Raw genomic sequence first — 57,671 nt, forward strand, 5'->3', positions numbered from 1 at the left:
AGCTTCGTCTATTTTAGATGCAGGATTTGATGATGCCACCCAATTCTATGGAGAACCAGCTGACTACCATGTACATCTCCGCACCACTAATGTATTGGAAAGATTGAACTCTGAGATTCGAAGACGCGAACAGGTAATCCGTGTCTTTCCAAATCATCAGTCTGCTTTTCGCCTAATTGGAGCTGTGTTAATGGATTATGCTGATACGTTAGACTTGGGCGGCCGAAAATATCTTCATACTTCAAATTAGGAAACGTACACCAAAAGTTTTGGGAGGAGGAGGCTAGCCTCCTCCTCCCAAAACCTCATAAACATAGTGGTTTACATTGAACATTATTTTTACACAAGATGCTGGACTTGACTCGCATGGAGCTCGTTCAGGGTTATATTAAGGGGAGGTTACCGTTATACTCTGAAAAACAGCAACTTTTTAATTTTTCGAGTCAATAAGGGGAATTTTTCCCTTTACTTCTGATCAGGCACTTTACCTGATCCCCAAACGACAATAAGAAAAAGACGTATGCCAATCCATACGTCCATTCTTGTGTCTTATAAGAGTCATCCGCTTACTTTTTAACCGTAATGCGGGTGGCTTTACTTTTGTTGCCTGCTGCGTCTGTGGCTGTGAGATAAAGGACACGGCCTGCCGGTTGTTTCGGTATGGAGACTGAGAAGGCTGTTGTTGTTTTTGGGATCTTGAAGGTACGGAGTGTTTTGGTTCCGTAGGTGATCCTGATGGTGGCGCCTTTTTCAGATTTCCCTTTTATAACAGTCGATTTACTGGTGATGGCGTATACGTATGGTGCCCAAGGTGCTGTGGTATCGAGCTCTGTCAGCTTCAGGGTATACGGCCTCGTGGAGTAGTGGCTGTTCGCTTCAAAGATCTGGATGTAGTTGCTGCCGGGCTTCACATTGAGTGTAAAGCTTTCGCCGCCTCCAAGATTCTTCGCATCATGCTGTTGTTCCTCCGCCATTTTTCCGTTTACGACACGGTCGGACCACACGATGTGATCAATCCCTGGAATGGCGCTGACATCCACCTTCACCTTCATGGATTTAGCCGCTTTTATCACATACCAGTCCACATCATTCGGCAGCTGGTACTTATCTGTAAAGCTTTTATTCACTGCCAGGATCCGGGCCGTTTTTCTGACACTTCCCGAGTCGCCGCCCATATTCGGCAATTCTGTATTTAAGGCGTTGAACAGATTCACGGCGCCAAAGCCCGTGCTGGTATTCCAGCCTGTGTAGCCGGGCAGCTTCACGCATGAGCTTTCCAGCAGATATTCAATTTGAAAAGGAGTAAGCCTGTTTCCAGCCGAAAGCAGAAGGGCCCCCATTCCGCTGACAATCGGAGCGGAGAAGGAGGTTCCCGCGGCACGGTGGTTGTACCCTCCCTGCATGGTCGGTACGACGATTCCTTCGCCGGGCGCCATAAGGTCCAGAGCTTCGCCTGTATTGGAGAACACAGACCTTTTATTTTGAGAATTCACCGATCCTACACTCAGGACCTCAGGATATCCTGCCGGGTATGAGACTGGCATCCGGTACTGGCCTTCATTTCCTGCTGATGACACCACCAGGATGCCCGCAGCTGATGCTCGAAGAATTGCGTCATATTCCGCCTGGCTCGGTTCAGGGCTGCCGAAGCTTATATTGATGATATCCGCTCCCTGCTTGATGGCATAATCAATGCCGCGTACTTCATCCGCAACCTCCGCTCCTTTTGGGCTTCCAATTTTAACAGGCAGAATTTTGATTCCTGGAATATTCGCGGCCACTCCGGCAATCCCGGCAGAATTATTCGCACTTGCCGCTATGACACCTGCCACTTCTGTTCCATGTCCTGCATCATCTGAAGCATCTTCGTCATTATTGACAAAGTCATATCCAGGAAGAATCTGCCCTCCTAAAAACTCTTGATGCTTGAAGTTGATCCCTGTATCGAGGACGGCTACCTTCACAGGCCGGGTAAAATTAAAGGTACCCCAAGCCTTTAGAATCCCAGTGTTCTGCAGGTACCACTGCTCCTTCACATAAGGATCCTCAGCAGAACTCACAGATAAATGCTCTTTCATCCGGTTCGGCTCCACAGCCGTAACTCCCTGCAGACTGGCTGCAGATTTTAGAATATGGCTGTAATCCACTTTCTCCGGAACCTTCACAATGCTGATCAAATTCTGTCCGCTTTTAAAGCTCCTCACTTTGGTCAGGTTATGTTCAGTTATGAACGGTTGAATGGAGCTTTTGGAGCTGATCAATAGTTCGCGATTATGTATATCTGATATTTGGGTTTTGCTTTCTGAAACCCGAATCTCTTTATCTGCAAAAAATGTTTTTTCTTTACGGGCAGTGTTCTCATCTGCCAGCACATTCTGGGGAACAAAGGAAACAAGAGCTGCTGCAAGGGCCATTGGGGCTGCCAGCTTATGAACGTTTTTAAACATGTCTGCCTCCCGGTTATGAAGTAATCTCTATATTTTTATGATCCTATCATTATCCGCCAATCGGACAGCGAAAAACATCAGGGATAAGACCTATTTTTAATAGCCTATTCAGCCTCTTACCTACTGCCCTGAAAAGGAATCTAGTAAAACTTCGTCTTTAGCACATTATACTGCTTACAAAGGTAACTGCAAGAAAAAAAAGCCCCGGCCCATTCGGCCGGAGACTCCTCTTTAGTTCAATTTCTTTTTATCTTTGCTGTATATATTCACAACATACGGATCATTCCGTACACTCTTTGCCTTTACATCTTCCAGGATAAAGGCCTTGATTTCGCCTTTTATTCGCTTAGCCAGCTTCTCTGCATCCGGATCTTTGGAAGAAACCGTTATGGTCAGATTCATCTGCAGCGGAAGCGGATGGAAGGAATAGGAGAAATGCTTAATCTTGAATTCTTTATTTTCGACGAGACCCTGGACAATGGTATCAATGATTCCGGCATTTCCCCAGCGGATTTCCTGTTCGCGGGCCTTCATATCGGACTTGCGGATATCAAAGTAAAACTCGCCGTATGGGCTCGTCATCTTTTTAAGCGCCGCTTTCAGCTCCGCATCTCTATGCTCTGTCTTGGCAATGGATACATACATATAATTCTCAAATTTATCGATCCTCACCTGAGGCGGGAACGGGGTCTCATAGTGATTTTCCTTCAGGTAGGCCGTGACCTCCTTCTCCACCTCTATGCTCTGTTCCTGATATTCTTTCTCCTCCGCGCTTTCCACAGGCGGATTCTGGGGAGTGATCGCCACAAGCTTCACCTTAATGTCGTAGGTTCCATACTTTCTTGCTGCAAGCGCCTCATTGACTCTTTGCGCTGCAGTCTTCTTTGCTTGTTCAATTTCATGCGCTTCCCCATAGATATCAAGGGTCATTCTTTTGTCAGCAACCGATATGCTGGATGGATACAGGCTCCATCCTTTCTTTGAGCCCGCCTCCATAACTGTCTTGGTGATTTCCTCCTGAAGCTCCTTTTGCTTCACGAAAGAGCTTAAATAAGGAATTTTAGCCGCCACATTGCCCATGGCCGGTGAAAAGAGAGAAACGGCTGTCAGGCTCATCACCAAAAGGGCCGCTGAAATCATGGAATATCTAAGAGTTTTCCTTCCGGCACTGGAAGGCTGCCTCCTTAAATAAACCAAATTATCATTCTTGACCGCCTTCAGGACCTCCTGCTTATGTTTTTCTTCAAATGCAATTCCAAGTGCATCCGGATAATTCAGCTTTTCTTTCATTCTGCCTCTCCTCCCTCAAAGAATCCTTTTAACTGCTGCCTTCCTCTATGGAGCCTGGTTTTCACCGTGTTGGCATTCAGGTTCAGCAGGCCGGCGATTTCTTTGATGGAAAGCTCCTCATAATAATGCAGGATGATGACTTCACGAAGCTTGACGGGAAGGGCCAAAACCTTCTTAAAAATACCTTCTTTATTTTCCTGATCCAGAAGCTTATTTTCCGTAAAAACTGCCCCCTTTGTCAGGAGAGAGCTGAAAAAGTCTTTATAAAAGATATGTTTAAATGACCAGGAATCCAGGTAGTCCTTGCATTTATTGACTGTGATGCGATACAGCCAGGTCTTATAAGCAGAACGGTTTTCGAATCTATCCAAACTTTGATAGCAGCTGATGAAAACCTCCTGGGAAATGTCCTCTGCCACCTGTTTTTGTTTCACATATGTAAAAGCAAGCCTGATTATCATATCCCCATACTCTCCCATAAGCCAGACCAGCTGCTCTTCGCGCGGAAGATGATGGATTTCATCCGGAGATGAATGCTTTGTCATTTTCTTCACTTGCATCCAGATCCTCCCCTCTGTACAAACGTTAGACGGAGCCACATGGAAAATGGTTCTGTTTTTCCATTCACTATTTTTTTTGCGATATCCCTATGGTTATCCTGATGGCGAAACCGGGTAAAGTCCTTCATCACCCCAGATCGAAAGAGGCAGCAAATTTCCTGAAGGATTTTGCCGAAACACAGCGAATAATTCATTAGCAGGACAATGAAGAAAGGGGCACAGATATGCTATAAAAATGCTATCTAATTCGCGGGCCTCCCATCCCCATGGACCTTTTGAATTGGAATCCAAAATGAGAAAAGGGAGGAATTCATATGAACTATGATCAAGACTTTTTGCTTCTGCTGGAGGATGCCAAACAAGAATTTTCCGGCTGGGATTTTTCGTATGTATCAGAGACCGGACGATTCCAAACCGAGCTTCTGCCCTGGTCTTACGGCAGTATGGCCATCTGCCATGTCCGGAAAGCAAAGTCGCTGCTGGATATGGGAACAGGCGGCGGAGAATTTTTATCAAGAATGAAACCGCTCCCGGAGCATACACAAGCCACTGAAGGCTATGAGCCAAATATAGCTGCTTCAAAGGGAAAGCTTGAACCTCTCGGGGTAACGGTATCCTATATTACGGATGATAGCAGCCTTCCTTATCAGGACAAGAGCTTTGATTTAATTCTGAACCGCCATGAATCCTATTCTCCTGCTGAAGTCCGGAGAATTGTGGCCGATCAGGGAGTTTTTCTCACCCAGCAGGTTGGCGGGGCGGACTGTTCGGAAATCAATGAAGCACTCGGAGTGCAGGTCAACCCGGAATTTTCCCATTGGAATTTGCAGCATGCCGTGGAGCAGCTCACCCAGAATTCCTTTAAAATTGTCTATTACTCGGAACATTTTCCCATACAAAGGTTTTACGATATAGGTGCTTTAGTGTATTATTTAAAGGCCATTTCATGGCAGGTGCCCGGATTCCATACGGAAGAGCATATCGACCGGCTGTATCAGATTCACAGGACTATCTCAAATACAGGCTTCTTTAATACAAGGCAGCACCGATTTGTTATTAAAGCGGAAGCTGTGTAGAGTCCGCACGAAAGGAGGAGCAGAAACGCTCCTCCTATTTATCCTGCACTTGTGGGTATACTGAATGAAAATTGTAAGCGGTCAAGAGCACCATCTGTTAATCCCACAATATCATTGGGTTCATAAGCCGGCTGTGTTTTCCTAATAATAGTTATTAAATAAAACTAAGGTCTTCAAGGGCAGCCTCTCTTCATTTATACAGATCCGAGTTCAAGCTTTTTCAGCCTTCCAGAGAAGAGAAGTACGAGCACCAGGATTCCGCAGAACATAAGAAAAATAGTATGAGGCCCGGCCGCTGCCACTAAAGATCCTGTTGCAAGAGACGAAGAAATTTTGACAAGTGAAGCCAGGATAGTCCGGACTCCTGTAACCCGGCCGATCATGTCTGATGAGGTTTTAATTTGAATGAAGGTCTGTGCTGCAATGAGATGCCCCATGGTAAATAAGCCGAACAAAAAGACCAGGATGATCGTGAAGGTGAAGTTTCCGGTAAAGCCGATCAGCAGGGAGGTCAGACACATCCCGCCCATCGTATAAAGAACGATGGTTTCTTTCTGCTTTTTTATGAGTGTATTCATTCTGAGTCCTGCGAGAATACCGCCGACGGTAAAGGCAATTTCCATAAAAGAATAAAGGCGGCTTCCTCCGCCGAGGCTGACCGCAAACGGAAGCATGATGGTCATGGCGAGCTGGATACCGATAGAATTAATAATGGATAAAAACAATAAATATTTCATGCCCTGCTCCCGGTTCACATACAGGAAGCCTTCTTTTAAGCCATTCCAATAGCCATGCCCCCTTTGTTTAGGAGCAATATCCGCGAGCCTCTGCACATGCCGGTACAAGAGGGCCGCCCCGCAGAAGGAGATAGCATTCACAATGAAAAAAAGATAAATTGGAAATATAGAAATCAAGGCGCCTGACAGGCCTGTCCCTATAATATAAAGAGTCTGATTCACTGAATTGGATCTGGAGATGATAAAAGGCAGATCCTTCTTTTCAAAGGACTGTTTGATAAAGCTCTGGGATGCCGGCTTATAAATGGTATAAAAGACCGCAATCATAAACTGAAATAAATAGATAAGATACAGTTCACTAATTTGAAGATACAAGCAGACTGCCATTGCCAGAACCACGGCTCCCCTGCTCAAATCCGTCAGGACCGTAATTTTCTTAGAATCATAGAAATCCACAATCACGCTCAAAAAAGGCGTTAATAGAATACTTGGCAAATAATAAATCGCAATCATAATGCCGATGGATAAGGCATTTCCCGTCATATGATACATATACCAGTACAGCGCAATCTGCTGTATGCCATCACCAAAATCGCTGATGCCTGCCCCGAACAGATACAAAATCTTGTTTCGACCCATATCATGCTGACCCCTCACTGTATTTCTTTCCTTAATAACCGTACCCTCTCTGCATAAAATTCTCCTTTCGCTTGATCCTTCAATACATATAGGAAGAGATCTGTCATAAGAAGTGCCGTATCCAGCCGGTATAGCGCCAGGACCTCCCGGGGCGTTCCGGTTAAAACATCCCGATTCGGATATCCCCTCAGAAATTCGCCTACATCCAGCTCTCCCAGCTCCAGCACCCGCATGATATCAAGCGCCGCCGGTCCGATCAATGCATTATCCCAATCAAAGATCGCGGCTGCTTTCCCCTCTCTCCCGATTAAATTCACAGGCCGGATATCCATATGAAGCAGGCAGTGCGGAGAGCGGTTTAGAGACAAAACTTCCTGAAGCTTATCTTTTTCCAGCAGAAATCCATCTTCCGGGAAAAGATTTTTTAACGCCGCCATGCGCCGCTCAATCCTTCTTGCCAGATAACTCTCCATTCTCTCATTTCCCTGATTGGATATCACAAGACCATCCACCTGCAGCTCATGTATCCTGCCGGCAAAGGCACCGATCTCTGTATCTGGAACCGGAACTCCATCTCCCTCAATAAACTCCGTCACCAAAAAATCAAGCTCCTCGCCAAAATGCAGCAAATGAACCCTGGGAACAGGCAGGCCAAGCGAAGAACAAAATACATTCAAATCGTGCTCCTTCTGCAGCGACCAGCGCCACTCCTCCCGGCTCTTATCCACAGAAGGCACCCGCACAGCAAGCTTCCCCCGTTCCCCCTCCTGCAAAAAGAACACCGCATTATCCACACCATTCCCCGCCAGCCGCAGCTCCTCCATTTCCCAGCCATACTGCCCGCACAAAACCTTAGTTAACAAAGCCATCAACCCCTGAAGTTCCATAGTAAAACTCCCTTCATACAGGATTTATTTTCCATCTCCATTCTAAGCCTGCCTGCTTTATTAGTAAATGTTGAAAAAATTAGTTTTGGTTATAAGATATACTTATGATTTAGGGATTGGGCCGGAATCTAGGTGGAACTGTTTCCTTATCGCTATAGGGGCATGATCGAATCTGAAGGGTGGATGCTCGATTTTTTCAGGATCATGCTCGATATTTCTGGGATCACGATCGATTTTTTTAAATTTCTGATCGATATTACCGGATTTATGATCGATTACTGTGGGGAGGTTGGTTTGGGTCTTGGTGTTCGGACGGGTTTGGGATTAGCATTATTCCGGTTAGGGGTTTGCTCACCTGCCGATGTCTTTTGCTGAATTGCTCCGCCAAGGATTTTTGTTCAGCATAAACGATTTTTTGCTCAGGCACCCCCTCTTTTTGCTCACACACCTATGGTTTTTGCTCAGACCCACCCCCCTTTTTGCTCACACACCTATGGTTTTTGCTCAAACCCAACCCATTTTTGCTCCGCCAAGAATTTTTGCTCAGCATAATCGATTTTTTGCTCAGCACAATGGCTTTTTGCTCGGGCACACCCTCGTTTTGCTCACACACCCATGGTTTTTGCTCCGCCCGGACCTTATCCTCAGCAGCATCTATATTGTTTTTTTGCTCCGCCCCAAACCCACAGCACCACCATAGACAGCAAAAAAGACTGATCCCTAAGAACAACCCTGCTCTTTGAATCAGTCTTTGTTATATAACCTAAGCTTTCCGGAATTCTGATTGAAGCAGTCCCATGATGATGATGTTGTGGTGCTGGTGGTTGTATTAGATGGCTTTGCGTTTGGTTCCTTCGATTTTGAAGCCTAGTTTTTCGTATACTTTTTATGGCTCTTGGGTTGTAGGAATGGACTTCTAATTCGATGCGGTGAAGATTGTAGACGCCAAAGCCGTATTCCAGCAGCAGTTTCATGGCTTCTGGTCCGTTGCAGTTGGAGAGGTAGCGGTCCGTGGATATTTGGATCCTAATGTAGGAGGCCCCTCCCAGCAGGTCGATGTAGCTCAGTTCGACATTGCCGATTCGCTCTTCTGTTGATTGATGGATAATCATTAGATAAATCCGGCTTTCGTCCTTTGAGATCTTTGCTAAATAGTCCGCCCGGTAATCTCTGCTGTAGACTCTTTTTAATCCGGTGCAGAAGCGGTTATCCTTATGATAGAGGCTCTCATAGAGGAAGTCCAAATCTCCTTCTTCATACGAGCCTTAAAAAAATTGCACCATGTTTCTTCTCCTTCTATCTTTCTTAGCGAACTGCCCCAAAAGGGAGAAACGCATGGACTCCTTTACGGACGTTAACAATCTGGGTCACACGCAGATCAACTGCCATGGTTGCCAGCGCATAGGCTTCGACTCTTGAAATGCCATAGAGCGAGGCCATAAAATCCAGCATATCGCTTAATGCGAGCCACATGGCTTCTTCCAGATCTTCATGGAATGCCATGGTAAGCCAGCCTTCATTGGTTTTGGCAATCGGCCGCTTGATATTTAGATTTTCATTTATGTTAAATGTCAGGCTCACCCGTTCCATGCCGCATTCCAGCGCGGGACCGGATACCTCTCCGTCTCCCTGGACCGCATGACCGTCGCCTGTTGAAAAAAGACCGCCTTCCACCGATATGGGCAGGTACAGGGTGCTTCCCGCTCTGAGTTCCTTGCAGTCCAGATTCCCTCCCCAGTAGGAAGGCTTCAAGGTGGAGTGCTCCCCTTTTTCTGCAGGAGCAACTCCCATAATTCCCATGAACGGGTTCAGCTTGACGCTGTACGGAAAGTTTCCAAACAAACTTTCTCCTACCATTAATGTGGAATCCAGTTTAAAGTCGAGAGTAAGCTCTTCCTCCTGATCAAACCCAAGTTTTTTGTTCCAGTAGCTTGGAAAACCGCCGGCAGATGTCCAGCCATATCCGTCCGGCACAATCTCATTAATTCTCACTTCCAGAACCCGCCCCGGCTCGGCTCCCTTAATAAAAACAGGGCCTACAAGGGAATGGCCGAAGCCGCTCGGCTTTCGTTCCGGAGAGATGTCTGTGAATTTCACCCTCGCTTCTCCCGGAGCCTTCCTAGGCTCCATCCCCCAGGATGCATCGAGAGTTTTAAAAATGACTGTATCTCCCTGATCAATGGTCAGGGCTGCTTCCATTTCACGGCTGAAAAAACCGTGAAGAGATTCTTTACTCGGATTTAGATAGTGAATACTAGACATGGGCACCTCCAGTTTATCAAGCATAAATTCCCTTATGTAAAAACTCCTCAATGTTCCTTTGGACTTCCGATCCCATTTTCAGGTAGTAAAGCCTAAAGTATAAAGCCTTTAAGAAATTGGATACATTTTTACGAAGATAGAACGATTCTAAAGAATAGCCTTCTTTTTCTTTTTCATCAATAAATGAAATCAGGCTGCCCACCCAAGTTGAAAGCTGCTCCTCCGGCAGATCTTTTTTGATCAGTTCCTGAACAATATAGAGCAGCCGCTCATCTTCGCCGTCTATGTAAATGGCGTCCTTATGAAGCAGACATTCACCAATTGCAGTAAGGAATTGTTCTGCCCGTTCCAGTCTGAATGACGGATGGCTGATTGCACTGGCCAGCATATCGGCTCCATGTGCAATGCTGGGGCCTTTCCCCTCCACATATCCTCTTGGATCTTTTTCTTCTATTAGATAGGAGGCGCTTTTCTCAGATGCTCCTAACACAGGGCTTTTCCTTATCTTTTCTAAAGAGCAGGGCGATCAAAAGAGACTGGAGAATGAGCGGGTAAAAACGGAATCGCTTTCCTTCTCGCCTATTTTATAAAACAGGCGGTTTTCATCCAGACAGGCGTCAAACAGACTCTCCATCTGTCCTGTAGTTAAATGATTGCCTTTCATCAGCTTGCAATACGTTGAATAGATGAGGCTGTCCCTCAGCTCACTGTCCACAGAACCGATGTTTGCAAGCATCTGCTCGAGCAGCCAGGCTTCGGGAGGCTGTTTCTCTGAATTCATATTCTTTAAGGCTTCCTTCAGATGCAAGATTCATTTCTTCTTTTTAAAAAAATCCCTTCAAATAGAAGGGATTCTCTTGGTGTGATTATAAAATGTGTGTCTAATCCGGACTTCCCATGCTTTGGATCGGGTAATAGCGAAAATCTACGATGCCGATGACAGAATCTTCTTTGATGGCGCCAAAGATACGGCTATCCGAACTGTTCTTGCGGTTATCTCCCATCACAAAGATACAGCCTTTGGGCACAGCAGCCTCGAAATCTCCAGTCAGGAGGCCGCCTAGATACAGCTCCTCCTTCTCTTTTTCGAGGTAAGGCTCCTTGTAATACTGTCCGTTGATGTATAGATGGTCATTCTTAAACACAATCTTATCCCCCGGAAGACCGATTACCCGTTTGATATAGTTCTTGTCGGCATCGGGCGCATGAAAAACAATCATGTCAAACCGATTCACCTTTTCCAGTTTGTTCACGATGAGCTTGTTGTTGTTTTCGAACGTCGGCTCCATGGACACCCCTTTGACGGTGACAGGAGCTAAGAAAAATTGCTGGCAGATCAAGAGTACCGCAAGGACAAAGATCACAGACTTCGTCCAGGATAAGACCTCTTTTTTAGCGGATTCTGACAACGGTATTCCTCCTCGCTGGATTTACTGGCCCCTCTTCTTTTTCAAATCGAAATAAGCGTCCATGACCCTGCTTCCGATGTTCTTGTTTGTACCAGTATCTGACGTCTGGTAGGCCCATGGAACCACGACGCTCATGGCTACCTCAGGATTATTGTAAGGAGCATAGCCGACTAGGGTGATATTCCAGGTTGGAGGCGGCATTTTTCCGTATTTTTTCCGGTCCGGACCATCATAGAATGCCTGGGCTGTCCCGGTTTTTCCTGCAGGCAGATAGGATTTACTGCCGAAGGTCTTATATCCGGTTCCATCCGGTGACTGCATGACGCCCCGGAAACCTTCCTGCACCCGTTCAATCCAGCTCTGTTTTAAATCAAGCTTGTTCAGTACGACCGGCTTTATATCCTCAACGACCGGTCCCAGCTGGCCATTCTTATCGCCAGGCTCGCGGATCTGTTTCACAAGATGCGGTTTGACCCGGAATCCGCCGTTCCCGATGGAAGACACATACTGTGCCAGCTGCAGCGGTGTATAGGTATCATACTGCCCGATGGCCAAGTCGAGGATCAGGCCGGGATTCGTATCCGCCGGGCTGTGGAATCCCGCAGATTCGTTCGGAAGGTCGATCCCTGTTTTCACTCCGAGACCAAATGCGGCAAATGAATTTCTCATTTTGCTGAAGGTGCCAGGCTTGATGTTCAGGTTGCCATTCGGAACATAATGAGTTCCGCCGATCTTCATGGCTGTTTTGAACATGTATACGTTGGATGATACTCTCAGTGCCTTCAGATCGTTGATCGGACCGAATGTGCTGTAGGATTTTTTCACCGGGGTATGCTTTAAGACAATCGGCTCATCCACTTCTACGTTTCCAGGGCTGATCGCGCCTGTTTTGTACCCGGTAAGCACAGTCGCACCCTTGACTACGGAACCAACGGTATAAGACGTGCTGAAGGTTCCGAGGGCATCGTCCTGAATGGTCCGTTTGCCTGTCTTTTTATCCCGGACAATCCGCTTCCCGGACATCGCCAGTACTTCACCTGTATGAGGATCCATCATGACGACATAAGCACGGTCAAGAAACGGCGTATCTCCATAGGTATTCTTCGTCTTCAGAAGCTCCTCGGAAACAATCTTGTCCACTTCTTTTTGAAGGTCCATGTCAATGGTAAGGACAAGATCATCCCCTTTTTTCCCTTCCTGGATGACACTGGAGCTGACGGTAGCTCCTTTAAAGGTAACGTTCTTCACTTTTTCCCGCTGGCCTTGAAGAACATCCTCATATTCCTTCTCAATATAGCTCTTGCCTACGCGGTCGTTCCGGTTATACCCCTGCGCGACCAGCTTGTCAGCCACTTCGCTTGGCAGTCCCTCCTCCGTGGTCGATACCGCACCAAGGACGGTCTTGAGGGTATTCCCCGTCATATACTTCCTTTCCCAGTCCGTAGTGGTATTGACACCGGGAAGATCGTCCAGCTTTTCGCTGACCTTCGCAAATTCTTCGTTTGTAACATTCTTATTCTTGATGAACTGAGTGGTTAAAGCGTAGCCGCCTGCCATCTGGCGGTAGATCGCCAGCACTTCAAGATCGTGCGGGGTGAGAGTATTTAACTCCTCCGGCGTAATCCGGTCAAGCTGAAGCTTGTACTGCTCTTTATTGTCCAGCTTTTTCAGTTCCTTAGCGGTGATTTTTTTCGCTGCAAGCTTAGGATGGATCAGGATCCAGTAATCCTTCTTGTCACGCTCGGTCACCTTTTTTGTATCCTTATAAATCATTCCGGAAAGAGTCTCAGCTATTTGCAGCATCTCCTTCGGCTTGGCATTCTGCGGCCTGGTATACGTAATCGCATTCTGCGGCGTATTGGCTACAATGCTTTTTCCATTGCGGTCCATGATCGCTCCCCTTGGGGTCGGATTCTGGATCGTCACATCCTCCGTACGCTCTGCCTCACGCTTGAAATCTTCACCATATACAATTTGCAGAAACCCGAGCCTTACAACCAACACGGAAAACAACAGAAATACGACAAAAAATAATAGATTGAAGCGAAGAGAAACACGGTTCTTCTCTTTTTTAGGTTTTTCCAACTCCATGCATCTGCCTCCATGCTGCTAGATTTATGCTTTCCCAGAATGGCTAAAGTAATAGTCCTATATATTATAGACGTTCTTTATGTAAATTTGTAACATTATATAGGGGATTCTGCCAAAATTCTTCTAATTATTGGCCGATGCATGGGTCTTTTAGGATTCAACAATTTCCACATTTCTTCCGGCTTTATTTTGTATATCGTGATAACTTAATAAAAACTCCCAATCCTGCCAGGAAAAATCCTAAACAGAACAAACTGGCCGGGCTGCCCCAAACGATATCGCTCATCTTATTCCCTCCCCGCTGCAGTCATTTCCTTCATAACTTTTTAACAGAATCCAAATCAGCTTTTTCTCAAAATGCTAATCCTGACTCCGGCTGCGACCTCCTCCTGCTTCACTTCCTGAAAGCCCAGCGATTTGTACAGGGTTCTCGCAGGGAGGTTCAGGGATCCGGTCGAAACGATGAAGTGTTTCCGTTTATTCAGCTCAAGCAGCCGCCCCATCAGCGCCCGGCCAATTCCTTTCCTGAAATAAGACGGATGGACGACCAGCCGGCAGATATCGATTTCAGACTCCCTCTCTTCGAACGAAACAAAACCAGCCAGCATACTATCAATATAGTATCCGATAAACGTCTCCCCGCTTTTCATGATGTCTTCCATACCATCCTTCAGCTGGGGGATTCCTTCAAATCCGATTAAATTCGCTTCTACACGGTAGGCGGGTATCTGCACAGCCAGTAGATCGGCTGCATTGCTTGGAATGCTGTGATCCACGAAACAAATCATCTTTTTCACCTCTCTTTCTATTTTAATGGAAAACTATTAAGATGAAGATAGTATATGTAAAAATTTTCAAAAAAGAGGTGATGATATGGAGCTGCTCCATCAGATGGTTCAAAAGCTGGATCAGGAACTGCGGATAGACGACTATGGAAAGGACTCCGGTTTCAGCCGGTTTATACCCGCGGTCTATGAACCTGCCGGGTTTGAATGGGACATGTTTTTCGAGAAAAAATTCACTGAGCTTTTTAACGGCCTCATGCTTAAAGGAGGGCCGGAAGTCAGCAAAGTTTTTCTCGCCGTTTTCCCCGCTGATGAAGTACTGGAGAAATTTATCGCTGAGGCAAAAGAAGGCGATCTCCTCTTCATGCATCATCCATTGGTAATGGAGTGCGGCGATCCTCAAGGAAAATGGGGGCAGGGATTCATCCCGGTTAAGGAGAGATACCTGAGGCAGATCAAAGAAAAGAAATTATCCCTCTATACCTGTCACACTCCCCTTGATTATCATCAGGAGCTTGGAACAAACGGCGCGATGGCAAAGGCCCTGAACGGAAACGTCATTGATAGATGCCTTCCCAATGAGTTCGGGGAATACCTGGTCTGGATCTGTGAGATTCCGTCCAAAAGCACCCAGATGCTGTTATCTGAACTGAAGGAAATCTTTGAAATCCCTTATGTGGACTTTGAAGGCCCTGCGGCAGGACGTATTGAAAAAGCGGCCATCATTGCCGGCTGCGGCGATAAAGTCTCATGGATGGAAGAGGCCCTGAGAAAAGGGGCACAGGCTTATATTACAGGCGAAATCCACTGCCACATCAACAACGAATATGGCAGACGCAGATACAGCGAAATGATGGAATTCGCAACCCGATCCCCCATTCCTCTTATTGGAGTTTCTCATGCCGCCTCTGAGTTTTTGGTCATGAAAACCCTGATGAAGGATTGGTTTGAGGCCAATTTCAAAGTAGAGACTGTGATGCTGAGACAGGATCAGTGGTGGGTGTAGCCGGGTTTTAGAAATATACGCTGGATCCCTTAAAAATTTATGCTGGATTTCAAGGAATATATGCAGGATTCTTGAAATTTATGCTGGATTTTTAGGAATATATGCAGGATCTTTGAATTTTATGATGGATTTTCAGGCATATATGCAGGATCACTTGAGTTATGCTAAATGATAGCTAATGTTCTCCTGCAATAAATCCGTTCAGAGATGGACTTTAGACTACAACTTTTGGTTGAGAAAAGCCCGGCTGCGGATAAAACGCAGCCGGGCTTTTAGTTTACTGTGCATGATTCAAAATCTTAACGTTTCCGATACTATCCGCAACGGCATTTCCGACATCTTCCGTTCTGGACGTTCCCCCCATATCGGGAGTAAGAACGGATCCCTCCACCATCACTTCTTCAATAGCCTCTAAAATCCGTTCTGCCCACTCCTTATTACCGAAAAATTCAAGCATTTGGCTTGCTGACCAGATCGCAGCGAGCGGATTCGCAATCCCTTTCCCTGCAATGTCAGGTGCGGAGCCGTGGATTGGTTCAAACATCGATGGAAACTCACGCTCCGGATTGATATTAGCTCCCGCAGCTAGGCCCATTCCTCCCGCAATCGCTGCACCAAGGTCGGTAAGGATATCCCCGAAAAGGTTCGTTGTAACCACGATCTCAAATCTCCATGGTTCTTTTACAAAGAACATCGCCGCTGCGTCCACTAAATAGGAGTATGTTTTCACATCTGGATATTCGGCGGCAATCTCTTCAAACACCTGATCCCAAAATACCCCGGAATAATTCATGGCATTTCCCTTGCTGATGCTGGTAAGAGATTTCCCCTGCTTTCTGGCCTCCTCGAAGGCATAGCGGATGACCCTTTCTGTACCCGTCCGAGAAAAAACACCAGTCTGCAGAACCACCTCATGCGGCTGGCCTTCATATAGCCAATCCCCTTTTCCGGCATATTCCCCTTCGCTGTTTTCCCTGATGACGAGCATATCGATCTGTTCCTTTGCAACTCCTTTTAACGGGCAGGGAGCTCCCTCCAGCAGCCTAATGGGCCTAAGATTGATGTATTGATTAAAGCCTTTCCGTATTTTAAGAAGCAGGTCCCATAATGAAACATGATCCGGCACCCCTGGATAGCCCGCGGCACCCAGGTAGACAGCGTCAAACTTCTTCAGCTGCTCAAGGCCGTCTTCAGCCATCATCCTTCCTTGTTTCAGATAATATTCGCATCCCCAGGGAAAGTGTGTAAACTCAAAGCCAAAGCTGCCATCAGCTTCCGCCGCCTTATGTAAAACCTTTATTCCTTCCCTCAACACTTCCGGACCGATGCCATCACCGGCAATCACTGCGACTTTATATAGCTTTTTCACGTTCCATCCCCGCTTTCTGAATCTATGGGAAAAGAGGCTGCCTCACACAAGGATCAAAACCTTGTTTAGGAGAAAGCCTCTCACTCCATTTTTAAAATTTACCCGATAATAAATGGCCCGCATTCGGTACATTTGTATTCAAATTTAGTTTATTCAGGATCTTATAGACCGTAGAAGTGGCAGCAGACAGAACCGGCAGGCCAATCCGGTCCTGGACGGTCTGGATCGCTGGAAGGGATGGCATCTGCACGCAGGCTGACAGGACAACTGCATCTGCGCCATTTTTATTTAGGGAATCCGCGTGCTGAATCAGATTTTGGGGATCCAGTCTGCCAACTTCAAGATTGTCGGCAACTTCCAGACTTATAGAATCAATGACTTCAATCCCTGCGGTATTCAAGTATTCAATCACCATATTGGTCAGCGGCTTCATGTATGGCGTGATAATGGATACCTTCTTCGCACCAATCGTCTGGATGCCTTCAATCAGGGCTCCTGCACTGCTGACAATCGGGGCCCTTCCGCCATTTCCTTCTGTCGCATGGCCCAGCTTTTCTTCAGAAATCTGATGATAGCCTGGTCCCTGGCACATGATAGCGATTAAACAGGCATACGCGAGCACGTTACAGCGTGCATCGGACAGTTCAACCGCACAACGGAGGCTGTCTTCATCCATTTTCTTTAACTCTTCCGGATTCACATGCATCATGCGCATTCTTGAGGAATGGAAGGTAAAGGTTTCATCGGGCCGAACTTGCTGCCTGGCCTGAAGCATGGCTGGAATTTCCGTTTCCATAGTGGTATTGGAGCTTGGTACAATGAGTCCTACGCGATAGTTTTTTGTCATGGCTTATTCCTCCTAGTTTGCAGCGGCTGCACATGCCTGTACTTTGTGAAGCCGTCCTGTCAATTCTCTTTTAGTTAATGGTTTTACAATTTCAAGCGTCTGTTTAAGGGCATCTATGTCTATTCCAGTCTCGATACCCATTTCATGGAGCATAAAAACTACATCTTCTGTAGCCGCATTCCCAGCGGCCCCTGGTGCGAATGGGCATCCGCCCAATCCCCCGATCGAGGTATCAAAGCTTGTTACCCCTTCTTTTAGAGCTGCTAAAATATTGGCAAGGGCAAACCCGTAGGTATCGTGTAAATGGGCCGTAATGGCTGCCCTTGGTCCGATAGCGGTAATCTGGCTGAACAGTTCTGCCGTCTGTTTAGGATTGGCCCGGCCGATCGTGTCGCAGATGACGATTTCATCCACCCCTTGCGAATCGATCTCCTGAACCATTTCAAGGACCGCCTTTTCTTCTACTCTTCCTTCAAAAGGACACCAAAAGGAAGTGGCGATATTATATCGGATGAAAATCTGGTTTTTTCTCGCGTCTTTAACCACCGCTTCGAAATTCCTGAGCGATTCTTCCCTGCTCATTTTGACATTATTGCGATTGAAGCTGTCGCTCGCTCCCACTACCAGAGACACGGCCTTCACTCCATTCTCCAAAGCGCGTTCATACCCCTTTGCGTTTGGGACCAGGGCCATATACTGTACATCCGGTGAGTGCTCGATTCCTTGGAGGACCGCTCTCGCATCCTTCATCTGCGGGACATATAACGGGTGGACGAAGGATGCTGCCTCCATTCGTTTCAGTCCTGTTTGATTAAGGGAATTGATCAGTTCAATTTTTTTATCTGTCGGAATAAACTCCGCTTCATTCTGGAGGCCGTCTCTCGGCCCCACTTCGACGATATTCACTTTCAACGGAAGAGTCATTTCACTTCCTCCTGACTTTTGGATATCCCCAGCTTCTTTGCGAGATACGGCTCAAGACCGCCGAGCTTAACCATATCCACTAAATGCTCAGGCAGCTTTGTTCCCCTGTATTCTTCCTTCCGGGTATGGTTCCAGACAGTCCCTTCAATGAGGTTGATTTCAATTTCATCTCCTTCATGAATGAGAGAGGTATCTGCTATTTCAACGACTGGCAGGCCGACATTGATGGAATTCCTGAAAAAAATACGGGCAAAGGAGGAAGCAGCAACAGCGCCTACCTTCAGGTGCTTAAGCACCATCTGCGCGGTTTCCCTGCTCGACCCCGAGCCGAAGTTTTTCCCTGCCACGATAATATCTCCCGGCCTTACTTTTTCTGAAAACGAAGGATCGATCGCCTCCATCGCATGTTCAGCCTGTTTTTCGGCCGGCAGGCTCATATACTGGCCCGGTGAGATGATATCTGTATTAATGTTATCTCCGTATTTCCAGACACGTCCGCGAATAATCGATGACATTTAATGAACCTCCAATTCCATGTATTTTCGGGGATCGGCAATCTTCCCTTCAATGGCCGTGGCTGCCACTGCGGCAGGAGATCCTAAGTACACTTCGCCCTGGGCGCTGCCCATTCTCCCCCTGAAATTTCGGTTCGAAGAAGACATGACCACCTCTCCCGCTCCAATCACGCCGCTGGTAAATCCTCCGCACGCACCGCAGGAGGGCATGTTCACTACACAGCCTGCCTCCGCCAGGATATCCAGAATTCCTTCTTTATTCGCCTGCATCCAGACATACTGGGAAGCCGGGACCACCAGGCAGCGGATATGTTTAGAAATTTTTCTTCCTTTTAAAATTTGCGCGGCTGTCCTCAGATCGCTTAATCGCCCGTTTGTACATGAACCGAGATACACCTGGTCCACCGGTGTTCCTTCGACGGCCTGGACCGGATGGACATTATCGACTTCATGTGGGCATGCAATCTGCGGTTCGAGCTCAGAAGCATTATAATACAGCGTTTTGGCAAACACCGCATCCTCATCACTCGAAAGCAATTCGATTTCATCCGTCACACCTTTAGAACGTAAAAATCGGACGACTTCCTCATCGGATTCAATAAGGCCGGTTTTTGCCCCGGCTTCTACAGCCATGTTGGACAGCACGAGCCGATCATCCATTGATAAAGAACGGATGGCACTCCCTGAAAATTCGATGGCTTGATAGGTAGCCCCTGCGTGTCCGATGTCCTTAATGGTCTTCAGGACCATGTCTTTGGAAAAAACGCCCGGACGGAGCTCCCCATCCCAGACCACTTTTATGGTCTCAGGCACCTTGAGCCAGGTTTCCCCTGTGAGCAAAACCCCTATCATTTCCGTCGAGCCTATGCCTGTGGCAAAAGCCCCCATTCCGCCAGCCATACAGGTATGGGAATCCGTACCAAGAATCAGCCTTCCCGGCCTGACATGCCCATGCTCTACAATGACCTGATGGCACGGACCTTCGAATTCATAATAATAAGGAAGCTCATGCTCACGTGCCCAATCCCTTGTGAATTTCAAAATATCGGCCTGCTGGACAGTGGCCGGGGGTGTGCAATGATCGGATACGACCACCACCTTATCCCTGTCATAAAGCCTGCCTCCGAGCCTCCGGAAACCAGGATCAACGAGCCAGGGCCCCAGAAGATCATGCATCATGGCGATATCAGGCTTCACCCACACTATGTCGCCTGCTTTTACCTCACCCTGGCCGGAGGACCTGGCAAGAATTTTCTCAGACATTGTCATTCCCATTTCCAATCGCCTCCTTCCTTAAATAACTCCGTTTTCCTTTAACTCCTGAAGCTTGCCTTCTGGAATATTCAGCAGCCCGGAAAGCACTTCTTCCGTATGGGCTCCAAGCTTCGGCCCTGCCCATTCAATGCTCCCCGGTGTTTCACTCATTTTAGGAACGATGCCCGGCATCTTTAAGCTGCCAAGCCCTTCAACGGCCACGCTCTCGATCATCCTGCGCGCCTGATAATGCGGGTCGTTCACAATATCCTCAATCGAGTAGATGGATCCCGCCGGAACCTTCGCGTCATCCAGATGCTTCATCACTTCAATAAATGGCATGCTCTTGGTCCACTGTTCAATGATTCCATCCAAGTAGACGGCATGCTCAGAACGCTTGGCATTATTTTCAAATCTTGGATCCTCTGCCGCATCCGGGTGTCCCATTGCATGCATAAGTCTCTTAAAAATGGCGTCCCCATTCGCCCCAATCACTACATATTTTCCATCCTGGCATAGATAGGTATTGGAAGGAGTAATGCCCGGCAGCGTACTTCCTGTCCTTTCCCTGACAAGGCCAGTCCGGTCATATTCAGGCAGTGTACTTTCCATGAGGCTGAAGACCGATTCATAGAGGGCCACATCGATCACCTGCCCCTGGCCTGTCCCATTCACATCCCGATGATAGACCGCCATCAATGCACCGATGACAGAATACATGGCAGATAATGAGTCCCCGATTGAGATTCCCACCCTTGTCGGGGGACGATCAGGGTAACCGGTTATATAGCGCAGACCTCCCATAGCTTCACCGATTGAGCCAAACCCCGGTTTATCCTTATAAGGACCGTCCTGGCCGTAGCCCGATACGCGGATCATGATCAATCCTGGATTTATTTTCTTAAGTTCTTCGTAAGAAAGCCCCCATTTTTCCATGGTGCCCGGACGGAAATTCTCTATTAAAATATCAATCTCCCGGACAAGCTCACGCACCAGCTCCTGCCCTTCAGGCTGCCTGAGATCAATCGTCACAGACTTCTTATTCCGGGACTGGACATACCACCAGAGGGACGTTCCGTTTTCTACCACTCTCCAGCTCCTGAGAGAATCACCATTTTTAGGAGACTCAACCTTAATGACCTCTGCCCCAAATTCCCCAAGCAGTCTTGATGCAGACGGACCTGCGATCAGCTGCCCCATTTCTAGAACCTTCAATCCTTCCAGTGCTTTCTTCCCCATACAATCATCTCCCAGTTGATTTTCAGGGGCACTCCTTAACAACGCCCCATGGTTTTAATAAACGAATAAAACTTCCCATTCTTTTAAAATGAGAAGTTCTTATCTTTTTAGTTACCGCTCGTCAGCTCTGTTCCTTTTGTCTCACGAATGGCAAGGACGAGGAATGCTGCGACAAAATAGGAAATAGCCGCCATGGTAATGACTACAGGGAAAGACATGCCTGCCGCAAGCAGGACCGGCACAAGCTTAATCCCGGCAATCGCCCCGACACGGCCAAAGTTAAAACAAAATCCTGCCGCAGTGGAACGGATGCTTGTAGGGAAAAGCTCAGAATACCAGGCTCCAAATCCGCTGAAATAACCTGTAAAGAATCCAAGAAGTGCAGACATGACCCCAAGCTTCACCACATTGCCGCCTGATAAAGCCAGTACTCCATGTGTTAATGGCATATGGCTTGATACATAGGTAAAGGCTGGAATAATCGCAGTCATGCCAAGGAAAAAGATCATAAAGGATAATCTGCGGCCAATTACCTCCGCTATGTAACCGTATACAATATATCCTGCCATGGCTCCAACTCCTGTCCACACAAGGAACACTGGTGCCTGATCGATCCGGATGCCGAGGATCTGCTGTAAATAAGTCGGAACAAAGGTAAAGATAATCCAGTATCCCAGCATTCCCAGGATAGATACAGAAAGAGCCAGGGCAGTGACCTTAAGATGTTTCTTATGAAAAATAACACCCAGACCCGCTTTTTTCGTATTCTGTTTCATAAATTCACGGTTAGCCAGCCATACTGGCGATTCTTTTACAAAAAATACGATAAAAAGAAGTGTTGCAAAGGCAGGGATGCTGGCAATGAAGAATAGATTTCTCCAGGATTCAGGATCCGCTGGATTTAAGATGTTCCAAGCAAAGATAGCTGCCAGAAGATTTCCCCCAGACCAGCCAGTCTGCATAAATGACAGAGCCTTCGCCCTTCCTTCAGGCTTCCAGACCTCCGAAATCAATGCAGCTGCTGCTGACCATAGACCGCCCACAGCAAAGCCAACTAAGAATCTATATATATTCAAAGCTGCAACACTATCAGCAAAGCCGCAGAGAAGCGTCCCAAGAGCGTAGGCAAATACAGAGAGGACAAGCGTTTTTTTACGGCCGATCCGGTCCGAGATATTTCCTAGCACATATCCCCCGATGCCTGTTGCCAGCAAAAACCAGGCAACCGTTGAAACCACAGAACTGATTTCGACTTTAAAAGTAGTCGCGATCGCCAAAAGGACAAACCCAAATACCCCAGCATCCAGCGCATCAAACAACCATCCAAGCCAGGAACCCGCAAGCGTTAAATACGCAGACCTGTGGCTCCCGCTTTTCACTTCATTTTGCACCAATTCTACTTGTGCCGACATAATATACCCCCTTAAATTCGTAAAACGAGTCATTGAAAGTCCGCCGGCTTTATTTTTCTTAGCCTGCAGGCCTTTCCCCTTTTAAAAGCCTGCAAGCCTTCATATTAATTAAATATAGCAAACGCTTTCAATTTTCTAAATATTAACTCACATGAGTGTCGACTGTCAACAGTCAACGTCTGAATTTAGTCAAACACCGCATCTTTTCAGCATTTTGCTTGGTGTTGGCTTGTCATTTAAAGTGTTGTAAACTACGGTTATATAGATTTTTAAAGATTGGGAAAGAACCCGTACAGATATGCTGTTTTTCTGTGTACTAGTTTGTTTTTAACGGGCGGTTCTTTTCTGGGCTGGCCGAGTATCGACCTTTTGATTGCTTCTTACGGACAATTCTTTGCTGGGACTGCCCAATTTTGTCCTTTAGACCGCTTCTCATGGACAGACCTTTGCTGGGGCGACTGAGTTTTGTCCTTTAGACCCCTTCTCATGGACAGATCTTTCCTGGGGCGACTAAGTTTTGTCCTTTAGACCGCTTCTCATGGACAGATCTTTGCTGGGGCGACTGAGTTTTGTCCTTTAGACCCCTTCTCATGGACAGACCTTTGCTTGGGCGACTGAGTTTTGTCCTTTAGACCGCTCCTCATGGACAGATCTTTGCTGGGGCGACTGAGTTTTGTCCTTTAGACCGCTTCTCATGGACAGATCTTTGCTTGGGCGACTGAGCTTTGTCCTTTAGACCGCTTCTCATGGACAGATCTTTGCTGGGACGACCGACTTTTGTCCTTTAGACTGTTTCTTACGGACAAATCTCCCCTAAGCAGCCAAAGTATTGTCCTTTAGAATTGACATTTTGTACATCTCCGGCTGTCTTCCCGGGCAGTTGGGTCTGAGCTATTAGATCTCTATTACATCAACACTGATATGAACCCAAAAAACTGGATGTCTCATAGGAGGATCTTTTTATGAAAACGATTAAGAAAACCGAATCCCTTCATACACAGGCCTACCATATTGTGAAAGGAATGATTATGGAGGGGAAATTTTCTCCAGGAGAGCGCGCAGTGGAGTCTAAGATTGCCGAGCAACTGGGAGTTAGCCGGGGTACGGTCCGTGAGGCTGTCCGGATGCTTACAAAGGATGATCTCCTGGTTCAGAAGGATGGAGTCCTGCTTGTGTATAATCCTGATTCCAAGGATATTGAGGATTTGTATGAATGCCGGAAAAGTCTGGAGTCTTTGTCTGTGAAGCTGGCAGCGGAGCATATTTCGGAAGCACAGCTGGCAAAGCTTGAGAAAACTATTTTGGGTTCAAGAGAAGCGATGACCAGCAAGAATACGAAGGAGTATACGTCATTGAACCAGCAGTTTCATGACATCATCGCAGAGTCCTCCAATAACAAGCAGCTGCTTGCGCTTTATAATGTGATTAACACGAAACTCCTTTTTATTCGCAACTGCATTTTAAGCGAGTATTCGAGCAGCTTTGCTGATCTGGTTTATGATCATGAGCAGATATTTCTAGCCTTAAAAGAGCGGGATTCCCAAAAGGCGGAGGCCGAAATGCTGAAGCATATCGACAGAAGCCGAAACATTGCCAAATCAGCCAATATCGAAAAAGAGAATTAAAAAAAAACCCCGCCCCAGGCAGGATTCTCTTTCAACTATGAATCATAGCATAGCACTACCCGAAACAGCCATCCCGGCTATTCTGCCTTCTTTCCATAAAACCTTGGCAATCAGCTCGCTGGGGCGGCCCATGGCGAATCCCTGGCAGATGGTGCGGGATTCCCAGCCCTCCTGCCTTTGTCCCTTACTGTACAGGGATAAATAAGCACCGATGGCAGAGGCGGCCGCTCCTGTGGCAGGGTCTTCGGGATATCCTGCCCGTTTTGGAAACTGCCGAACCTGAATTGGGTCTCCCTCCGCCGTGAACACATAGAATCCGGTGGTTCGGTATGCATCGCAAGCCTCCAGAGATACTCGAGGTCGGGGACGAGACTTTTTAGAACTTTAGCATGCTTCAGCCCTTATCATCAGCTTAAATCTTGATGCTGCCGCTGATTGAATCGGATATCTTTCATCAGGATCCTCCCGGCTGATTCTCAGAGCCCTGCATACTTCTTCCGGAGCCACTTCAAGAATCGTTAAGGCTCCTTGCGCCATGGTAAAATTAATGCCGTCTGGACCCTTTTCACACTCTGCTTTTACCGGCCCCATCGCGGTTTCATATAAGATCGGTGATCCTGATCCAAGACCGGAATCCACCACAGTGGTGGCTGAAACCGTGGCAAGAACGGACCTTTCCATTTCATGAAGGGGTAAAAAATAGCTCCATTTGAAATCTCATTGCGGATGAGCAGGCTTAAAGACAAAAACCGTTTCATGCCCAAATTTCCGTGCAAGCTCCTGCATCTCTTTCCGCGCCAGCGCGTCCCCGCCAGTACCACAGGGCAGGAATTCCCCCCTCCTTCACGAAAGGAAAAGCGATTGTATGTATGATTTCCTTCATTTCTAACTAATTCGCAAGAAATAAAGACTGAATATCTTTCCATCCATAAGCAACCTCTGTCAGGTACAGCCCGCCGAACTCGACTTCCTCTTTATCGATCACTTTTCCGCCCAGGGTTTCATAAAAGCGCTTTGACTTATTTTCTTCAAGCACCCAGACCAGCATGGAATTCAGATGATATTCCAGCAAAAAATCGACCACCGGCTTTAGGAGCGAGCCGCCAATTCCCTTTCCCTGGAACTCTTCCAGAACATAAATGGCATACAGCTCACCTGTATACTCATCATAAAGACCTGTCCGTTCTTTTCCTCCCGAAGAAAAGCCCACGATTCCATGCTCCTCATCCTCTGCCACAAACACGTTCCCATTCGGGATGATCGTGAGCCACGTTTCCAGCCGGTCATCAAAAGAAATATGATCAAGATATTCCTTTGGCATAATATCCTTATAGGTGGTTTTCCAGCCCTCCACTGATACCCGGGTCACACCTTCTGCATCCGATAGCTTAGCTTTTCTAATCATCATATTGCCTGAACCCCCTGAAATAAATCTTTATCTTTTAATCATGTAGCAGAGAGAAGATTTCTTCAAGCAGGAGCTGCAAAAAAACTGCCGGGATTTCCCGGCAGCCTGCTGATCCGTTTATGCAATTTCTTCTTTTCTATTCACTGGCGGGTCCGTGGTCACATAGGTGCCTGCGATAAAGTCATGGATGGCCCTTTTATCCTTGCGGAGGCCGACCATAAATGCGCTGACAACCAGGGCAGCCCCCAGTGTGAGTCCATAAATCAGCCCGCCGGCAAGAGTGCGGATCAGCATGGTTCCAAACCCCAATTTTTCACCGTTCAGCTTTACAATCCTGACATTCAGCACCCGCTTGCCTACCGTATAGCCCTGCCATACTACAGGAATCAAAATGCTGTATAAAGCTCCTCCAACCTGGGAAATCGGATTTTTATCCCAATTCCCAAAAATCAAATAGCCAATTGTCCCCAGCGTAATAGACACCACAATCGCATCTAATACACTCGCAGCAAACCTTCTCCAAAACCCGCCTGGATGACTCAATCGACCAACCCCCAGATTCAGTTTAAAGAAAATGAACAAAATCACTGATTACTTACCCGCCGTTTTTCGAAATAAACCTTTTGTACTAGGTTTTAAGAAGTTTCATTTTGTTTTATGTATATACTCTTTACAGATTTGCAGAACCCTAAAGTGTCTTCTTCCAGCATTCACAGCAGAAGCGAGCATCGGCTGTCAGCCAATTCTGTGCTTCTTTCTTTTCACACAATTCGATCTGGCTGAGATAAATCTTCTTTGCATAGGGAAGGTTCAGGTTCTTTACGGATTGATTAATCGTCAGCAGGATTCTCTTGTCGTCATTGGAAAGTGCCTCCTCCAGTCCGTTTTCCTTTTCCTCCTGAATGATTTTTACAAATTGCCTTGCCGCATCATTCAAAAGGAGATGGTTATTTCTTTCCGTAATGCGCTTCCACTCCTCTGAAATTAGTTCCCTTGCCTTCGAAAAGTTTTGTTCACTGCATGCCTTGTTCACCCTGCCGACCACAACCTCAATCCTCAAATTTTCCACCTCACAAAAATCTATGACCATTTTACTATTATTGTAATAATTTTTATAATAATTTGTATAGTGTTTTTGAGAAATTGTGGTTAATCATCCTCCAACTTTATTGTTTATGGGAAAATGCCTGCGTGTTAATATATTACTAATAAGGGTTTTATTTCAATTCAGGAGGAATGGATGTATGCAGAAGTATCGAAAAAGGAATACCCCAGCTTTTACCATATTGGCCTATTTTTTACTCTTGCTGCCGGCGTGTTATTGTTCAGTATCGGGTTATATAACGCCGATAATCTCCAGCTAAATGAAAAGGGATATTATATCGCAGTCATGCTGTTGTGCATTGTCGGGGCGATTCTTACTCAAAAGGTCGCAAGAGATAATGCGGAGGATAACGAAATCATTGCCGAGCAGGAAAGAAAGTATAATCAAAGCAAAGACGTATGAATTTCGAAAGCCAGGGCCATAAAACGAGCCTTGGTGTTTTTTGTTTTGGCCGTGACTATTTTCATGCTCCAAATTCTTATGTCGTTCGCAAAAAATAGGCATTTTATTCAAAATATCTGGTTTAATTTGTAAAAAAACAGGAAATAAGAAACTGATATCCTTCTCATTCTATCTGCACAGGCCATAAAAATGTGGCTATTTCGCACTATTTTTCTAGCATTCTTACTTTGGTAAAATTTAGTTGGAAATGATTAGGCGCGATTTTTACAGGAGGTTGGACCATGGAGCAGAACGAGGAACGAATGCACAGCCTTAACAGCGCAATAAGCCAGCTGGACGGCCTGGTGAGGGACTATGAGGAAAAGGTGCAGCGCCTTAGAAGCGCCAAAAGCCAGATAACCGGCGAGCAGGGAGAATTCCAGGCAAACCGGAATCTTGTAAAGGATCCTCCATTATCATCCAATACCTGGGCAGGTATGCATGCGGAAAGCTTCGAGGAAATCCGCACTGACATAGGAAGCGAATACACCCTGCTTTCCGGAGAGGATACAAATTCCATTTTAAGTGATATTGAGGAAAAGATTGTCTATTATGAAAATCTCATAACATCAACTGCCTCAAGAATATCCGGGCTGCGCTCCGAGCTTTGTGAATTAAATGATTAAGGAGAGAACCGAGTATGCCTGAAATAAAGATTAAGGAACAAGAAGTAACCGCTGCGTTCCACGAACTAAACAGCAGGCTTCAGGCGCTTGAAGTGGTAAAGCATGATGCCGCCCTCACACATACTTCCATGGAGTTCGCTTCCGTCATGGAGCAGATCGAAGACTCCTATTACCAGCATATGACCCAGTACAAGCGGCTGCTAGCCAAGTTTCAGCAGGATGCCTTGAAGAATATCCAGGAATTCATTGAAAAGGAAAAAGAAGTCGGTGAAACCATCAGCAGCGGGAGGTAAAAATGAAAGCGATCGACGTGTCTGAAATATTTTCAAGTATTGATCAGTCACTGCAACAAAAAAAGAAGGAAAAAGAACATATCCTGGATATCCGCGATGCTGTCAACAAGGTGATTGACCTTGGGGATGCTCTTGAAGGAAGCGGCGGAAATGCTATCAAGGATCATTTTACAACGGTACATATCCCGGCGATTCTCCTGCTGAATCAATTTCAGCAGACGTATATGGATGAATTGAAGAAAGTGAAAGAGCTGATTTCAGATTATGAAACCCAAAGCGGGCTCGTCCGCGAAGATTTTATCGAGCATGACGTGAAACAAGGACTCAAAAAGCTGGAGAATGTCACGCGCTCCATTGCAGAGTCCATCAATAACGAGCTTACCAAAGTGAGCGACCTTGTCAACTCTGCTCCTTTAAACCTGAGCCGGATGGAATCACTGCTGAACCGGGCTGACACACATAACCAGAAGACAGTTGAGGATCTGCACAAGCTGGACAGCGATGCCAGCAAATCCCTGAAGGAAGTAAAAAGCAGCCTGGATGATGTCGGCCAGTTTCTTGCCAAGATCGAGGGCTGGAGCAAGGATGGGGTTTTCCTAAGCAAAAAAACCATCAACGAAATCGATTCCTATTTGGAGAAGAATGATTCTATTGCCAAGCTGATTGATTCCGCCCTGGAATTATCGATCGAACAGGGCGATTCCACCTTTCTCGGGATGGTCACAGACTGGCTGGATAAAATCGGGAAGACGACCGGCGGCAGGGATGCACTGAAAGGAACCGCGGCGGCGGCGATCCTGCTGACCAAGCGTTTGGAGTTTATTAAGGATGGCGCAGGCAACTTCAACATACGCGCCACGGATGGCTGGAAACAGATTCGGGGTAAGTATGCAGATCCTTTGGCAGCTGCTTTGTATAAAATCATCAAAAAAGGAAGCGGCAACCCCATTCCATTTATAAGGAATTATTTCAGTAAATATCAGAATGCACCGAGCCGGATGCTGCGTGACCTGGTGGGGCTCTCACCGAATGCCAACACGCAAAGCCTGCGGGAAATTTTAAAGAAGAACTTCCCAAATTTAAAATTTGTGGAAGAGGGCGTAGAAAACTACAAAAGGTTTCCCCTTGATGCGGGCGGTACATTAAAACAGTTTGTTACTGTAGACGGTCTGAAAGGTGTTTCTAAAAAAATCCCTTATTTGGGAGTGGTAATTTCAGTCGTAACAAATGGATCCGAGTTTTTTAATGACGGCAATAAATATAAGTCCATTTCTGAAAAAGCCGGCCGCGCTGTGGCGGGAATTGGAATGGATGCAGGCGTAGCAGCCTTGACGACTGGAGGGGCAGCCCTCGGCACGATGATTTGTCCCGGTCCAGGCACACTCATTGGCGGAGCGGTCGGGGCTACAATAGGGATCATATCATCCATGGCCTTCGAGGATACAGTTAAAGACCTGGGAGAAAAAGCGGGCAAATGGACTGGCGAGAAGATAAATGAAGTGAAAAAGACATTGCAGAAGAAAACCCAGCAGATTCAGGATCTAGCAAAGGATGCCGGAGATGCACTTTCAAATGCCGGACATTTTGTATACGGACTTTTTAGATAGCAGGGAGCAAAATCATGGAGAAAATAAAAGGTATCTCATTGACTACAAACGAGCTCGCTTCGGTTCTTGCTCTTTGCGGCTATGAATCTATGGCCAATGATGTGATAAATGGTCTCAATGTATTGTCTGATGAAAAAGATTTTGACAGATTCCTTAAAGAAACGGAAGCTTCTTTAAGAATGAAGGGCTTTTGGAATGACCAGCGGGAAAACCTTATTGAAGAAGGTTTGGAAAGTCTCATTACCCTCTTGGTCCATTCAAAGAAAAAGGTAAGAATCATCAGAGGGCAAAAGGTCACCTTTATTCATTATTTAGATTCTAATAACATGCTTCTGCAATTGATTTCAGATGGCCGGCACCATCTTGAACTCATTAAAAGCCCGGAATTGTGGATAGCGGTGGTAGACTATTGCCAGGGAGGACTGATGTCTTCCTGCAACAGTGAAGCCAGTAAGCTCGAGGTGCTTAAACTGGATGAAGACATCTATAACACTCTGCATCAGCTTACAGATGAAACGGTAAGCACCTTGCTTTCTCATGATCTTCCTTTTTCACTGAGAGTATTTTTAGAAGATTTCAAGGCAAATTCTTTTGAGTTTGATAATGTCTCTCTCATGGACATGCGATTTGAGGATGATTATCTATCGATCAATCAGGTGTTTTTCTTTTTGAACACCGGAAGCTATATATGGCTGCTCGACTACGATAAAGTGGATGACAACGAAATCTATGTGCTTCCTATGAATGCTGCTGATTTCAACAATTTAATCTTTTCAGTAGTGACCGATTACTTTAGAAACTGATGTAAGGATGGTTTTATGAAAAAAAATATAGGCTACGGCAGCGCTATTATTGTATTAACCCTGATTGCCTCCATGCTGCTTGGCGCAAATGTCCCTATGCCAAGCGGCTATGTCTGGCTGGTCTTGTTCGTAAATTCCATTTTTGCGTTGTTTTCTATTTTTATCCCCCGGCCCATTCTCTATTTATATGAAATCAATGTGTTCGAAGATAAAGATACCATCGGTTCTTACTTTTTTAGAGGATTGGCTGTGGCATTTTCAGGCTTGAACTATTACGCACAGGATGTCATTTACAGAGTTCCTTTTCTGCTAAGCAGGCTGCTCAGCATTGCCTTTTTTATCTTTTTAGTCTGGCAGATGATGTTATTAGCCATGATTTTTTAATTTATACATATTGAATACCTAAATGAATAGGAGGCTTGCTCTTGGAAGCCCAGATAAAATCAGAAACACCCGAAACATCCAAAAGGAGAAGGAGAACATTCTCTTTATTTGTAAAGGGCAATATTGCGATTCTCTTTCTGGTTGGCTGCCTGCTAATCAATATAGGCAGCTGGGACGATTATGTCTGGCTAATGGTTGTGATGCTGGCCCTTGGATTTGAAGTCGTTCTTTTACTGCTGGTCTTCATCGCAAAAATCAAGCCAGTAAAAAAGCATTAAATGCGCGAGGAGGATCAGCCATGTCTTTTTTTCAACGATTATTCAGCAAAAAGAAAATGGAAAACCAGGAATTACTGGAGAAGCTTTTGACTACCAGCAAGGATTTCCGTATAAACGATATCATTTTAAGGGAGATCATCCCTTTCTTTAAGGAAAAGGCAGCGGACCTTGGGCCGCGGGAATTCCATCCCTGGATTGAAGAATGGTATACCTCTCCCGACTGCCTTGAATTTGTGTATTCGCATTTCATGATAGATGATTTCTCTCAATTATCGCAACAGCGGGATAAAACCTATGACTTCTACGTAAGCGATGTAATCGGTGAAACGCTGATTCATGAGGAAAAGTATCCGATAGAAGTGGATCAGTTTGATCCAGATATAAAGACCGCTTATTTTGTGACGGCGCTTAGGATAAGGGATATTGTGGGGAATTCTCTGCCATATTAACAAGGCAGATAGCTGGAGCATACAAGAACGGGTGTATAGGTACTTCCCGCATCCAGGATCAGGCTGCCCAAACTGAAATTAGAGGGATAAATTACCGTTAATTGGTGATTTTGATTAAAACCGACCTAAATAAAGGGAGGAATTCCCTCTATCGCCTCAAAACATTGAAAAAAGAGGGATTTTTCGTGTGATAAGGGGAAAAGCTCCCCTTATTCTCCATCGAAACAGGTTCTATGCTGCACTTAGCGGGAAAATCTCCCCTTATTTTTACTAGGTATCCGGGCAATAGGGGCACTTCTCAAAAAGAAACTCGCCAATGGCGAGTTTCACTTATTTTTAATACTTCTGGCAGTACACAATATCCGTATTCCGATCATATACATTATAATCTTTATTTATCCGGATGAAGGATTCTTTGGTATTCCGCACTTTGTTTGTAGACATCACCTGTTCATTGGCCTGTGATACAACATCATAAGTTACCTTATATTGTCTGCCGGGGCCATCGTTTTTCCAAGGGAAAATTTGAATCGGCCTTGAGGCATTTTCTATGCTGTTATTGCGGAAGGTTGGATTTTTGACACCGCTCGCCAGAATCCCTGCATAATTGCCGCCCATTCCGACAGCCACATTGCGGATGGTATTGTTCTCGATGACCGGGTTGGACCAGTTCATCACCCGGATGGCATCTCTTCTTGTTCCATCAATCGTATTCTTCCTGATGACAATTCCCTCATGATATTGCCCTTCCGAGTACTTATGTGTTCCCACAGCGCGGTCCAGGTTTTTGAAGGTATTGCCTTCAATGAGCACATTCTTGTTTGGAGTACGGTCATATTTGCTCCATTTCTGACTCCACCCCTGTGTAGATTTATCCGGTGTATCCAGGTTAATGGCTTCCTTATTTAAGTTGGCGGAAGCTGCGGAACCAGAAAAAGTATTGTTTTTAATGACAGCTTTGTAGTTGGCATCCATCTCGATGAAATGGCCGGAATTCATATTATAGAAGCGGATATTCTGCACAGTGACATTTTGGTTATGGCCGGCGATGATCGCAATGCTGTCCCTGTACTTCTTCATATCCACGGAGACCGTGCCTTCCCCGATAAATGAAATATTTTTCTCTCCATCATACTTGCCATATACACCTGATTTTCCGCTCCGTGACGGCCGGATCAGCTGAAAAATGGATTTAGCGGCTGTAAACTGAGACGTTCCGCTCACAGTCCCCTTGACGATTTTCACACCATTTTTGAAACGGATGGTCACATTGGAAGGAACATACACCGTATTGGAAATGGTATATGTACCAGCATTCAGTATAAGCGTGCCTCCGCCTTTTTTCTCGAACTCTTCCATATAGGAACGCAGCACATAGTAGTGCTTCGTAGAAGAGTTATAGGTCGAATATTTAGTCATAGCCTTGTTGATCGGTGCAGTGGAAGGCGAGATCACATAGGATGGATAGGCCGCCTCCGTCTTTTCCGGCATTTGCAAGGTACAAATAAAAAGGATAACTGCCAGGCAGCCAATAAGCTTTTTCAATTGATTCTCTCCTCTCATGCTGTCTATTCTTATTATCGACAATATTTGTAAGCTGTAAAGAAAAAATTGTGGAATTAACTGGTAAAAAGGTAGCATTTATCAAAATTTGTTTTTACAATATACTTGTACTATCCATTTTATGTTCGTCATAGGGGGAACTAGCTTGTTTGGTATCCGTGAGTTTCTGCTCAATATGCTGATTATTATTTTAGAGATATTTGCGTATCAAATTTTCTGGGCGGATCGAATTAAACAAATCCAAACGGCAACAATCAAAAAAAATCAATATATCCTCTTTGGTTTGTCAGTGGTTTCCATAGCCCTGTGCATCACCTTTCCGGTTTCCTTTACCGACGGATTCCGCTATGATCTTAGACATATTCCCCTATTAATTGCCACTCTTTATGGCGGCAATTTAGTTGGACTATACCTGACACTTTTCATGCTTGTTTTCCGTAAGCTGCTTGGCGGCGAGGGATTCGTGAACACCCTGATTGTGTATTCGATTTTCACCTTACTTGTCATGCTGGTCCGCCCTTTGTATTTCAAGCTGAATTTGAGATGTAAAATGCTTTTATCATCAGTCCTTATAGCAGCCATGTGCCTGGTTCCCCTCTGGTTAATCAGATATTTAATTATTGATCCATATTTAAAGCATTCGAGCACCTATCTCGCTTTAAGTTTTACAGTCGTATCCATTCTGACCGGCTGCCTTTCCATCTATTTAGTGGAAAGGCTGATTGAAAGCGTCCAGATGAGAATGGAGATCCAGCAGGCTGAAAAAATGAATATGCTCGGACAGCTTACGGCTTCCATCGCCCATGAAATCCGAAATCCCATGACCGCAAGCCGCGGCTTTATGCAGCTGCTGAAAGAAAGCGCACTGGATGATAAAGAGAGGGGCTATGCGGAAATTGCCATAACAGAGATCGACCGGGCCCAGGAAATCATTACTGAATATCTTTCATTCGCAAAACCGGAAATGGAGGAAACCGAACGCATCAATCTCTCTCAGCATATTAAAAACGTAATCTCCATCATTTCCGGCTATGCCGCCTATCATAATGTAGGACTTTCCGTGAATCTGGACAAAGCTGTCATAGAAGGCAATTCCGGAAAGCTCACACAATGCCTTGTCAATTTGATTAAAAATGCAGTGGAAGCCTGTACCGGTCAGGGAACGGTTGAAATCGCTGTCTATACTGAAGGAGAGAACGCTGTCATCACGATCAAGGATAATGGAGTGGGAATGGGAGAAGAGCAGATAAGGCGGCTCGGCACCCCCTTCTACTCCACAAAAGAAAAAGGGACGGGACTTGGCCTCATGGTCTGCTACCGAATCATTGCCATGATGGAAGGTAAAATCAGAGTCAGCAGCCAGAAAGGCAAAGGTACTCGTTTCACAATCACTTTTCCCGCAAAGAAAGAGGAATCATGATGAAGGTAAATAAAATCCACCATATCGCCATTATCTGCTCAAATTATGAAGCATCAAAAGCCTTTTACACGGAAATACTGGGGCTTTCTATTATCGAAGAAACCTATCGCGAGGACCGGGGCTCCTACAAGCTCGACCTTGCTGTAGGCGGACACTATCAAATTGAACTATTCTCATTCCCGGATAGCCCCAAGAGGCCCAGCTATCCAGAAGCAAGAGGACTCCGCCATCTCGCCTTCGAGGTCGATCATATCGAGGAAGCCTGCGCAGAGCTCCAAAAATCCGGCATAGAAACCGAAGCCATCCGCATCGACCCAGTCACAGAAAAGAAATTCACCTTCTTCAAGGATCCGGATGACCTTCCTATTGAATTGTATGAGAGATGAGCTAGAGTTATAAATTTATAAGATTGAGAGCAGTCCTTCATAGCATTGTTATGGCGGACTTTTCTTTTGGCTGCTGGGTGGGTTTTAGTTTGTGGTGGCTTTTGGTTACTGTTGGGTTTGGACCGTTGATGCCTGGTTTGCAATTCTGCTTATGGTGCTTGGGTTCGAGCTGTTCACCCTTGTACTGACTTCATAGATTAACAGTAAACAGTATCCTTAGCGGCCACTTTCCTGGTTAATGACACAAGAATGGGCGTAGGAATGGCATACGTCTTTTCTTTATAGCCCCGGATCAGGCGGCCCAGGCTGAAATTAGAGGGAGAAATTACCGTTAATTAGTCATTTTGATTAAAATCAGCCTAAATAAAGGGAGGATTTACCTCTATTGTCTCAAAACATTGAAAATTGAGGGATTTTTCGAATGATAAGGGGAATATCTCCCCTTATTTTCTATCGAAACAGGTTCCATTCAGCACTTAGCGGGAAAATCTCCCTTTATTTTTACTGGGTACCCGGGCAATAGGGGCATTTCTCCCTGCTGATGGCTCGTTTTGTCCTTTATGCTGGAGACCCCCTAAATGGAAAAGGCGTCTTCATCCCGCCTATAGTACCCATAATGCCAGTCTTCCTGCCACTGCCCCACCTCCGGGTCTTTCCTCCCGGGCCACAGCCAGGATTTGTCCCTTCCCAAGACTGGACAGTACTTTCACTCCGCTCCTTTTTCATCATTTTCTTTCCTTTTTTCTCATAGTTCTCCATTTGTTACCTGACTGTAATATAAATCGGAGAGGATTTTGGTAAAATGGTGTCAACAGATAGAAAGTATGAGGTGGGAATGTGAAAAAAAGTGTAATGACCTTTGCTTCGGCAACATTTTTGACAAGTATCCTTGCTCCTTCTGCCCTAGCCGATACATATAAGGTAAAAAAAGGAGATACCTTATCGAAAATCGCTAAGAATCAATCTACAACTGTTGCTAAATTAAAAGAATTAAATCATTTATCCTCTGATTTAATCCGAATTGATCAAACGATCGAGATTCCTGGAAATTCCACACCTTCTGCCCAGCAGTCAAATCCTCAGATTTTGCTTCAGCAGACAGACATCAGTACCTACACAGTAGTTTCAGGAGACACTCTTATCAAAATCGCCAATCAGCACGGCATCACCCTGGCGGAATTAAAAACCTTAAATAACATAGACAGCTATTTGATTTACCCGGGCCAGAAGCTCGCTGTATCAAAAAAGACCACGACCACTAAAGTAGAGCTTCCCGACTCTGCCCCGGCGCCGGCTGCACCAAGCAAACCCTCTTCTCAAGGACAAAGCCAGAATACATACACAGTCAAACAAGGAGACAGCCTCTGGAAGATCGCTTTCCTTAATAAGGTTGCAGTCGATCAGCTTAAAAGCTGGAATCAGCTGAAATCCGACGTAATCCAGGCCGGCCAGATCCTAAACATGTCTGAACCAGCCAGAGAGGCTGAGGATGTTAAACCTTCGGCGGGAAATACCAGTGCTTCTCCTGCACCGGCACCAGCTGCAGTCAACGCCAGCAAGGTGATCTCAGAAGCGAAAAAGTACATCGGAACTCCCTATTCGTGGGCAGGCTCCTCTCCATCCGGCTTTGATTGCAGCGGATTCGTCTATTATGTCTACAAACAAGCAGGTTACCAGATTGCGAGAGTATCAGCTTCTACTTACTTTGACATGGGTAAAACCGTGAGCGCACCACAGCCTGGAGACCTCATCTTCTTCGCACCAGAGCCCAACCAGAAATACCTTATCACCCACATGGGAATCAGCTTGGGCGGGAAACAGTTCATCCATTCCGGCAGCAGCAGAGGCGTAGAAATCAGCTCGCTTGATACAGCTTATTATAAAGATCGGTTTACCGGTTTTAAGAGACTATATTAATCATTTGCTAGAAACGGAGCTTGGAAAAGGCTCCGTTTTTTGTGGCGGGCAGAGGAGCAATAAGGTGCAGACTGGATCGGAGCAGAAGCATTCATCTTTTTCGATGTTTCGGATCATCGGCCTCCGCACCGGCTCATTTCCATTGTTTTCGGATCACTGGACCCCTGGCCAGATCATTTCCTTTGTTTTTGGACCATTGGGCCCCTCGCCGGATCATTCCCATTGTTTCCGGACCATCGGACCCCTCGCCGGATCATTCCCTTGATATCCGGATCATGTTCCCACACAGCGGATCATTTAATTTCACTGATTGTTCAATTGGCTCATTAATCTGTAAAAGTGGCTCATTCTTTTTCATTCCGGATCATGTTCCCTTAAAATCGGCTCATTTCTAACCACTTTCGGACCATAACCAACGCAGCTAATCCCGCTAGCTGACACAACCCAGTTTGTACCATAAAAACAGGTATTTAGTCTCATTCAGATATGTCGAATGCGGTCGATATATCTTTTATACGAACTGTTATAAGGAGGAGCTATGACCAGATTCTTAACTCCCGAGGAGATGTATCGAAAGAAGGTTGTAAGGAAGCGCTTAACGTATGTGTTTACATTTACAGCTGTGCTTGGCATCATTGCGTTGGTCCAGATTTTGATGTATAGAATGTAAACATTTCATGGGCCTGTATCTGCGTACAGGCCTCGACTCATTCTCTTCAAAAATTCCCCACAAGAAAAACACCCCGATCAGGGCGTCTTTGTCACCTTATTTAATATCCAGAACCAACGCTTCCTGTTCAAGGATTTCACGAAGGAGCGGCATGATCTGTTCCTTCAGAAAGGGATCGTGCATGGCGAATTCGATGGTCGTTTTGATGAAGCCTGCTTTTTCTCCTACATCATAGCGTTTGCCTTCGAAGCTGCAGGCAAATACGCGCTGTATTTTATTGAGCTTTGAGATGGCGTCTGTCAGCTGGATTTCTCCTCCTGCACCTGTTTCCTGTTCTTCAAGAAATCTAAAGATTTCTGGCGTGAGGATATAGCGGCCCATAATCGCAATATTGGAAGGGGCGGTTCCTGGCTTTGGCTTTTCGACGAAGTCAGCTACCTGGAAGAGGTGTCCGTCTTGGTCTGCCGGATCGATAATGCCATATCTGGAGGTTTCAGTTTCAGGCACGGGCTGAACGCCTATGATCGATGACCATGTCTCATTGTACGCATGGATCAGCTGTTTAAGGCAGGGCACTTCGCTTTTTACGATATCATCGCCAAGCAGGACAGCGAAGGGTTCGTCCCCTATGAAGTTGCGCGCACACCAGACGGCATGTCCGAGGCCCTTCGGCTCCTTTTGGCGGATATAATGAATATCCACATTGGAGGTAGCCTGGACCTTCTCAAGAAGCTCGAACTTTTCTTTATCGACGAGATTTTGTTCCAGCTCGACGGCACGGTCGAAGTGGTCTTCGATCGCCCGCTTTCCTTTTCCGGTCACAATGATGATATCCTCGATTCCTGATTCTATGGCTTCTTCGACGATGTATTGAATAGTGGGTTTATCGACGATCGGAAGCATTTCCTTTGGCATCGCCTTGGTTGCCGGAAGGAATCTGGTTCCAAGCCCTGCGGCCGGTATAATCGCTTTACGCACTCTTTTCATGAAAACCACATCCCTTTAGAATCATTTTAAACAATTTGGGAAACCAGGGAGTTAGACGCTGCCCTTCAAAAAACCCATAGTAAAATATAGTGATGAAGCACACCGTGACAAACAGCAGAAACAGGAAATTAGGAATGTTCAGCATCTCTTACCTCCTACCAGACGTTTTGGTGTAACTGGTATAGCCGGTGATGATGACCTGGTGACCCTGCAGTTTCAATGTACTCTGCCCATGCTAAGAACTGTTTACTTCTATGTTAAGTGTTTGTTAAGACAGCTTAATTCCAGCGCTTCATCCGATATAGCCTGATCATCCGTCTCCTGAAGCGAAAGGCTGCCCCCTGCTCTTTATAAAATAGTGCCATCAGACCACACTCGCTGGCAGGGATGGAATTTCTTTCACCACAATCTCGTACATACCTTCCAAAATGGAATTCCAGTCCCTGGTTTTGGCCAGCTCGATCCTCCTTCTCCTCCACTCCTCCTGGCAGACTGACTTTTCCAGCTCCTCGCAGGCTGGCAGGAAGTCTGCCTCCCTTTCGATATGGCGATAGACAACATCTTCGTTGTACTTGCGGGTGGAGGGAAGGTTCACTCCCACCACTGGTTTTCCGGCTGCGAGATATTCAAACAATTTCAGCGGAAATACGGCGTTATTATAAGGAGATGGTTTATACGGCATGATGCCTATGTCAATCAGATTCATATATTTTGGTACTTCATGAGGCGGGACGCTCCCTGTCCAGAGGACATTTGGTTCCTGAAGCAGTTCCTCAAATTCGGAGGAGCGCCGGGTTCCATCCGGGCCGACGAGAAGAAACAGCCACTCCCGCTTTTCCCTGGCTGCCTTTGTCATAAGGGCAAAGTCGAGCTTCGGCTTCAAACCTCCGACAAATCCAAGAATGGTGCCATCGAATCCCCGCGCAGCATCCGCTTTCTCTCCTTCATCAGAAAACAGGCTGAATTCCACTCCATTTTCATATGTATGAACATGAGCGGCATAATTTGTCCCTAATTTCGCAAGAACCTGCTGATGCAGGAAATCGGACGTGCAGAAGATCAAGTCTGCCCCCTTGATAATTCGTTCTTCGGCTGAAGCAATGACTCTCTGCCTTAGCCTGGAAACGACCGATCCCTTTCCGCTGATAGGCGATGCCCATAGGTCACTGCAGTCATACACAATTTTATCCCAGGAAAAGTGGTCGGCTAGGAGCGGAAAGCCAGGAAAGGTGTACCAAAGGCAAAGGCTGTAATGCTCACAGGACTGCTTGAGAAATTTCAGAAACAGCTCTGCTTTTTTCTTGTAAAAGCGGTCCATATATCTGCCAAATCGGAAGGCCTTTTGCGGCAGCAGATCAGGAATCTTCCACTGTTTGATGCCGTTTGGCAGTACCGTGATGGAAGCCTCAGCCTGGCCGGGTGTCGGGCACAGCCAGATGACCTCTTTAGTATCGGCCCTTGAGAGGAGGAATTCAGCCAGGCGGTGGCGCCTGTAGCGCAAGCGGTCCTGCTCCCACTCAGCCGCTCCAACAATGATATGAACCTTCATCTTCATCTTCATCTCTCCCTTAGATTCGTTTTAAAACGGCACGATAGGCATAATGGGAAAAACACCAGCATGCCTTTGAAAAGCTGAGTTTTTCAAGCTCGCGGTATACAAACCAGTTCATTTTGGCCGCCTTCCATTTGTTTTTGGAAATAGAGGCATTGCCCACTCTGTACTCCGCCAGGTTCTCATTGAGGCCATAAGCGGTGAAGCCCTTTTTTAAGAGCGAAAGCCAGGTGGCAAGATCCTGCCTCGTGCGGATATTGGGCATTTGGATAGGACCGGTCTGCTTGGTATCGATCATGACCGTGAGGGTTCCAACGATTGTATTTTTCAGCATGCTTTCATAATTCACCTTTTCAGGGGCAAATACCTTCTTGTTGATGGGAATGCTGTCTGCATTGATCAGCTCATAGCCAGTAAAGGTAAAAGCATAATCATGGATCTGCATGAAACGGAGCTGGCTATCAAGCTTTTCCGGCTTCCAGCAGTCATCGCTGTCAAGGAAGGCGATATAGCGTCCTGCAGCTTTAGCAAGGGCCGTGTTTCTCGCAACAGCCGCACCGCTGTTTTCCTCAAGAGGAATCACGCGGATGCGGACGTCCTCCTCCGCGAACTTCTCCAGGATGTCTCTCGTACGGTCCGTGGAGCAGTCATCCACAATGATCATTTCCCAGTCCTTAAAGGTCTGTCTCCTGACAGATCGAATTGTTTCTGTGATAAATTCCGCTGCATTATAAGAGGGGGTAATGATGGATACCAGGGGGTTTTTTCGTCCCATTCTGTCTGCCTCCTTATTTTTGCTCTCGGATGAATTCAGGGATGACCAGCCACAGCAGGCTTAGAGTTAAACCGATCAAAATCCCCAGAACTGCTCGTTGCTTGCTTGAAAATGCGGCCGTTTCATCAGCGCCGCTGTCCGGCTCCTTTAAAAGTACGGCAGGCTTCATCATAAGACTCGAAGTCTGCAGTTCATAGAGAAAACGCTGCTGATCTACCTTGGCGTCCGGACCGACCGTCTCGCTCTTTAGGGTATCGATGGTTTCCTCCAGAATGGTCCGCTTTTGTTCATATTTTTGTTTATCCAGGGCCATAAAGGCATCTGCGATATGTCTTACCATCTCCTGAGATACTTTGGAAGGATGATGTTGATAAGAAACTTTTATATTTTGATCTGATATCGGTGTGACACTAAGATCCTTCAGCAAATCCTGTTGTTGCTCCCGGTACATATCCGGAAGATGCTCTTTGTAAAAAGGCAGATTGGAAAGAAGGACGATCACCTTCTTCGGATCATTCAGATTGGGATTTTCATAGCTTCCCAGAGAAATCTCCGCCTCTGCCCCCTCATCGCCCGTCTTCCCGGCAGGAAGGACCCAGCCGAGAGCCCCCAGCAGAATCGGGATCAGCACCATCCACACTCTATACTTCTTTACTCTTTCCGCCAAATGACTTACAACCATTTCCCAGACTCCTTCATTCTATTTTGAGGGACAGTCCCCCGAGCTATTACCGCGATCACGAAGCCCAGCAGCACCCAGTGAAAGTAGAGGTTGCTGACGGTGCTCGGGGAGATGCTGGAGACGAGGAATCCAGCGAGTCCGAGAAAACTTGCTTCGATTAGGAAGGTTTCTATCCTGTTCGTTGTTCCATGCGCTCTGTAAAGGCTGCAGAGGAGAAACGCGCACATCAGGCAGTAGCCGAGAAAGACGACAAGCCCGAAGCTGCCAAGGATTTCTGCCAGCCAGTTATGCGCTTCGACCACATAGTTGGTATGGAAGATAGGTCCAGTTTTCAAACGAACGGAAACATTCCCCGCCCCGACGCCAAATCCGTACGAATCTGCAACATCATGCATCACATTCTTCAATAAATTCAGCCGGGCCTCATTGGATGGCAGGGACTCGTATTTTGCCTGATTTCCCGGTCCCGCGAGCAGTTCCTGCCACAATCCCCCCAGCTTATCCTTCATGAGCCAGCAGCCAGCCAGGACTGCCGCTCCGCCAGCGAACCAGGCTGGCTTTTTCAGCACAGGCGGCAGAAGCAGAAGAATGTACAATCCTATTCCAGCCATCACCCCAAGCTCGCTCGCCCGGGATTCTGTCAGATAGATCAAGTACAGCGCAAGGACCGCAAGCAGAATTCCAGCCGCCTTGACCGTTCCATTCCTGCTGTTCTTCACCGCTGCCAGATAGAAGAAAAAGGAGATGACGAGAAAAGTAGCGAAATCGTTTTGATTCGTGAAGACGGAAGTCGGATAAGAAAGCTTATAGTCCGGCCCGCCATAAAGCGTGGAAGTCGGCAGCTGCATATGCAGGAAATGATTCATCAGGCCAATCGCCATCAAAAGTCCCGACATCAGCATCCAGAGAATGGCTGCTCCCATCAGTCTCGTCTTGCTCCTAAAAATAAAGACGGAAAGAAAAACAAAGGCAATCCCAAGCCCCAGCAGGAAAAGATACTTGATCCCATCCACCACCGACTGCGCCCAAAGAAGGGATACACAGCCGTACGCCAGCCAAAACAACAGAAACAGGAGAATGCCCTTCACACGGACATCCTTCCAGTACAGCGGGAGCTCCCTCTCTGCCGCAGCCTGCCAGATAAAGAGCACCAGCGTCACCATTAAGAGAATCCGGTAGATAAAAAGAGTGAAAAAACCGGCATGAATGCTTAACAGCGATTGATTCAAAAACGTGGCAGCTGTCAGGATATACATCGAGATCGCCGTAAGCTGCTTCAAACTTACATGAGGCTTCATTAGGACGGCTAGCATCAGCGCCGCCCAGATGCCCGCAAACAACAGAAAATAGTTTTCCAAGCCGGCCAGGTAACACAGCCCGAACATTCCCGGCAGAAGGAAAGCGGCGGCTGCCGCTGTCTGTTTTTTTCTTACATTACTCTCCACCGTTTTCCTCCTCCGTTTGAAAAATTAGATCACCTGGGGCACAAGAGCCTTCTCGTTATAGACCGGCGGCCGTCCCATGGATAAATAAGTGTAGCCAAGTTCATGCATGAGTTCAGGCTCAAACAGATTCCGTCCGTCCACCATCAGCGGCCGCTTCAAGAGGCGTCTGGCCTTCATTAGATCCAGATTTTTCACCTCAGCCCAATCCGTCAGCACCACACAGGCATCTGTATGATTGATCGTTTCGTAGAGATCCGTGAAATAAGAACACGAATTTCCCAGCTGCTTTTTGGCTTCCTCCACAGCAATCGGATCATAGGCTTTCACATTAGCTCCCATTCTTTTCAGCAGCGGGATGACATCGAGGGCAGGCGACGATCTGACATCGTCCGTATCAGGCTTAAAGGCAAGCCCAAGGACGGAAATGGTTTTTCCTTTTAACGAGCCCAGTGCTGCCATCAATTTTTCCACCATCTGTACCCGCTGGTTTTCGTTCGTCTTCATGACGGCCTGAATCAAATTAAATTCATAGCCGCATTCCTCTGAAATATGAAGAAGAGCCGAGGTATCCTTCGGGAAGCATGAGCCGCCATAGCCGACTCCCGCCTGCAGAAATTTCTTCCCGATTCTGCTGTCGAGGCCTATGCCTTCTGCTACCTTGGTCACATCTGCCCCGACCCGTTCACAGATATTGGCGATATCATTGATAAAGGAAATCTTCGTAGCCAGGAAGGCATTGGCCGCATATTTGATCAGCTCCGCACTTTCCACATCTGCCTTCACAACGGTAGAGGTAAAAGGCTTATGAAGCTCCGCCATGATTTCATAGGCTTTCTCGCTCGATGCTCCGATCACAGCCCTCTCCATATTCATGGAATCCTTAATGGCTGCTCCTTCCCGTAAAAATTCCGGGTTGGATACGATATCGAATTCCCGTCCCTCACCAGCAAAGCTTTTAATGATAGATTCAACCAGCTTGCCTGTGCCGACAGGAACCGTGCTTTTGGTCACGATAATTTTATAGGAATGGAGGTTAAGTCCGATCGTTTCGGCTGCCTGCCTCACATAGGTAAGATCCGCTTCCCCGGTCTCAGACATCGGCGTACCGACCGCGATGTACACAATCTCTGCCTCCTGGACGGCCTGTGCTGTATCTGTGGTAAAAAATAGGCTGCCGCTGTTCACATTCTTCTCAACCAGCTCTTTTAAGCCTGGTTCATAGATCGGCATGATCCCTTCCCGCAGGCTGTTTATTTTTTCCTCGTTCTTATCACAGCAGGTAACAAAATTTCCGGCATCCGCAAAGCAGGTTCCTGATACAAGTCCGACATAGCCTGTTCCAATGACTGCTATCTTTTTCAACGTCATCGTCCCTTTCTAGTAGTTGATGTGAGCTTAAACGATTAGAAGAGCCCGATCCAGCACATGATGATACGCTTCTCTCAGGGCTGCTGCATTCTGGCCGGCGTCATAGTGCAGCTCGACCTGGCGCCTCAGATCCCGGCCAATTTCCTGTACCGGCAGTTCACGGTATAGATAATCCAGGATTCTTTGTGTCAGGCTGTCGACTGATTTGGGCTCCACAAGCAGATCGCGGTAATTCCCAAACAGCTCGGGCAGGGAGCCCACTTCGGTGCACACGGCTGGAATTTTCAGGGCAAGAGCCTCAATGACCACGGTCGGCATTCCCTCTGTATGAGAAGGAAGGACAAACAGGTCACTGGCAGATAAGTAATCTTTCACTCTTTCATTTTCCATCTGACCCGGGGCAAAAATCCGCCGGTTGAATTCTGAATGAGCTTTGATCTTCTCAGCCGACGGACCATCCCCGACAAAGACACAGGCCGTTTCATCCGGAAGTCGCTCAATGGCCTGAAGGAGCTCGAATATCCCCTTCGCCTCTGTCAGCCTTCCGACAAACACCATCATTTTTTTATCCAGCGGAAGTCCAAGCTTTCTTCGAATTGCAAGTTTATCTTTCTTCGGTTCCTTAAACCGGGAAAGATCGATGCCGATTGGCAGGACGACGGAATCTCGTCCTGTCATTTCTCTCGTTTTTTCCCTCAAACTTTCCCCGACCGACAGCACCTCATCCGCAGCGCCGATTGTCTGTACAAAAGCCCTCATGGCGCTTTTGCTGAAATGAGGATAAACGTTGACATCACTTCCATGGAGGGTGAGCAGCCAGGGCAGCTGCTTCTTTTCTGCCACGATTCTTGCCGCGCCTCCCGACGGCATCGCAAAGTGGGCATGAAGGACATCCGGCATGAGACCGCTTCTATCCATTACATCCAGCACGGCAGCGGCTATGCGCTGGTCAGGCTGAGACCATCTTAGCTGGCCTGGCAGTGCCAGATAATGCGGCCGGTAGACCGTGACACCGTTCCGCTGATACACCGGTGGAATGTCACATCTGGAACGATAGGTTTTTTTCAAATATTGGAGCATGGCGGGATTCTGAGGCACAGGACAGATGACCGTGATGTTCATCCCAAGCCGGCGGAGCGCCTGTACCTGTGTTTCATGAAACACTCCGCTGCCAGGCTGTTCCTCACTCGGATAAGCACTTGTAATCCATAACACATTCATATCGATTTCCCTCCAGCTCGCTTTTTGATAAGTCCCAAAACATACTGAGGATACATTTTATAGAGAAGAGCCGCATATAAAGCCACTCCCGTTCCTGCTGATATGGCGAGCGGTATGACGCTGCCATGGAAATAGATCGAGCTGTACTTATTCATCATGAAGGCTATGCAGCTCATGATAAGCGAAAGGACAAACGGCAGGGCCAATGATTGGAGATAGCTTGCCCAGCGCAGGCTGATCAAGGCTGCTAAAAGCCAGCGGCCCAGGATAAAATTGATGACACTCACTGCCACATAGCTCCAGGCCACCCATTCCAGGCTCCCGGTCAAAACGGCCGCATAAAGCGCCGCCCCGTAAAGCAGCAGCATGCCGCTGTCCCAGTAAAACGCAATATTGGCCCTCCCCTTGGCAAGAATGATGCTTCCATTCGGGTTCATCAGCACCCTTAGCATGCCGACGATTGCCATGATCTGAAGGATGGGAATCGCCGCACTCCATTTTTCTCCGAAGAAGGCGGGAACAAACACATCCGCTACCGCTGTCAGCCCCATCAGCATCGGAAAGGCCGCCAGTCCCAGCAGCTTCGTCATATACAAAAATCCATCATTCAAATCTGTATGGCTGTTTTGATTTTTCGAAAACACCGGAAAAGCCACCCGGGTCATAATCGGGTTGATCCTAAGCACCGGAATCGTCACAATCTGATACACCAGATTATAAATTCCGAGAGCCTCCGCTCCCATAAAACGCCCGATGAGAATCATATCCATATTCGATCCGAGACGGTTGACGATCCTTGAGGCCAGCTGAAAGGCTCCAAAGGATAAGACCTCCCTGCACTCTCTCAACCGGAAAATGAGACGCGGCTTCCACTTTCCGTATGCTGCAAAATAGAGCACACTTCGTAAGGAATACAAAGCAATCTGAGAAAAAACAAAGGCATATATAGTGGAGATCAATAGGCTTAACATCAGCAGAAGCAAAAAGGAGAATACCGCAGCTCCCGCCTCAATTTTCCCAAGCGTTTGAAAACGCAGATCCTTCTGCAGCAGATACTGACTCTGCTGGCCGATTCCCGCTGTCAAAAACAGCAGAGACAGAAGCCGGATGAGCGGCCCAAGCTCAGTGCGGTGAAAGAAACCGGCAATCAGCCCGCCTGCGCCAAACAACACGAGACTTATCAGAATGCCCACCGCCACATTCAGCCAAAACAGGGTCGAAAGCATATCCTCCGTAACTTTTTCCTTCTGAATGACTGCCGACCCGAGGCCCGATTCGAGGAGAATCTGGGCAAACATCATAATGGTCGTCAGCATCCCGACAAGACCGAATTCCGCTACGCTCATCCGGTTCCCCAGATAGACGAACTGAAGAATCTGTATAACCGTGATGGCCATAGTGGAAATCCCCGTCCATCTCGCACCTTTTACCAGCTGTCCTTTAATCGTTGTCATACACTGATCCCTGCCTTAACGAGCACCTTCACCTGTAAAAAGAACCTTAAAGGTTTTCATCATAATCTTCATTTCCAAAGTAAATGCCAGATTTCGAATATATTCCTGGTCATACCGCAGCTTTTCCTTCGGCGTTATATCATAGCCTCCGTTCACCTGCGCAAGTCCAGTCAGGCCCGGCTTTACCAGCAGGCGCTGTTCAAAGCCTTCGATTTCCTGATTAAACTGCTTAACGAAGACCGGACGCTCAGGCCTCGGCCCGACAATGGACATATCTCCTTTTAACACAAGCAGCAGCTGCGGCAGCTCATCAATCCGGGTTTTACGGATGAATGCGCCAATCCGTGTCACCCTGGAATCTTTAATCCCTGCCCAGCGAGCCCCCTCCTTCTCCGCATCCAGCCTCATTGACCGAAGCTTAATGATCATGAAGGTCTTTCCGTCCTTCCCCACCCGCTCCTGCAAATAAAACGGAGATCCGGGTGTCTCCAGGACAATCAGCACCGCAAATAAAACCATAACCGGGAGAGTAAGCACCAAGCCTGCTCCCGCAAGTACCACATCCAATACTCTTTTGAAATAAAGGTACTGAAGTGCATGCCTTGAAAGTGAAAGTGCAGGAGTTTTTTCGACGTTTACAAAATCTTGATAGAAATGGTATGCCTTCTCTGTACTCACCTATAAATCACCCCAGCGACATTTAATCCTGACACATCGAATTATAGAGGTCCATAATGAAGCCCATATGGATGCTGCGCAAAGGATTTGTAAGCATTGTTAACTCTGTGCGAGGAATATTTCAAACTGACAGAAAATTTTAAAAGTATGTAAAAAGGGCTTTAGAAGGATGGACATTGTGGCTCCTGGGCTTTTTCTGATTTATTGCCCATCGTGGAAAAAGATGGTTTACAGTGGGTTTATATTTTTTATAAAAACTTTACAAAATTTGGTGCAGGTTCCGAGTTGTTCGGAGGTGGGTACGGTGGTTTCGAGGAACTCGGAAGGAGGGTGCGAATGGCTGCCGGGACCAATTTATTGCGGATCTTTCAGCCTTTATTCGGAGCATTTACCAGCGGGCGGATCATTCAACATCTGCCTGCCAACCAAGGTGTACGGTTTGGACCATTTAACTGCGAAATCGGATGATTTAGATTAAAAAACAGTTTATTAAATAGTCAAAAAAGGATAACTTCATGAAAAAGAGCCAACAAATTGAACGAAAAAGCCGGTTACTTAAACCCCCTTTTCAATGGACAGAGTTTAATCAAACGTTTAATTAAACCTGCAAATTTCTACATTAAATAGAAGAAACAGAACGTTTATTGACATGGTTTGGCAAGAAAAATCGAAAGGGAAAATTTTAGAGGCGGTAGGAAATAATGGAAAAATAAGGAGTAGTGACAGACCTCATTATAGGAAATATAATTTCTTTAGTTTAACTAAAGGAGATTTGACACTATTGGACGATCGCGTTATTGAACCAAAAGATTTGATTTACTACAAAGAAAAATTATATTTCTGGATTGTTACTTCCTTCAGCATCATTTCTTACATTCTTTTCACTTTTTCCATTATAGGTTTGGCTATATTAGCCGCTCTTTTCTTATTTTCCTTTTTGCTTCACGGCATTGCAATGGGGCAAATCCGAACCAACGCTGTAAAGCTTTCAGCTTCGCAATTCCCAGAAATCAATACCAAGGTGGAAGAACTGTGTAAAAAAATGAAGCTAAAGAAAGTACCAGATGTGTATGTAATGCAGTCCGGGGGGATCCTTAACGCCTTTGCAACCCGTTTTTTTCGCAAGCATATGGTTATTGTATATTCGGAAATTTTCGATTTAATTGAAGATGGATTGGACGAAGAGCTTTATTTTGTCCTTGCACATGAACTTGCACATATTAAACGGAACCATCTTGGAAAGATGGCTTTCATCCTGCCATCTATGTGGATTCCTGGAGTGGCAGAAACATACCTTCGTGCCTGTGAATATACATGTGACCGTTATGCGGCATACTACACTGGTAATCTAGAAGCCTCTAAAAATAGCCTCATGATCCTCGCGATAGGAAAGAAATTATATTACAGGACGGATCAAACTGAATTTATGAAACAAATCAATAGGGAAAAGGGTTTCTTTGTCTGGCTAAGCGGAATTCTATCCACTCATCCCCCTCTCCCAAAAAGGATTCATGAAATCAAGATATATTTTGGTGAGCCGGAACCTATCATTTTGCCAAAGAAGAAATGGGCATTAAGTGCTGGCCTTGTTTTGGTATCCGGAATTTTCCTTGGTGGAATATTCTATGAAATGGACAATATTAAATCCTTCCTGTCTTTTAGTAATAATGAAGATCTTGACGCTGAAGCATTAGATGAACCATCTGACATTCCGCCAATCATCCAGGCAGTCATAAATGATGATAAACCAAAGGTTGAAAAGCTCGCCAAAGAAGGACAAGACGTAGATGAAGAAGACTATACCGGATATACTGCTATGGACTGGGCGATAAAGGCCAAAAATGCAGAAATGGTTAAAATACTTCTTAAAAGTGGCGCTGATCCGAATAACGAAACGAGTTATTCCATGACACCGCTTATGACAGCCGCTGAAAACGGAAGACCGGAAATCATTAAAATTCTTCATTCCGCCGGGGCAAAACTCAATTATCAGGATACCGAAAACGGAATGACATCATTGATTTATGCTGCAGAGGGAGAAGACGAGAAGACTGTTAAAGTTTTAATACAGCTAGGAGCGGATCCAAAAAAGATGGACTACTCAAATATGACTCCGTACATGCATGCGCTTGATATAGGACATGAAAATATTGCTGAGCTATTGAAGCCGAAAAAATAGCTGAACTGGTGAATTTATAACTTCAGTTGAACAACAAACAAAATCCCAGTTGCGGTAAATGCGGTCATTGTTATACAAATAGATGATACAGTTCTTCATATGTTCATCTATCCTTTTTCTTTTACACCTTTAAAATCCCCTTAGGGCGCAGATTTTTCCATTTCCTAATTTTTTTAATCGTGTGCAAAAATCAAAAATTTATATACTAAGGCACCATTCGTGTATGAATGGTGCCTTTCTTGTTAATCATCTACATATGGTTGGCAGCTAAGTAAGAAAAATGATTGCTTTCTTATCCACTTTCATAATAACGAACAAAATGAAAAACTGGAAAAAGCAAGGCTTCATATGAGATACTGTTCTTAATTGAGAACATAATGATACTAGGGGGAGTACTGGTTGCTGCTAATCCTGGCTGTATTAAATTTCATTGATGCGATCTGTACATATATAGGAATTACGATTTTTCATATCGAGGAAGGAAATCCTCTTATGGGTTTCTTTTTGTCCATACATCCTCTTGTCTTCCTGTCCCTCAAGATTTCCCTGTCTGCCCTCCTGGTGTATCTGCACCTTCAGACTCACAGGATCCATAGCCTTTTTCCGATTTCTGCTCTATTTAGCCGTACTATTTTACCTTACGATTGCCTGTCTTCATGGGTATTGGATTGCGGCACAGATATAGTCTATTTTAATAGAAATGGTAAAATATCAGACCTTCCCCTACAATAGACTCATACCATAAAAGAGGGCAGGTGTACGTAATGATTCAACTGAAAAAGAAAGGTGAATCCATCAATTTAACAAAAAAAGATACATCATCCATCGGCGAAATCCTGGTTAATTTAAACTGGAATCAAAAGACTTCAGGCGGGTTCTTCTCCAAACTTCTGGGACCGAAGAATGCGGATCTTGATCTGGGCTGCCTGTATGAGCTGAAGAACGGGCAAAAGGGCTGTGTCCAGGCGCTGGGCAATGCATTCGGAAGCCTCGGGGGCGCTCCATATATCCAGCTTGACCACGACGACCGGACCGGTGCCTCCGCTGGAGGGGAGAACCTCCGCATCAACGGCGACCGCATCAGGGATATCAAAAGAATCCTAGTTTATACCTTTATCTACGAAGGAGCCGCTAACTGGTCGGAGGTCGACGGGGTGGTCACACTGACCTATAAGAACGGTGAAGACATTGTCGTCAAAATGGATGAACACCGCAACGGGAAAAACATGTGTGCCATTGCCATGATTGAAAATGTGAAGGACCAGACCTTCAATATTAAAAGACTCGTAGAATACCATAATGGACACGAAATGATGGACCGTGCCTATGGCTGGGGAATGAAGTGGAAGCCAGGCAGGAAGTAATGAGGGAAGTCTGGGCGGATGCTCGGACTATTTTTTTTGCTCCTCATATTCTTCCACAAAGCACATAAACCAATATCCCATTTCATCATGTCTGCAGATGGCGTTCCTTGTTTTCATGCTGCCGTCTCCATTTATATGAAACGCAGCCACTCTTTGGAAGTCATCCTCTCGATCACAATAACGGTATACTTAGAACATTAGACCCCTGGCTCTGATTCTTCTTTTATATCATTTCATTCAATAGATGAATTTTATCTTCTGATTCTATGTATTGAATGCCAATCACATTATGAGGAATGTATCCCTCTTCGGTCTCTGAAAATAACTTTTCAATTGTATCCTCAGCCTTATTCGGCTGAGCTTCTCTTTCCAAATGGAGAGCGAGATAGTCATAGTACTCCCTATTTCTCCGCTGATCCCACTTCCAAAGAGCTAGATCCATTGGCCTCGAACGTCCTCTTGCTTTGTCGAGCTTAGAGTCCTCGATAAACGCATCAAATCCGAGCATCTCTCCAAGATTGGCAAAATACTCGATTTCCCTTCTGGTGAACATGGAAATATTATGGTCTTTAGATAAATTCAATCTACGGTAGTTGCGGACATAGCCTTCGAAAAATTGCATTAAATCTAGATTGTGCTTTTCCATCTAGTACTCCCCTATACATTTATTCTATCTGCCTTTAATAATACGGTTAGTTGGTAAATCATTGAATTATATCGCTGTTTATCAATTGTGCCACTATTTGGTTTACTAGTAAACCAAATATAAGGACGGAGGTCCCACAATAGAGGGAGAAATTCCCTTTAATTCTTTTTTATCATTAAAAAGGGCTTAAATAACGGGAGAAATTACCGCTATGGACTCAAAAAATCCAAAAATGAGGGGTTTTTCTTTGCATAACGGTAAATTCTCCCCTTAAATTCAGCGAAATTAGCTCCATTCTGAAAATAACGGTAAATCCTCCCCTTATTTTTCGTGGTTACTAAATGAAGGACCTCTTGCTCCTAATGATGCCATCTAACAAAGAAACCCGCCAACCATGGCGGGTTTCCACACCCAAATCGGCTGGCTATTTCACCCCGGCCGATTGGTTGTTTTCTGTAATAAAGTATTTATTAAGCAGGATATAGATAATAAGAATCGGGATGATGGAGATGATGGCACCCGCCATGATCACATCCCATTGGGTCGCGTTCCGGAATTGTTTGGAGACGGCGTTTAACCCTTGTGTCAGCATGTATTTATCTGGACTCGAGATGAACAGCAATGGTTTCATGAATTCGTTCCAGACTCCCATGAACATGAAAACAGATTGTGTGGCGATGGCGGCCTTTGCGTTTGGGAGCACCACTCTGAAAAAGGTTCCAAAGCGGCTCAGGCCGTCCATGGTCGCCGCCTCTTCAACGTCTCTTGGGAAATTGATGAAGAACTGCCTCATCATAAAGATATACGCGATATTGATCATCGTTGTAAAAATCAATGACCACTGAGAATCCACCAGGCCAAGCTTGGAAATGACGATATAAAGCGGAATCATGGTTACCTGTGAGGGAATCATGATCAGCATGAGCAGAAAGCTGAAGATCACTTTACGTCCTTTAAAGTCGATCCGTGCAAGAGAATAGCCGGCCATCGTATTGAAAAGAACGTTAAAGATGGTCGTTACTAAAGCCACAAAAAGCGAGTTTTTGATCCACAAAGGAAATTGAGAATCAAAAATCGTCTGATACCCCTTAAGACTCCATTCCTTCGGGAAGAAGCTTCCTCCCGCAGAAATCTCGGCAGTCGTTTTAAAGGAAGTCAAAATGCTCCATAGAAAAGGCGCCAGTGTAAGCAGGCAGTAGCCAACTAGGAAGATATATACAAAGATTTTTAAGGATTTATAGTTTGTTTTCATTATGATCACCCATTTACTTCATCGGCTTTCAGCCATTTATTGACGATATACGTCACAATAAAGATAATTGCTCCCAGGATGAAGGCAAGTGCCGTTGCCCTTCCCATATCATTGCTGTTGAAGGCAAGCTGATAAATATACAGGGAGAACGTAAGGGTCGAATTCTGCGGTCCGCCTGTGCCATCGGAGATGATAAAGGCCTGGTCAAAAATTTGGAAACAGCCGACGAGTCCCATCGTCACCACATAAAAGGTAATCGGCATCAGCTGCGGAACGGTGACATTCATGAATTTCCGGAATGCATTGGCTCCGTCGAGGGAAGCCGCTTCATAGAGACTTTCCGGAATATCCTGCAGCCCTGATAGAAAGACTGTCATGAAATGCGGTACCGTAGAGAAAATATTCATCATCATGATGACGCTCAATGCCAAATCGGGATTATTCAAAAAGGCAATTCGTACACCAAACACCTGATCAATGAGATTTACCATGACACCATTGTTATTAAACAGCCACATAAAAATGAGAGTCATAGCCGAGGAAGATGTCAGGGTCGGGATGAACATGATGGTGAGAAAGGCCCGGTTGAACTTGACCTTGCTGTTAAGCAGTGCAGCAAGCACCATCGCCACGATGGTCTGGATTGGCACAACGAACAGTACATAGCGGAATGTATTTCTGCAGGAAGCCCAGAATTTCGGGTCATCCAACAGTTTAGCAAAGTTGTTTAATCCAATGAATGTCCTTGCACCAGAAAGCAAATCCACTTTAAAAAACATCATAAAAAATGCATAGGCGATTGGAATCAGGGTAAACACCAGGATCACCAGCATGGCTGGCAGTAAAAAGGAATAGCCTTGTATATTTTGCAGACGCTTGCTGCCCATTTTATCTTCACCTCAATATAAGAAGAGAAAGAGGCTTAACACTCCTGCAGCCTCTCTCTCCACGTCCTATTCTTGCCTTGCTATTTCGTCATTCGCTTCTTTTTCTGCATCCTTCATGGCTTTTTCTACAGATTTATCTCCATTGAACGCTGCAAGAAGCTGGTTATCAAAGGCCTGGGAAATGGTCGGCAGGTTGACGCCGGATGACCATACCGTTCCATATGCAGCACCATTCGCATGCGCGCTTAACACTGGATCCTGGTCAATTTTCATTTCCTTCGTTACAGATTGGCGGGTAGGAAGTGTTCCGGACATTTCGCTCCATTGCTTCTGCCCTTTGCCTGTCATATAGTTGACAAAATCCACTGCGCCTTTCTTGTTGTCCGTATCCTTTGCCACTGCATAGCCTACGTTAAAGGTCATCGTCTCTTTTTTTCCATTCACTGTCGGAGCAGGAAGCACATCATATTTCACATCCGGATATTCCTGCTTAAGTGCGCTCAGCACCCAGTTTCCTTCAATCATCATGACTGCCTTGTTTGTTCCAAAAGCAGCTCCGGCAGAATCAATTCCCATATCAATTTTCGGGTTTTTCAGATATCCTGCCTTCTGGCCGTCAACAAGGGATTTCATATAGTCGATTGCTTTCTGATTGGAAGTAAAGTCTGCTTTTCCTTTGTCTGTTACCGGGTTCAATCCGCTTGCAATCAGGGAGCTCAGATTCCGTGCCAGCGTGTTGTCAAAGATCATTGCCGCCTGGTCTTTGGAAAGCTTAGTTTGGAGCTCCTTCGAGAATTTCACAAGACCTTCCCAATCCGCAGGAATGTCTTCCACTTTATAGCCGGCTTTTTCAAGCAAGCCCTTATTCACATATAGGGCAAGCGTAGAATAATCCTTAGGCGCTGCATATAATTTGCCGCCTTTATCCTTGAAGGAATCCAGAAGCGGCTGATAAAAATCGTCTTGATTCTTGATGTCTTTGGATAGATCCGCTAAAACGCCGCTCTTGATGAACTTAGGCGCAGCATATGATTCCAGATAGAACACATCCGGAGCATTCTTCGCTGCAAATCTGGATGTTAATGCATCCTGGAAGTTGTCCTGGATCACTTCGATTTTCACATCTTTGCCTGATTCTTTTTCATAGCTGGCAACCGTCGCTTCAAGCGCTTTTGATTCAGATGGTGAAGATCCCCATACAGCCAGTGTGATTGGATCCTTATTGGATGAGGACTTTCCAGCCTTTTCACTATTACTGCATGCTGTGGCTCCTACTAGAATTGAGGCTGCCGCCAGAATAGCTGCGAATTTTTTCATGAATATTTCCTCCTAAAAATTAATTTTAAAATGATGGATTACTGAATAATCAATTCATAGCCTGTCGTATTTTCAAGCACCTTCACATCAAAGCTGTCATGGGTACGGGTTACGGAAAGAGATAGCTTGCCCTCGCCAGCCTGTATGTTCTTGACAGTCAAAACGTTCATTTGATCCAGCAGCTTTGGCGCCAGCAGAATCTTCTTGCCAAAGCTGTCCGGGAATAATCCCAGCATTGACTGGATGAACACAAGCGGTGTGCCTGCAGCCCATGCCTGCGGCGAGCATGCGACCGGATATTTTACTGCTTTTCCGATTGTTTGATCGTATCCGCAGAATAATTCCGGCAGACGGTCGTATTCAAAGAATGAACCTGCGCGGATCAGTCCTTCAATCACGGTGTTGGCTGATTGCTGGCGGCCCAGCTTGCTCATCCCAAGCAGGGTCATGCTGTTGTCATGCGGCCAGATGCTTCCATCATGATAGCTCATCGGATTATAGCCTGCTTCTCCTTCACCCATCGTGCGGATGCCGTAGCCGGAAAACATTTTTGGCGACAGCAGCGTATCAATCACAGCCCCCGCTCTGTCTTCATTCAGCATTCCAGTCATAAGAAGATGACCCGGATTGGATGTGATCGTCCCGACCTGGGCTTTGTTCTCGTCCAGGGCAATCGCATAAAAATTCACATCGTCCATCCAAAATTCTTCTTCGAAACGAGCCTTTAATGCCTGAGCCTGCTGACGGAGTCCGGCTGCCTGCTCTTCCTTCCCGAGATGTTCAAAGACAGAGGCGATGCCCATCTTCGCCTGGTAGACATACCCTTGCACTTCAGACAGCGCAATCGGCGTTTTGGCATAATCCCCATTTCGGTGGACCACGGAATCACCGGAATCCTTCCAGCCCTGGTTGGCAATTCCCTTGCTGGACTCCTGATGATATTCAATAAAAAGGTCGCCATCCCGATCGCCATACTGATCAATCCATGTCAGTGCTGCATCGATATTGCTCTCAAGCTGCTGGGCCAGGTTTAAATCGCCGGTCCATTTTATATACTCCGTGAGCAGCATCAGAAACAGCGGAGTCGCATCGATGGTTCCATAATACGGTGTAAACGGAATCTGATTGGTTGCCGCAAGCTCTCCGTAACGGATCTCATGCATGATTTTTCCGGGCTGCTCATCGCGCCAGGGATCCACATTCTGCCCCTGATTATTTGCCATCGTCAGCAATGTTCCTTTTGCAACTTCAGGACTGAAAGCAAGCATTTGAAGTGCGGCAATCAAGCTGTCCCGGCCAAACGGAACACCGAACCATGGGAGCCCCGCTACCGGGAATTTCCCGTAGCCAACATCTGTCAGCAGGACCCGCAGATCCCCGATTCCGCGGTCCACGAGCCTCTGTAAAGGCTCATAATCGGTCTCTACTTTTGAAATTTTCTGCTCCCAGTCCTTATAAGAAGCCTTCAATTTTTCCATGGCTTCATCTCTTGGAGCAGGCGTTCCCCATTCTGCCTCGCCGATGCGGGGAGCGATCATCAAGGTAACTTCCTGCTCCTCCCCATGCTTCAGGTCAAATTCAAAGGCAATATCTCCATTTTCTGAAACACTTTTAGCTTCTGTATCCCATGACACAAGAGTGGCTCTCTCTGTGCTGTCGCTGCCCTTATAATGGTAGGTCAGGGAATTTCCTTCGATGTTCTGCCCGGTGCGTGTTCCCACATCGCCACTTTGAAAACCGCGGACGATGAACATGTCGGTAAAATCCACATCCGTATGTACACTCAGTTCAAACTGAACTCTCTTTGGAAAATAATTTTTCGCTTTAATCGTCTCATACAGAACATCATCGTAAATAAAACGCTTACGTTCAACCTCGACAGATTCCCGCCATAAAATCAGCTCTCCGTCTTTTTCCTGATGAGGGTTCGTCAGCAAAATCCTTGCCATATAATTGTCTGCAGCATCTGATGATAAAAGAATCAATTCCTCTCCATTGATCCGGACATCCAGCTTGCTCAAAAAACGTGTATCCTTGGTATACAACCCTAGCCCATAAGGATGGTTTTCGGGAATATTCCCCTTCTCATCCGTCAGTAAAAATAAATCGTTCTCTTTAATCACTCGATAATCCATGGTCT

At 46.2% G+C, this 57,671-nt stretch carries 58 protein-coding genes and 2 pseudogenes; 20 read left to right on the top strand and 40 right to left on the bottom strand.

Annotation, left to right across the window (positions count from 1 at the left end):
- Positions 1 to 250: transposase (locus H539_RS0105485; protein ID WP_026692700.1), on the top strand; the 250-nt coding region annotated here is incomplete at its 5' end.
- A gap of 316 nt (positions 251 to 566) precedes the next feature.
- Here H539_RS0105485 and H539_RS29995 read toward each other — a convergent pair.
- The 3 genes from H539_RS29995 to H539_RS0105500 all read right to left on the bottom strand — a co-directional run bounded on the left by H539_RS29995 (position 567) and on the right by H539_RS0105500 (position 4,297).
- Complete coding sequence (locus H539_RS29995; protein ID WP_026692701.1) at positions 567 to 2,447, bottom strand: S8 family serine peptidase; 1,881 nt, start codon at positions 2,445 to 2,447, stop codon at positions 567 to 569.
- A 231-nt stretch (positions 2,448 to 2,678) separates the two neighbouring features.
- Positions 2,679 to 3,737 (bottom strand): DUF4030 domain-containing protein, encoded by a 1,059-nt coding sequence (locus H539_RS0105495; protein WP_026692702.1) that lies wholly within the window; start codon positions 3,735 to 3,737, stop codon positions 2,679 to 2,681.
- Positions 3,734 to 4,297: a sigma-70 family RNA polymerase sigma factor gene (locus H539_RS0105500; RefSeq protein ID WP_245602133.1), complete on the bottom strand. Its 564-nt coding sequence runs from the start codon at positions 4,295 to 4,297 to the stop codon at positions 3,734 to 3,736. Before H539_RS0105500 ends, H539_RS0105495 begins: the two co-directional genes overlap by 4 nt.
- Positions 4,298 to 4,611: 314 nt before the next feature.
- Here H539_RS0105500 and H539_RS0105505 point away from each other — a divergent pair, with 314 nt between their 5' ends.
- A complete protein-coding gene (locus tag H539_RS0105505; RefSeq protein WP_026692704.1) occupies positions 4,612 to 5,373 on the top strand; it encodes a class I SAM-dependent methyltransferase in 762 nt (253 codons plus the stop codon).
- A gap of 194 nt (positions 5,374 to 5,567) precedes the next feature.
- Here H539_RS0105505 and H539_RS0105510 read toward each other — a convergent pair whose 3' ends face one another.
- The 9 genes from H539_RS0105510 to H539_RS0105560 all read right to left on the bottom strand — a co-directional run bounded on the left by H539_RS0105510 (position 5,568) and on the right by H539_RS0105560 (position 14,186).
- Positions 5,568 to 6,749 (bottom strand): MFS transporter, encoded by a 1,182-nt coding sequence (locus H539_RS0105510; RefSeq protein WP_035321975.1) that lies wholly within the window; start codon positions 6,747 to 6,749, stop codon positions 5,568 to 5,570.
- 14 nt (positions 6,750 to 6,763) lie between these two features.
- Positions 6,764 to 7,636: a phosphotransferase family protein gene (locus H539_RS27815; RefSeq protein ID WP_051348449.1), complete on the bottom strand. Its 873-nt coding sequence runs from the start codon at positions 7,634 to 7,636 to the stop codon at positions 6,764 to 6,766.
- A 644-nt stretch (positions 7,637 to 8,280) separates the two neighbouring features.
- Positions 8,281 to 8,880: a GNAT family N-acetyltransferase gene (locus H539_RS27820; RefSeq protein WP_051348450.1), complete on the bottom strand. Its 600-nt coding sequence runs from the start codon at positions 8,878 to 8,880 to the stop codon at positions 8,281 to 8,283.
- 61 nt (positions 8,881 to 8,941) lie between these two features.
- Entirely contained in the window at positions 8,942 to 9,898 is a 957-nt protein-coding gene (locus H539_RS0105535) for an acetamidase/formamidase family protein (protein WP_035321999.1), read from the bottom strand.
- Positions 9,899 to 9,914: 16 nt separating this feature from the next.
- Positions 9,915 to 10,388, bottom strand: coding sequence for a DUF2785 domain-containing protein (locus H539_RS0105540; RefSeq protein WP_026692709.1), 474 nt, complete (start codon positions 10,386 to 10,388; stop codon positions 9,915 to 9,917).
- A 36-nt stretch (positions 10,389 to 10,424) separates the two neighbouring features.
- Positions 10,425 to 10,679: a hypothetical protein gene (locus tag H539_RS0105545; RefSeq protein WP_155889949.1), complete on the bottom strand. Its 255-nt coding sequence runs from the start codon at positions 10,677 to 10,679 to the stop codon at positions 10,425 to 10,427.
- A gap of 100 nt (positions 10,680 to 10,779) precedes the next feature.
- The gene (lepB, locus tag H539_RS0105550) at positions 10,780 to 11,307 is read right to left on the bottom strand and encodes a signal peptidase I (RefSeq protein ID WP_026692711.1); all 528 of its coding nucleotides are present in this window, start codon (positions 11,305 to 11,307) and stop codon (positions 10,780 to 10,782) included.
- A 21-nt stretch (positions 11,308 to 11,328) separates the two neighbouring features.
- On the bottom strand, positions 11,329 to 13,398 hold the full coding sequence (locus H539_RS0105555; RefSeq protein WP_051348451.1) for a peptidoglycan D,D-transpeptidase FtsI family protein: 2,070 nt from the start codon (positions 13,396 to 13,398) through the stop codon (positions 11,329 to 11,331).
- Positions 13,399 to 13,739: 341 nt separating this feature from the next.
- Positions 13,740 to 14,186 (bottom strand): GNAT family N-acetyltransferase, encoded by a 447-nt coding sequence (locus tag H539_RS0105560; protein WP_026692713.1) that lies wholly within the window; start codon positions 14,184 to 14,186, stop codon positions 13,740 to 13,742.
- A gap of 85 nt (positions 14,187 to 14,271) precedes the next feature.
- Here H539_RS0105560 and H539_RS0105565 point away from each other — a divergent pair, with 85 nt between their 5' ends.
- Entirely contained in the window at positions 14,272 to 15,189 is a 918-nt protein-coding gene (locus tag H539_RS0105565) for a Nif3-like dinuclear metal center hexameric protein (RefSeq protein WP_026692714.1), read from the top strand.
- A 277-nt stretch (positions 15,190 to 15,466) separates the two neighbouring features.
- Here H539_RS0105565 and H539_RS0105570 read toward each other — a convergent pair whose 3' ends face one another.
- The 7 genes from H539_RS0105570 to H539_RS0105600 form a co-directional block, all read right to left on the bottom strand.
- Complete coding sequence (locus tag H539_RS0105570) at positions 15,467 to 16,558, bottom strand: tartrate dehydrogenase (RefSeq protein WP_026692715.1); 1,092 nt, start codon at positions 16,556 to 16,558, stop codon at positions 15,467 to 15,469.
- Positions 16,559 to 16,649: 91 nt separating this feature from the next.
- Positions 16,650 to 17,405: a maleate cis-trans isomerase family protein gene (locus tag H539_RS0105575; RefSeq protein ID WP_026692716.1), complete on the bottom strand. Its 756-nt coding sequence runs from the start codon at positions 17,403 to 17,405 to the stop codon at positions 16,650 to 16,652.
- A gap of 12 nt (positions 17,406 to 17,417) precedes the next feature.
- Complete coding sequence (locus H539_RS0105580; RefSeq protein ID WP_026692717.1) at positions 17,418 to 18,329, bottom strand: hydroxymethylglutaryl-CoA lyase; 912 nt, start codon at positions 18,327 to 18,329, stop codon at positions 17,418 to 17,420.
- Positions 18,326 to 18,844: a LeuD/DmdB family oxidoreductase small subunit gene (locus tag H539_RS0105585; RefSeq protein WP_026692718.1), complete on the bottom strand. Its 519-nt coding sequence runs from the start codon at positions 18,842 to 18,844 to the stop codon at positions 18,326 to 18,328. Before H539_RS0105585 ends, H539_RS0105580 begins: the two co-directional genes overlap by 4 nt.
- The gene (locus H539_RS0105590; RefSeq protein ID WP_026692719.1) at positions 18,845 to 20,119 is read right to left on the bottom strand and encodes a 3-isopropylmalate dehydratase large subunit; all 1,275 of its coding nucleotides are present in this window, start codon (positions 20,117 to 20,119) and stop codon (positions 18,845 to 18,847) included.
- Between the two features lie 18 nt (positions 20,120 to 20,137).
- Positions 20,138 to 21,337 carry a CaiB/BaiF CoA transferase family protein gene (locus H539_RS0105595; protein WP_026692720.1) on the bottom strand — a complete coding sequence of 400 codons (1,200 nt, stop codon included), beginning with the start codon at positions 21,335 to 21,337 and terminating at the stop codon, positions 20,138 to 20,140.
- Between the two features lie 107 nt (positions 21,338 to 21,444).
- Positions 21,445 to 22,749: an MFS transporter gene (locus tag H539_RS0105600; RefSeq protein ID WP_051348452.1), complete on the bottom strand. Its 1,305-nt coding sequence runs from the start codon at positions 22,747 to 22,749 to the stop codon at positions 21,445 to 21,447.
- A 962-nt stretch (positions 22,750 to 23,711) separates the two neighbouring features.
- Here H539_RS0105600 and H539_RS27825 point away from each other — a divergent pair.
- Positions 23,712 to 24,374, top strand: coding sequence for a GntR family transcriptional regulator (locus tag H539_RS27825; protein WP_051348453.1), 663 nt, complete (start codon positions 23,712 to 23,714; stop codon positions 24,372 to 24,374).
- Positions 24,375 to 24,416: 42 nt separating this feature from the next.
- On the opposite strand, the gene H539_RS0105610 is transcribed toward H539_RS27825, so the two are convergent.
- The 5 genes from H539_RS0105610 to H539_RS0105630 all read right to left on the bottom strand — a co-directional run bounded on the left by H539_RS0105610 (position 24,417) and on the right by H539_RS0105630 (position 26,842).
- Entirely contained in the window at positions 24,417 to 24,722 is a 306-nt protein-coding gene (locus tag H539_RS0105610; protein WP_081415791.1) for a PhzF family phenazine biosynthesis protein, read from the bottom strand.
- Positions 24,723 to 24,758: 36 nt separating this feature from the next.
- Positions 24,759 to 25,055: a hypothetical protein gene (locus H539_RS0105615; protein WP_026692723.1), complete on the bottom strand. Its 297-nt coding sequence runs from the start codon at positions 25,053 to 25,055 to the stop codon at positions 24,759 to 24,761.
- A gap of 208 nt (positions 25,056 to 25,263) precedes the next feature.
- Complete coding sequence (locus H539_RS0105620) at positions 25,264 to 25,782, bottom strand: GNAT family N-acetyltransferase (protein ID WP_026692724.1); 519 nt, start codon at positions 25,780 to 25,782, stop codon at positions 25,264 to 25,266.
- 117 nt (positions 25,783 to 25,899) lie between these two features.
- On the bottom strand, positions 25,900 to 26,325 hold the full coding sequence (locus H539_RS0105625) for an RDD family protein (protein WP_026692725.1): 426 nt from the start codon (positions 26,323 to 26,325) through the stop codon (positions 25,900 to 25,902).
- A 145-nt stretch (positions 26,326 to 26,470) separates the two neighbouring features.
- The gene (locus tag H539_RS0105630) at positions 26,471 to 26,842 is read right to left on the bottom strand and encodes a hypothetical protein (protein ID WP_026692726.1); all 372 of its coding nucleotides are present in this window, start codon (positions 26,840 to 26,842) and stop codon (positions 26,471 to 26,473) included.
- Positions 26,843 to 27,026: 184 nt separating this feature from the next.
- Between H539_RS0105630 and H539_RS27830 the strand changes: the two are divergent.
- The 8 genes and pseudogenes from H539_RS27830 (at position 27,027) to H539_RS0105670 (ending at position 31,768) form a co-directional block, all read left to right on the top strand.
- Positions 27,027 to 27,289: pseudogene (locus H539_RS27830) on the top strand (YiaA/YiaB family inner membrane protein).
- A gap of 281 nt (positions 27,290 to 27,570) precedes the next feature.
- Positions 27,571 to 27,954 carry a YwqH-like family protein gene (locus tag H539_RS0105640; RefSeq protein ID WP_026692727.1) on the top strand — a complete coding sequence of 128 codons (384 nt, stop codon included), beginning with the start codon at positions 27,571 to 27,573 and terminating at the stop codon, positions 27,952 to 27,954.
- 14 nt (positions 27,955 to 27,968) lie between these two features.
- Positions 27,969 to 28,247, top strand: a complete 279-nt coding sequence (locus H539_RS0105645; protein WP_026692728.1) for a DUF5344 family protein — start codon at positions 27,969 to 27,971, stop codon at positions 28,245 to 28,247.
- Between the two features lie 2 nt (positions 28,248 to 28,249).
- Positions 28,250 to 29,854, top strand: a complete 1,605-nt coding sequence (locus tag H539_RS0105650) for a T7SS effector LXG polymorphic toxin (protein WP_026692729.1) — start codon at positions 28,250 to 28,252, stop codon at positions 29,852 to 29,854.
- A 14-nt stretch (positions 29,855 to 29,868) separates the two neighbouring features.
- Positions 29,869 to 30,657 carry a hypothetical protein gene (locus H539_RS0105655; RefSeq protein ID WP_026692730.1) on the top strand — a complete coding sequence of 263 codons (789 nt, stop codon included), beginning with the start codon at positions 29,869 to 29,871 and terminating at the stop codon, positions 30,655 to 30,657.
- A gap of 15 nt (positions 30,658 to 30,672) precedes the next feature.
- A complete protein-coding gene (locus tag H539_RS0105660; RefSeq protein WP_026692731.1) occupies positions 30,673 to 31,041 on the top strand; it encodes a hypothetical protein in 369 nt (122 codons plus the stop codon).
- 41 nt (positions 31,042 to 31,082) lie between these two features.
- Positions 31,083 to 31,319 (top strand): hypothetical protein, encoded by a 237-nt coding sequence (locus H539_RS0105665; protein WP_026692732.1) that lies wholly within the window; start codon positions 31,083 to 31,085, stop codon positions 31,317 to 31,319.
- Between the two features lie 20 nt (positions 31,320 to 31,339).
- Complete coding sequence (locus H539_RS0105670) at positions 31,340 to 31,768, top strand: hypothetical protein (RefSeq protein ID WP_026692733.1); 429 nt, start codon at positions 31,340 to 31,342, stop codon at positions 31,766 to 31,768.
- A 336-nt stretch (positions 31,769 to 32,104) separates the two neighbouring features.
- Here H539_RS0105670 and H539_RS27835 read toward each other — a convergent pair whose 3' ends face one another.
- Positions 32,105 to 33,313, bottom strand: coding sequence for a right-handed parallel beta-helix repeat-containing protein (locus H539_RS27835; protein ID WP_051348454.1), 1,209 nt, complete (start codon positions 33,311 to 33,313; stop codon positions 32,105 to 32,107).
- A 163-nt stretch (positions 33,314 to 33,476) separates the two neighbouring features.
- On the opposite strand from H539_RS27835, the gene H539_RS0105680 reads away from it, so the two are divergent.
- Both H539_RS0105680 and gloA2 read left to right on the top strand, forming a co-directional pair.
- The gene (locus H539_RS0105680; protein ID WP_026692734.1) at positions 33,477 to 34,751 is read left to right on the top strand and encodes an ATP-binding protein; all 1,275 of its coding nucleotides are present in this window, start codon (positions 33,477 to 33,479) and stop codon (positions 34,749 to 34,751) included.
- Positions 34,751 to 35,137 carry an SMU1112c/YaeR family gloxylase I-like metalloprotein gene (gene gloA2, locus H539_RS0105685; RefSeq protein ID WP_026692735.1) on the top strand — a complete coding sequence of 129 codons (387 nt, stop codon included), beginning with the start codon at positions 34,751 to 34,753 and terminating at the stop codon, positions 35,135 to 35,137. The genes H539_RS0105680 and gloA2 overlap by 1 nt, the downstream gene beginning before the upstream one ends.
- 558 nt (positions 35,138 to 35,695) lie before the next feature.
- Here gloA2 and H539_RS0105690 read toward each other — a convergent pair.
- A complete protein-coding gene (locus H539_RS0105690) occupies positions 35,696 to 35,896 on the bottom strand; it encodes a hypothetical protein (protein ID WP_026692736.1) in 201 nt (66 codons plus the stop codon).
- A gap of 78 nt (positions 35,897 to 35,974) precedes the next feature.
- Here H539_RS0105690 and H539_RS0105695 point away from each other — a divergent pair, with 78 nt between their 5' ends.
- On the top strand, positions 35,975 to 37,054 hold the full coding sequence (locus tag H539_RS0105695) for a C40 family peptidase (RefSeq protein WP_026692737.1): 1,080 nt from the start codon (positions 35,975 to 35,977) through the stop codon (positions 37,052 to 37,054).
- Between the two features lie 538 nt (positions 37,055 to 37,592).
- A complete protein-coding gene (locus tag H539_RS33055) occupies positions 37,593 to 37,724 on the top strand; it encodes a hypothetical protein (RefSeq protein WP_281171393.1) in 132 nt (43 codons plus the stop codon).
- Positions 37,725 to 37,820: 96 nt separating this feature from the next.
- Here H539_RS33055 and galU read toward each other — a convergent pair whose 3' ends face one another.
- From galU to H539_RS0105755, 9 genes are all read right to left on the bottom strand, one after another.
- The gene (gene galU, locus H539_RS0105710) at positions 37,821 to 38,711 is read right to left on the bottom strand and encodes a UTP--glucose-1-phosphate uridylyltransferase GalU (RefSeq protein ID WP_026692739.1); all 891 of its coding nucleotides are present in this window, start codon (positions 38,709 to 38,711) and stop codon (positions 37,821 to 37,823) included.
- A 364-nt stretch (positions 38,712 to 39,075) separates the two neighbouring features.
- Positions 39,076 to 40,272 carry a teichuronic acid biosynthesis protein TuaH gene (gene tuaH, locus H539_RS0105720; RefSeq protein ID WP_026692740.1) on the bottom strand — a complete coding sequence of 399 codons (1,197 nt, stop codon included), beginning with the start codon at positions 40,270 to 40,272 and terminating at the stop codon, positions 39,076 to 39,078.
- Between the two features lie 7 nt (positions 40,273 to 40,279).
- Positions 40,280 to 41,038, bottom strand: a complete 759-nt coding sequence (tuaG, locus tag H539_RS0105725) for a teichuronic acid biosynthesis protein TuaG (RefSeq protein WP_026692741.1) — start codon at positions 41,036 to 41,038, stop codon at positions 40,280 to 40,282.
- Between the two features lie 13 nt (positions 41,039 to 41,051).
- A complete protein-coding gene (locus tag H539_RS0105730; protein ID WP_026692742.1) occupies positions 41,052 to 41,720 on the bottom strand; it encodes a GumC domain-containing protein in 669 nt (222 codons plus the stop codon).
- A complete protein-coding gene (gene tuaE, locus H539_RS27840; RefSeq protein ID WP_051348455.1) occupies positions 41,711 to 43,165 on the bottom strand; it encodes a teichuronic acid biosynthesis protein TuaE in 1,455 nt (484 codons plus the stop codon). Before tuaE ends, H539_RS0105730 begins: the two co-directional genes overlap by 10 nt.
- Positions 43,166 to 43,189: 24 nt before the next feature.
- Complete coding sequence (tuaD, locus tag H539_RS0105740) at positions 43,190 to 44,533, bottom strand: UDP-glucose 6-dehydrogenase TuaD (protein WP_035321978.1); 1,344 nt, start codon at positions 44,531 to 44,533, stop codon at positions 43,190 to 43,192.
- Between the two features lie 27 nt (positions 44,534 to 44,560).
- Complete coding sequence (gene tuaC, locus H539_RS0105745) at positions 44,561 to 45,754, bottom strand: teichuronic acid biosynthesis protein TuaC (protein ID WP_026692744.1); 1,194 nt, start codon at positions 45,752 to 45,754, stop codon at positions 44,561 to 44,563.
- Positions 45,751 to 47,208 (bottom strand): teichuronic acid biosynthesis protein TuaB, encoded by a 1,458-nt coding sequence (gene tuaB / locus H539_RS0105750; protein ID WP_026692745.1) that lies wholly within the window; start codon positions 47,206 to 47,208, stop codon positions 45,751 to 45,753. Before tuaB ends, tuaC begins: the two co-directional genes overlap by 4 nt.
- 15 nt (positions 47,209 to 47,223) lie before the next feature.
- Positions 47,224 to 47,886, bottom strand: coding sequence for a sugar transferase (locus H539_RS0105755; RefSeq protein WP_026692746.1), 663 nt, complete (start codon positions 47,884 to 47,886; stop codon positions 47,224 to 47,226).
- A 336-nt stretch (positions 47,887 to 48,222) separates the two neighbouring features.
- Between H539_RS0105755 and H539_RS33060 the strand changes: the two genes are divergently transcribed.
- The 4 genes and pseudogenes from H539_RS33060 to H539_RS0105775 all read left to right on the top strand — a co-directional run.
- The gene (locus H539_RS33060; RefSeq protein WP_281171394.1) at positions 48,223 to 48,354 is read left to right on the top strand and encodes a hypothetical protein; all 132 of its coding nucleotides are present in this window, start codon (positions 48,223 to 48,225) and stop codon (positions 48,352 to 48,354) included.
- A 313-nt stretch (positions 48,355 to 48,667) separates the two neighbouring features.
- Positions 48,668 to 50,065 (top strand): M48 family metallopeptidase, encoded by a 1,398-nt coding sequence (locus H539_RS0105765; RefSeq protein ID WP_026692747.1) that lies wholly within the window; start codon positions 48,668 to 48,670, stop codon positions 50,063 to 50,065.
- Positions 50,066 to 50,464: 399 nt separating this feature from the next.
- Complete coding sequence (locus H539_RS33385; protein ID WP_026692748.1) at positions 50,465 to 50,797, top strand: DUF5658 family protein; 333 nt, start codon at positions 50,465 to 50,467, stop codon at positions 50,795 to 50,797.
- 35 nt (positions 50,798 to 50,832) lie between these two features.
- Positions 50,833 to 51,429: pseudogene (locus H539_RS0105775) on the top strand (TerD family protein); the annotation flags it as partial.
- Positions 51,430 to 51,652: 223 nt separating this feature from the next.
- On the opposite strand, the gene H539_RS27845 reads toward H539_RS0105775, so the two are convergent.
- The 5 genes from H539_RS27845 to H539_RS0105800 all read right to left on the bottom strand — a co-directional run bounded on the left by H539_RS27845 (position 51,653) and on the right by H539_RS0105800 (position 57,666).
- A complete protein-coding gene (locus H539_RS27845) occupies positions 51,653 to 52,075 on the bottom strand; it encodes a hypothetical protein (protein ID WP_051348456.1) in 423 nt (140 codons plus the stop codon).
- Positions 52,076 to 52,499: 424 nt separating this feature from the next.
- On the bottom strand, positions 52,500 to 53,327 hold the full coding sequence (locus H539_RS0105785; RefSeq protein ID WP_026692750.1) for a carbohydrate ABC transporter permease: 828 nt from the start codon (positions 53,325 to 53,327) through the stop codon (positions 52,500 to 52,502).
- Between the two features lie 5 nt (positions 53,328 to 53,332).
- Positions 53,333 to 54,214, bottom strand: a complete 882-nt coding sequence (locus tag H539_RS0105790) for a carbohydrate ABC transporter permease (protein ID WP_026692751.1) — start codon at positions 54,212 to 54,214, stop codon at positions 53,333 to 53,335.
- Positions 54,215 to 54,280: 66 nt separating this feature from the next.
- Positions 54,281 to 55,531, bottom strand: coding sequence for an extracellular solute-binding protein (locus H539_RS0105795; protein ID WP_026692752.1), 1,251 nt, complete (start codon positions 55,529 to 55,531; stop codon positions 54,281 to 54,283).
- 38 nt (positions 55,532 to 55,569) lie between these two features.
- Positions 55,570 to 57,666, bottom strand: coding sequence for an amylo-alpha-1,6-glucosidase (locus tag H539_RS0105800; RefSeq protein ID WP_026692753.1), 2,097 nt, complete (start codon positions 57,664 to 57,666; stop codon positions 55,570 to 55,572).
- Positions 57,667 to 57,671 lie beyond the last annotated feature (5 nt).

The sequence above is a fragment of the Peribacillus kribbensis DSM 17871 genome (assembly GCF_000430765.1).
In the GTDB taxonomy this organism is placed as follows: domain Bacteria; phylum Bacillota; class Bacilli; order Bacillales; family DSM-1321; genus Paraperibacillus; species Paraperibacillus kribbensis.

Excerpts from the sequence above, each read along its gene's own strand:
- H539_RS29995 (WP_026692701.1), bottom strand. The coding sequence starts at position 2,447 with ATGTTTAAAAACGTTCATAAGCTGGCAGCCCCAATGGCCCTTGCAGCA.
- H539_RS0105495 (WP_026692702.1), bottom strand. The coding sequence starts at position 3,737 with ATGAAAGAAAAGCTGAATTATCCGGATGCACTTGGAATTGCATTTGAA.
- H539_RS0105500 (WP_245602133.1), bottom strand. The coding sequence starts at position 4,297 with ATGCAAGTGAAGAAAATGACAAAGCATTCATCTCCGGATGAAATCCAT.
- H539_RS0105505 (WP_026692704.1), top strand. The coding sequence starts at position 4,612 with ATGAACTATGATCAAGACTTTTTGCTTCTGCTGGAGGATGCCAAACAA.
- H539_RS0105510 (WP_035321975.1), bottom strand. The coding sequence starts at position 6,749 with ATGGGTCGAAACAAGATTTTGTATCTGTTCGGGGCAGGCATCAGCGAT.
- H539_RS27815 (WP_051348449.1), bottom strand. The coding sequence starts at position 7,636 with ATGGAACTTCAGGGGTTGATGGCTTTGTTAACTAAGGTTTTGTGCGGG.
- H539_RS0105535 (WP_035321999.1), bottom strand. The coding sequence starts at position 9,898 with ATGTCTAGTATTCACTATCTAAATCCGAGTAAAGAATCTCTTCACGGT.
- H539_RS0105545 (WP_155889949.1), bottom strand. The coding sequence starts at position 10,679 with ATGAATTCAGAGAAACAGCCTCCCGAAGCCTGGCTGCTCGAGCAGATG.
- H539_RS0105555 (WP_051348451.1), bottom strand. The coding sequence starts at position 13,398 with ATGGAGTTGGAAAAACCTAAAAAAGAGAAGAACCGTGTTTCTCTTCGC.
- H539_RS0105560 (WP_026692713.1), bottom strand. The coding sequence starts at position 14,186 with ATGATTTGTTTCGTGGATCACAGCATTCCAAGCAATGCAGCCGATCTA.
- H539_RS0105565 (WP_026692714.1), top strand. The coding sequence starts at position 14,272 with ATGGAGCTGCTCCATCAGATGGTTCAAAAGCTGGATCAGGAACTGCGG.
- H539_RS0105575 (WP_026692716.1), bottom strand. The coding sequence starts at position 17,405 with ATGACAAAAAACTATCGCGTAGGACTCATTGTACCAAGCTCCAATACC.
- H539_RS0105580 (WP_026692717.1), bottom strand. The coding sequence starts at position 18,329 with ATGACTCTTCCGTTGAAAGTGAATATCGTCGAAGTGGGGCCGAGAGAC.
- H539_RS0105585 (WP_026692718.1), bottom strand. The coding sequence starts at position 18,844 with ATGTCATCGATTATTCGCGGACGTGTCTGGAAATACGGAGATAACATT.
- H539_RS0105590 (WP_026692719.1), bottom strand. The coding sequence starts at position 20,119 with ATGGGAATGACAATGTCTGAGAAAATTCTTGCCAGGTCCTCCGGCCAG.
- H539_RS0105595 (WP_026692720.1), bottom strand. The coding sequence starts at position 21,337 with ATGGGGAAGAAAGCACTGGAAGGATTGAAGGTTCTAGAAATGGGGCAG.
- H539_RS0105600 (WP_051348452.1), bottom strand. The coding sequence starts at position 22,749 with ATGTCGGCACAAGTAGAATTGGTGCAAAATGAAGTGAAAAGCGGGAGC.
- H539_RS27825 (WP_051348453.1), top strand. The coding sequence starts at position 23,712 with ATGAAAACGATTAAGAAAACCGAATCCCTTCATACACAGGCCTACCAT.
- H539_RS0105615 (WP_026692723.1), bottom strand. The coding sequence starts at position 25,055 with ATGGAAAGGTCCGTTCTTGCCACGGTTTCAGCCACCACTGTGGTGGAT.
- H539_RS0105620 (WP_026692724.1), bottom strand. The coding sequence starts at position 25,782 with ATGATGATTAGAAAAGCTAAGCTATCGGATGCAGAAGGTGTGACCCGG.
- H539_RS0105640 (WP_026692727.1), top strand. The coding sequence starts at position 27,571 with ATGGAGCAGAACGAGGAACGAATGCACAGCCTTAACAGCGCAATAAGC.
- H539_RS0105645 (WP_026692728.1), top strand. The coding sequence starts at position 27,969 with ATGCCTGAAATAAAGATTAAGGAACAAGAAGTAACCGCTGCGTTCCAC.
- H539_RS0105650 (WP_026692729.1), top strand. The coding sequence starts at position 28,250 with ATGAAAGCGATCGACGTGTCTGAAATATTTTCAAGTATTGATCAGTCA.
- H539_RS0105655 (WP_026692730.1), top strand. The coding sequence starts at position 29,869 with ATGGAGAAAATAAAAGGTATCTCATTGACTACAAACGAGCTCGCTTCG.
- H539_RS0105660 (WP_026692731.1), top strand. The coding sequence starts at position 30,673 with ATGAAAAAAAATATAGGCTACGGCAGCGCTATTATTGTATTAACCCTG.
- H539_RS0105670 (WP_026692733.1), top strand. The coding sequence starts at position 31,340 with ATGTCTTTTTTTCAACGATTATTCAGCAAAAAGAAAATGGAAAACCAG.
- gloA2 (WP_026692735.1), top strand. The coding sequence starts at position 34,751 with ATGAAGGTAAATAAAATCCACCATATCGCCATTATCTGCTCAAATTAT.
- H539_RS0105690 (WP_026692736.1), bottom strand. The coding sequence starts at position 35,896 with ATGGAGAACTATGAGAAAAAAGGAAAGAAAATGATGAAAAAGGAGCGG.
- H539_RS33055 (WP_281171393.1), top strand. The coding sequence starts at position 37,593 with ATGACCAGATTCTTAACTCCCGAGGAGATGTATCGAAAGAAGGTTGTA.
- galU (WP_026692739.1), bottom strand. The coding sequence starts at position 38,711 with ATGAAAAGAGTGCGTAAAGCGATTATACCGGCCGCAGGGCTTGGAACC.
- tuaH (WP_026692740.1), bottom strand. The coding sequence starts at position 40,272 with ATGAAGATGAAGATGAAGGTTCATATCATTGTTGGAGCGGCTGAGTGG.
- tuaG (WP_026692741.1), bottom strand. The coding sequence starts at position 41,038 with ATGGGACGAAAAAACCCCCTGGTATCCATCATTACCCCCTCTTATAAT.
- H539_RS0105730 (WP_026692742.1), bottom strand. The coding sequence starts at position 41,720 with ATGGTTGTAAGTCATTTGGCGGAAAGAGTAAAGAAGTATAGAGTGTGG.
- tuaD (WP_035321978.1), bottom strand. The coding sequence starts at position 44,533 with ATGACGTTGAAAAAGATAGCAGTCATTGGAACAGGCTATGTCGGACTT.
- tuaC (WP_026692744.1), bottom strand. The coding sequence starts at position 45,754 with ATGAATGTGTTATGGATTACAAGTGCTTATCCGAGTGAGGAACAGCCT.
- tuaB (WP_026692745.1), bottom strand. The coding sequence starts at position 47,208 with ATGACAACGATTAAAGGACAGCTGGTAAAAGGTGCGAGATGGACGGGG.
- H539_RS33060 (WP_281171394.1), top strand. The coding sequence starts at position 48,223 with ATGGCTGCCGGGACCAATTTATTGCGGATCTTTCAGCCTTTATTCGGA.
- H539_RS27845 (WP_051348456.1), bottom strand. The coding sequence starts at position 52,075 with ATGGAAAAGCACAATCTAGATTTAATGCAATTTTTCGAAGGCTATGTC.
- H539_RS0105785 (WP_026692750.1), bottom strand. The coding sequence starts at position 53,327 with ATGAAAACAAACTATAAATCCTTAAAAATCTTTGTATATATCTTCCTA.
- H539_RS0105790 (WP_026692751.1), bottom strand. The coding sequence starts at position 54,214 with ATGGGCAGCAAGCGTCTGCAAAATATACAAGGCTATTCCTTTTTACTG.
- H539_RS0105795 (WP_026692752.1), bottom strand. The coding sequence starts at position 55,531 with ATGAAAAAATTCGCAGCTATTCTGGCGGCAGCCTCAATTCTAGTAGGA.
- H539_RS0105800 (WP_026692753.1), bottom strand. The coding sequence starts at position 57,666 with ATGGATTATCGAGTGATTAAAGAGAACGATTTATTTTTACTGACGGAT.